The organism is Thiomicrospira microaerophila, from assembly GCF_000934765.1.
GTDB lineage: Bacteria > Pseudomonadota > Gammaproteobacteria > Thiomicrospirales > Thiomicrospiraceae > Thiomicrospira > Thiomicrospira microaerophila.
In genome coordinates, this window is the sequence record NZ_JYNN01000011.1 from 1 (window position 1) to 57671 (window position 57671).

The following is a 57671-nucleotide window of genomic DNA, read 5'->3' on the forward strand; positions in this document are numbered from 1 at the left end:
TGCCATCTAGGTCAGTGGTGCCGCTGACTTCGATCGTGACGTTGCCTTTGGCTATGTAGTCGCCGGTGATCTCTAGTTTTCCTTGGGTGTTGATGTCAGTCGCTTTGGCAACTTCAATCGTGCCCGTTAGGGTGACATTGTCCTTGGCATCCACTTTAAGTAAACCGTTTAGTGTTGTGTCTCCGCTTAGGTGGAGCGTGTTTTGGGTGGTGATGTTTGTGGCTTCACCGACCTCTAGTTTGTCACTGATGTTAACCGCGCCTGTTGCGTCAATGGTGAGTGCTTGGCCTATGTCGGTTTTGCCACTTAGTGTGATGCTGTCTTGACCGGTAATGATGGCTTCACCTGTCACGCTTAGGCTGTTTTCTAGGTTAATAGCGCCCGTTCCTTCTAAGGTTAGGTTGCCTGTGATGTCTAGCTTGCCCTCTAGGTCAGTCGTGCCGGTGACATTTAGGGTTGTGTTGCCGGTGATAGTTGAGCTGTGGAGTTTGATATCACCCTCTTGGGTGATATAAGCACCATTGGCTTTGATATCCAAACTCAGGTCAGTAACTTGGGTTTCAATCAGGTTTTCAGTGTTACCGAATCCGTTTGCATCAACCACTAGATGCTTAGCGAAGATATTTACTGTATCAACAGGGGTTTGAGTATCAAGCACGTCACCCGTTGCAGTTAGGGTTACGTTGGCTAGATGAGTCAACTCATTTTGCGTTGATCTTGTATCGATTAGACCTAGATTAATACCTGCATTTGTACCTGTTGTGGTGATTTGGATTTCACCTGCTGCGGAGGCGATATTACTCATTGCCGCTGAGTTTTGTGTATCTGTGTTTGCCAAGGTATTTACACGCTCAATGCTGATCGCTGAGACAGCACCAATCGTCAGGGTACCTTGGTTTGTAATGGCCAAGCCTTGGTTACCTGTGTTGGCAGCAAGGGTGGTAAGGGCTGTTGAGATCGCTGAAGAATTCGCCTGCATACCTAAGGTTAGGGTCAGCGACAAGTCGCCGGCAGTGATATTGGTGACCGCTGAGTCGTTATTTGAAATCTCATCCGCAGTTAAAGTTACCGAACTGGCTTTAATCGACGATAAGTCAATCACCGTTCCGGCTTGTAAGCGCATAGCCGCATTTATGGCTTCTACTTCCGTAGACGCCGCCATGGTAATGGCATTTTTAGCGATTAAATCAATCGTTTTTTCATTCGCTGTACTGATATTGGCGTTGATTTCAATGTCTGCCGCACTGTCGATGGTCAAGTGACCGCCGATGGTTAGTGCGCCATTCAGTTCAATATTACCTGAGTTGATGGTTTGCAATAGCGTGTTAGCGCCAACATCTAGACCGGCTGTTCCAGCGGTTCCTGCGTTCACTGTTAACTGACCGTCTGTTACACTTAGTACCAAAGCACCTGTCGTCACGATGTCTTCTTGTGTCGCATCTTCAGTGGTGTTCAACGTAACACCATTAAAATCAACAGACTTAAAGCTCATCGCATTTAACGCGGTTACATTGACAGCACCCATTTGCGCGATAAACACGCCGGCTGTTCCTGCTTTCACGGCGATGTTATCGACTTGAGTTTCGATTGCGTTGCCGGTTGCACCGAAGCCGCCTGCTGCATCTTTTACTTCAACACGTAGGTTGGTGGCTTTGACATTCATCGCATCGGCATTGTTATCAGTGATGCTTTCGGCGATTAGGCTTACATTACCACCGTTTGCCTCTAGGCTGGCTAGCTTGAGTTCTCCGCTAGCGCTGTAACGAATATGGCTGGCTTGAGTTTGCGCTGTTGCACTCATCACAATCGATGAGGCATCCACTGTCACATCGCCCTCTGTGGTTTTTACCAAGGCGTTTTGTGTGAGCTGGCCTTTACTGATTAGGCTGATATGACCGCCGGTGACATCAAGATTGCCGTTTAGCGTCATGCCGCCAACGATTGTTTCAATACGCACGTTGTCTTTTGCAACCAGGCCTGGTTGTGAATCCTTTCCTGCTTTAACTTCTAAATCGCCTGCGTTAACCGTAAGTACCAGTACACCGGCTGAATCTAAGTCTTCCTGTGTTTTTGCAATATTTGTTAAGCTGACATCTAATGCGCTTGCATCAACGCGTTTTACACTCACCGTTACACTATCTACCGTTAAGCCATTGGCTTCGGTGATGAATAGGCCGGCTGTGCCAGCATGTGCTGATAAGCTGTTGACGTTGGTGTTGAATACATTGTCCGATGAACCAATCGATGTACCGGCTGAGATTAATAGACCATCGGCCATCACTGAGTTGGTTGCACCTAAGTCATTAATCGTTGTACCTGCCAGTATGGCCACATTACCTTCATCACCCGCATTAATCAGGTTAATGGTTATCGCACCGTCTTGGGCTTCTAAACGGATGTCGCCATTAGCTGAGTTCAGCGTGGTGTCTGCTGCCATGGTGATGGAACCTTGCGCGGTTAAATCCATGGTTGTTGCTGTGGTGGTGATATTGGCGTTGATTTTAATCTCTGCCGCACTGTCGATGGTCAAGTGACCGCCGATGGTTAGGGCGCCTTTAAGGTCGATATAGCCCGAACCAGTAGTTTGCAATAAGGTATTGCCAGAAGATTGAATACCGAAGGCTTCATTATCGCCTGCATTCACAGTCAATATTCCGCTCGCTACACTCAAGACCAACGCACCTGTCGTCACGATGTCTTCTTGCGCCGCATCATCAATGGTGCTCAAAGCAACACCATCAACATCAACAGACTTAAAGCTCATCGCATTTAACGCGGTTACATTGACAGCACCCATTTGCGCGACAAACACGCCGGCTGTTCCTGCATCAACACTTAGATTAGTGACTTGGGTTTCCATGGCGTTGCCGGTTACGCCGAAGCCGCCAGCTTCACCTGTTACATCAACACGTAGGTGGGTGGCTTTGACATTCATCGCATCGGCATTGTTATCGGTGATGTTTGCGGCGATTAAGCTTACATTACCACCGTTTGCCTCTAGGCTGGCTAGCTTGAGTTCTCCGCTAGCGCTGTAACGAATATGGCTGGCTTGAGTTTGCGCTGTTGCACTCATTTCAATCGATGAGGCATCCACTGTCACATCGCCCGTGGAGGTTTTTACCAAGGCATTTTGTGTGAGCTTGCCTTTACTGATTAGACTGATATGACCGCCGGTGACATCGAGGTTGCCCTTTAGCGTCATGTCGCCAACGATTGTTTCAATACGCACGTTGTCTTTTGCAACCAGACCTGGTTGTGAATCCTCACCTGCTTTAACTTCTAAATTGCCTGCAGTTAGTGTTAATACCAGTACACCGTCTGAGTTTAGATCCTCTTGAATATCGGCTGCAAAATCTTCATCAACCTCACCATCAGTGCCTATGCGGTTAGCTTCAACCGTTACGCTATCTACCGTTAAGCCATTGGCTTCGGTGATGAATAGGCCGGCTGTGCCAGTATGTGCTGATAAGCTGTTGACGTTGGTGTTGAATACATTGCCCGATGAACCGATTGCTGTGCCCGCTTCTAGTAGCAGACCTGCAGCGGTTATTAGTGCACCATTGTTGTCGTTATCTTGAATAGCTGTACCTGCTATTAACGCAATATTGGCTGTGCCTGCGTTAATCACTTGCGTTGTGATCGCACCGGTTTTCGCTTCTAGGCGAATGTCGCCATTAGCTGTGTTCAGCGTGGTGACTGCTGCCATGACGATTGAACCTTGTGCGGTTAAATCCATGGTTTTTGCTGTGGTGGTGATATTGGCGTTGATCGCTAGACTCGCCGCACTGTCGATGGTCAAGTGACCGCCGATTATTAGTGCGCCTTTAAGGTCGATGCCGCTTTCGTCTGTAAAGTTTTGAGTAACCGTTGTTTGCAATAGCGTGTTAGCGCCAACATCTAGACCGGCTGTTCCAGCGGTTCCTGCGTTCACTGTTATCTGACCGTTCGTTACACTTAATACCAACGCACCTGTCGTCACGATATCTTCTTGCGCCGCATCTGTTACACCATCAATTAGGATTAAATCTGTCGCAACGCCATTGTCGCCGACTGTTTTAAACGTCATCGCATTCAACGCGGTTACATTGACGGCGCCCATTTGCGCGATAAACACGCCGGCTGTTCCTGCATCAACACTTAGATTATTGACTTGGGTTTCCATTGCGTTGTCGGTTGCGCCGAAGCCGTCTGCTGCACCTGTTACATTCACGCGTAGGTTGGTGGCTTTGACATTCATCGCATCGGCATTGTTATCGGTGATGTTTGCGGCGATTAGGCTTACATTACCATTTTCAGCCAGCGCTTCTAGGCTAGCCAGTGCGAGCGTTCCCGTTGCATGATAACGAATATTGGCGGCTTCTGAATGCGCTTCTATGCCCATCACAATCGTTGAGGCATCCACCGTCACATCGCCCTCTGTGGTTTTTACCAAGGCGTTTTGTGTGAGCTGGCCTTTACTGATTAGGCTGATATGACCGTTGGTGACATCGAGGTTGCCGTTTAGCGTCATGCCGCCAACGATTGCTTCAATACGCACGTTGTCTTTTGCAACCAGGCCTGGTTGTGAATCCTCACCTGCTTTAACTTCTAAATCGCCTTCAGCTAGTGTTAACACCAGTACTCCGGCTGAATCCAGGTATTTCTGTGTTTTTGCTATATCTGTTAAGCCAAAATCTAATGCGCTTGCTTCAACGCGTTGTACAGTCACCGTTACACCTTCGAGCGTTAAGCCATTGGCTTCGGTGATAAATAGACCGCCCGCTTTAGAATGCGCTGATAAGCTGTTGACGTTGGTGTTGAATACATTGCCCGATGAACCGATTGCAGTGCCCGCTTCTAGTAGCAGACCTGCAGCGGTTATTAGTGCATTAACATTGTCGTTATCTTGAATAGCTTCACCCGCTATTAACGCAATATTGGCTGTGCCTGCGTTAATCACTTGCGTTGTGATCGTACCGTCTTTGGCTTCTAAACGGATGTGGCCATTTGTTGAGTTCAGCGTGGTGTCTGCTGCCATGGTGATGGAACCTTGTGCAGATAAATCCATGGTTTTTGCTGTGGTGGTGATATTGGCGTTAATTTTAATGTCTGCCGCACTGTCGATGGTCAAGTGACCGCCGATGGTTAGGGCGCCTTTAAGGTCGATATAGCCCGAACCAGTAGTTTGCAATAAGGTATTGCCAGAAGATTGAATACCGAAGGCTTCATTATCGCCTGCATTCACAGTCAATATTCCGTTCGTTACACTTAATACCAACGCACCTGTCGACACGATGTCTTCTTGCGCCGCATCATCTATGTTGCTTAGATCAACACCATTAACATCAACAGACTTAAAGCTCATCGCATTTAACGCGGTTACATTGACGGCGCCCATTTGCGCGATAAACACGCCGGCTGTTCCTGCATCAACACTTAGATTAGTGACTTGGGTTTCCATGGCGTTGCCGGTTGCGCCGAAGCCGCCTGCTTTACCTGTTACTTCAACACGTAGGTGGGTGGCTTTGACATTCATCGCATCGGCATTGTTATCGGTGATGCTTTCAGCGATTAGGCTTACATTACCACCGATTGCCTCTAGGCTAGCTAGCGCCAAAGTACCCGCTGTGGTGTAACGAATATTGGCGGCTTTCGACACGGCCAAATCACCCATCACAATCGACCCTGCATCCACTGTAATATCGCCCTCTGTGGTATTCACCCCTGCGTTCTGCGTGAATAATCCAGAACTCAACAAGGCAATATGACCATTAACTGATTTGATATCACTTGAAACTGTCATCGCGCCAGATTGCGCTTGCAGACGAATATTGGCGTTAGTCGCTACGGAAATATCCGCCGCTACCGCTAAGGTGCCTGTTTTATTCACCAACACAAAATGATGTTGATTTTCCGCATTTTCTGTAATCTCAATACCTGATAAGTCTGCGCCAAGGTCCAAAGACGCAGAGGCACCATTCAAACCGACACGATTGACGACAGAATCCACTAACGTCACTGTAGACACACTCACTGCACTCGACTCGGTAATAAAAATCGAACCATTCGTCGCTAGTGCCGCAAGCTTGCTCACTTCGGTTTCTAGTGCATTATCATGGCTACCGATTGCCGTGCCCGCTTGCATACGCAGGTTATTTGCAAAGATATCCACTGCAGTATCGCCCGCCGTTGCGGCATCAACAATCGATCCGCCGGCGATGAGATTCACTGAACCCCAATTCGCTTGTCCCGTGAGCGCTTGTGCACTGCGATCTTGACTTGAACGCAAATCAATTAAGCTGACGCTGATATCCGTTTCCGCTTCGGCACGTAGATGACCTGCATTTGTGCGGACGCTGGCATTATTCGCCATTTGAATCGCACCGGATTTTGCCCATAGGTCGAGCGTTTGACCCGAGGCTAAGCTGGCAAGGAACATCGTTTCGCTGCCATCACCTATTTCAATGTGACGTGCCGCTTCAAGTGACATCGAGCCCTTGCTTGATTGCACCACTTTATTCACTAAAATATCGCTGTCAGTTCCTTCTGTTTTCAGCAATAGGTTACCTGTTGCGCCATTTAACAGAATTGAACCGCTCACCGTTAAACTGCCTGCTAGGGTTTGAATGACCGCATTGGCCGCGCCCTCACCGGTACCGCCGAGGGTAATGCCGTCACGACTGATCGTTAATGCGTCTGCCTCTGTCAGATACAGTCCACCGCTGAGGGTATTGACCGCACTCACTTGCTCAACCTGTGTTTTCAGTGCCATACCTGCAACGGATGACCCGATACCCGACTTCGCCTGCATCACTAGCTTCGTGGTGCCACCCGATAGGTTATAAGGTAAAGACAAGCTCGCTACAGACTGAATCGCGCCCACTGTTTGGTCTGAATCCACACCGGCTTTTAACACGATTTCATTGGTTGAATTCAACTGCGCCAAGGTAATATGACGTCCAGCTTGATAATCAATCGAGCCGTCATCGGCATCTGATTGAACACCATTTTTCATCAGGATATCCAGACCCGCATTCAGGTTAATTGCACCACCTTTCGAGAGAATATTCGCTTGTTGCTCAATCGAACCGCTGTTAGACGTCAGATAAATCACACCTGCACCAGTCGTTTCAACCACACCCAAGCCACTATTACGAATCAAGCCATCCGCCAACAGGGTAATCGCACCGCTGGTGGTCTTAATGCTGTTCATAACTTCAATGAACTTGTTATCGGCTTGTTTTTTCAAGTTAATCGGATTATCACCTTGTTGATTCGCCGAACTCGATGCCACCAGCACCAGATCCCCACTGCCTGCAATCGTGATGCCTGAACCACTGGTCAAAATATCTGTTGGATTGAATCCTGCTTTAACCAACTGACTCGCATTCGGTGACAATTGAATATTTCCCAACTCCGTACTGACGATAATCGAACCATCGCCCGATGCATCCGTCTGCGCCAAACGCTGAATCAATAAATCACCCGATACATCAGACACACTGCTTGGTTGGGTATGAATGCGAATATCCCCTTCAATACCGGTATTGATCGCATTCAACTCATTTATCTCTGTCCACAACAAACGCATCCCGCTGTATGCCTGCACATTCAGTGTATTCGCGCGCAATACTTCAGAATCATCACCAAAGTTACCGTTTTCCTGCACTACAACGCCTTTTTCTGCAAACAGATTTAAGCTATTGTTTTGTCCCCCGTTACTATAAACATCGACTTCATTACGAATCGTAATATTAAATTCGGCAATCAATGACAAGTCTTTCGCGGTTTTCAATACATAGTTATTATTCGACAAGTCTTCAACTAAAATATTGCCGCCATAAATCTCGACCTTATCATTAAAGGTATTAGCGCCTGCAATTTGGATCGCACCAATACGAACATTACCCGCGCCGGCTTTCGCCTTACCGTCCTGCTCATGTCCGATAATAATCTTGTCAAAACCGGCAGAAAGCGCTTGTAAATCACTATTTGAAATGTGCAACTCATTCGTCAAGGACACAAACGGCGGATTCGCAATCGCAATCGAGCGACCTAGCGTAGTGGTTTCAATCACCAAGCTACCACCAGGATTTACAATCGCACCTGAACGGGCTTGAGGTAAATCCAAAATATCCGTTTGCAAATAAATGAGCTTACCACCACTTCCCTGCTGCCCAAACGACACGCTAATATCATTACTAAAGTAAATATGGCTCGCGCCCTTAATAATCAAATTACCATTAATGACCATACTGGCATTAAAGTTCACGGAACCGCTGGCCTCGATAATCAAATCCCCATCGATATTCACCATCTGATTAAAGGTGACATTGTTCGCCCCCTCAATCGTCAAGCCATCAATCGCGCGGGTTTTGCCAAGTTGCGCGTTAATTGTGATATTGCCGTTATTCGCCATCAGATTTAAGGTATCAACCTTATCGTTTACCGCCGCATCTAAATAATGACTGGAGTTAGCCGTACCCAAGGTGATACTGCCGGCGTTACCCAAGGACTGTGACACGACATTTGAGCTCACATCACCGACTTTTAACGCCTCATCGACATTAAACGTACCACTAAAATCACTCAAGAACAGTCGATTACCCGACACCACATGCACCTTAGCGGTCACCGTTGCGTTTTCTAAACTATCACCTTGGTAAACAGTCTGACCACGTTCAAATCCAGTGGCGTTAAGCACTTCAACAAAATTCGCCCCCGCGACCACATAAATCTCGCCATCCACCAAAATCGAATCATTGACGATTTCACTGCCAGTCATCAAGGTATTGGCCGACCAAGTAGTGGTATTGCCTGCGCCGAAAATTCGCAAGGTGGAGCCATTTAAGCCGACCAAATCTTGATGCACATGAATCGAACCTGCAATCGGATTTTGAATCGTCAAGTTATCTTTTACCGTCACAACTTCTTTTGTAGCGGCCTCACCAATCGAAATATTATGCTGCCCAATCGTTGAGCCAATAATGATTTCGCGGAAACCGGCTTGAATACGCTCCAGCTCAGCAACAGTTAAATGCAATACATTACTGGATGGCGTTGCCAAGTCACCCAAGACAATCGGACGATCCGTATCAATCGGGCGCAGCGTTAACAAGGCACCCGCACTGCGCAAACTCTCCGTAATCACCAACTCATTGGAGACGATGACAATATCCTTACCGCCCGCATCCACTGCCGCCGAAATGGTTTGAGAACCCGATAAACTCGAAATATCCGTTGAACCGCCACGCGAACCGGTCGCACGCGCATCCTGCACCACTTCAGTATTGCCCGTCGCAATGATCAAGACGTTTTCACGCTCGGAACTCGAAGCGGTGATTTTCGCTGCATCCACCACAATCGCCAACGGACTTAACAAGAACCCAGACACCGCTTCACCAATTTTGCCTTGTGAAGTGATCGTTAAATGACCTAGGGTCTGAATATACGCGCCATCAGCGGCACGCAAAATCGTGTCGTTATTGATATCTGGACGACTCGCTTCCTCAAAAGACTGCATTTTTGCCGCTTTGATCTCGCCCGTTGCGCTATTCACCGTAAACTTACCAAAACGCAATGCCCAATCAATATCGCTACTGAATTGTTCATTTTCACCCACACCATTTGTTAACCAGGCCTGGTTAGCCACACCATGATCATTCAACACCGACCCCTGCGGCGTAGTGATACGAATATCCCCTAAACCAACCACACGAATCCCTGCACCCAACACCAGATCACCGCCCTCTGCCGTTAGCGCCAAAGTCTTGCCCGCTTCTGTCGTCGTACGAATATCCGACGTGATCCGAATACCCGCATCGGCACCGCCGGCATACAAACTCAGGTTACCTGTACCTGAAGTGATTCCCGCGCCATCAACCACAATCGAACCATTAATCGTGCTGATACTTACGTTACCGTTGCTGGCATTGGTAATCGACAAACTGTCCAAACCGGATGCGTTTTCAATCAAAATATCGCCCGCATTGCCATTAATAATCTTCAGATGTTTCACATCCGTTTCTAAGGTGCCGCCACCGAGTGAGACATGCCCGACACCTTGTGCCGCGCTAATCACCAGCGTGGCATTAACCGCCCCGATATCCACCGGACTATCTCCGGCATCCAATACCGCGCCACTCGTGCTGGTAATGCTAATCGTACCCTCATAGCTAGTGCGCACCTTACCGATAGTGGCATTACCGCCCGCCTCCATAGTGATTTGCGCATCCCCAGCATCAATCCACGTCTGACTGGTCATCGTCAAAGCACCCGTGCCGGCATTCAAGGTCACAAGACCTGAGCTTGAGGTAATATCGGCATTTTCGCCCAGAACCAACCCGTCTTTTGCAGAGATGTTAATCGTTCCAGACAGACTATTTATTGCATTAAGAAGACTGATTTGGCCAGCGGTCGTCGTTAAGTTCAAGTTCGCGGTGCCAGCTAAATCCAGCGCTGCCGCCAGCGTTAAATTGCCGCCAGCCGTCAGCGTAACCGCAGAACCACCGGTTTCCAGCTTAGTCACCTCGAGTGCACCCGTGTTGACTAAATTCACTGCCCCTTGCGTTGAAATAGCAAGACCTGTCGCCGTTATTGTTCCTGTAATAGCTCCTTGTGCCGGTGAACCATTCATACCGGTGATAACAACATTGCCCAAATTAGCTAACGAACCTTCACCAAAATTTACGCTACCGGAGGTTTGAATCGTTAAGCTGCCTGCTGTACCGGTTAAGCTACCAATATCTAAATCACCGTCCACAACCAAAGTCAGGTTGCCACCGGCCATATTTAAGGACTCAATCAGCAAGCTACCCTTTTGATCAACCATGACATTACCTGTCCCAGTCATATTCAACTTGAGGTTAGTCACCTTTGTCGTCACCGATAAATCATTGGCCGCTTGTAAGTCCAATGTTCCCGCCGTTACCTCGCCACCCAAGGCGATACCCTGGCCGGATGTCAGTTTGAGTGTTCCATTGTCCCCTACGTTCAATGCCTCAACAATGACTAAATCCTTACCGGCTGACAGCGAAATTGTTTCATTGTTATCAGGATAAGTTTGCAGGCTAACCAGCGTTAAATCGCCTCCCGCACTAAATGAATAACTCCCCTTGTCTCGCTCAGAGATAATCAGAACATGGTCGCCAGGCAACTGTGCCGCCCCAGAAAGCACGTCCATATTCACCCCACTCGCGCTCACAGTGTAAGGCGTATTCGGTAAGACCGCTTCAAGCGTTAAGCGCTTATTCCCAACATCCACGGTGGCTGTCATTAGGTTGCCAGCATCAATTTTTGTTTTCAACGCGCCAAGAATAGCGCTCCAATCCGCCGTTACACCCTCAACACCCGGTTGAACACTGTGAATCTGTGACCCTATCCGCACGTCATAACGTATCGCTGTAGACGCATCGCCTTCAAAACTAATTTGTGATTGTTGTTTAATAGGCGTTGAAACCGCTTGGGTAATCTCGGAAGCTGGCGATGGCGCAATGGCTTGCTGGCCTTGGCTCAATACAACAAAAGAATTCAATACAAAAGGAACGTTGGGCTCGCTGGCGGTTAACACCAACTTATTAGCATCAAAGCTCGCTACAACCCCAGCATTGTCAAGACTATTCACTTCATGCACCAATGCCGACAAAACCGATGCCAAACTCGCCTCTACAACAGCCTCGTTGACGGTGTCACCTACCCGAACTTGCACTGGATGTTGCACTGGAGGGTCCTGAACGGTTGTAAAAAACAATGAATAAAGATAACTTTCCTCCACCGCTGTACTCAGCACCACCTCATTAACCTGTGCTTGACGACTGCCTGCTTCTTGCACTAGAGCAACCGCATAACGATCGGTCTGATTATTACCCTCTGCGTTTTTTACTGATGCGTCTAAAGTGAATATCTCATTCGCTGTTTGATGTACGGCCCTAATAGAGCCCGCAACGATTGGGGAATTCTCATCTTCTGGATCGAGTGTCATCGTCTCTGTACTAAAAGTAAAACGATCATCACCAAACGCCAACAATCCCTCACCAGAGATCTTGCCGGTATCTTGAACAATCGCGCCAAGGAACCCAGCATACAATGACGCCCAAGAATCAACCACTAATCGCTTAAATACAAGCTGTGAAGCGTCATCCACCACCACCGCCGCCTCGAATGCTTCTGCCACGGCAGAAAAACTATCTTTTCCATCAGCCGTGACGCTATAACCAGTCTCACCGGATGTTAAGTGATAACTTAGATCGGATTCACCTACATCGATTGTGTAAAGCGTGCTACCCGACAGATACACAAACGCACGATCGGCTATCGAAGTAACGGCCTTGTTCTGCTTAATACCGTCGTTTTCTATTGCCACCAATTGACGTGCGCTAGCCTCAAATGCAAGGCTTGCCGACGTGCCAGCACCCGAACTAATGGTAATCACCCCTTCATTCGCTTCAGCATCGTAACCCTCTAATGCATTAATTTGTTGCGCCAATGCTGCTGCTACAGAATGAATGGTTACTGGTTCTTCACCAGAAGGCTGCCATGACACACTGACATCCTCAGCCAAGATCACGCTAAATGTGCCCTTATCGTTATATCTCGTGTCAAGCGCAAGGTCAGAAATTGTAATGGTACGAGCGTCCGCTGGCGGACTAACCGTAACATCAACGGCTAACGCCTTCACGACCGAGGCGCGAATACGCTCAATCTCAAAACCCTGAGTGGCTAAAACAAGGTTTTCACCGGTGCTTAGCGAATAATCCACACCAGCAAGCGTGACGCTATAGGTAAATCCGTCCTCCGGTGCCGCAAGAGTCGTCTCGCCTACCTCATCAAGGAACACAACATCGCGGCGCTCAAACTGATCTAGACCCGCAGGTGTGGTAGGCAAGGCGTAATCACCGGTTACAGCATCAGACACTACGCTTGTTTCAAAGCGCGACACCTCAACACTCAAGCTACCCAGTGCGGTATTAGGCTGTGCCGCCTTCACCGTTAAAGCGCTGTCAATCGTACTCACGACCACCGAATCTACATCGTTGCGCTCCGATAACTTAAACGCGATTGCCGTTAAAATACTATTAACAGTCTGCGTAACCTCTACATTGTTTACTGTATCCCCAACCTCAACTACAAAGGTGTCAGTGCCCAGCGTTACAACAAAACGATCGCCCTGCGCATGCAAACTAGACAAGGTTAAGCGCTGCTCTTGGTAACTATCTACCCCAGGAGCCGTTAATTGCGCGGCGTTTACCTGCACACTGGCGGCCGAAGTAAAGCTTGGATTGGTGCTTGTTAAATTGGACTCCGCCTGTAGCGTCACACCGCCACCGGCTTTTGTGCTAATCACTTCTAAACCTTGATCCACCCCAACAATGCTAGGATTAGATAACTGGGTCACCGCCGCGGCTGTTTCACCCCGAATAATCACTTCATAACCGTAAAGATCAACACGTGCATTATCATAAGGCGCCATTTCATAAATCACGCCTCTCGCATCAACAATCACAGCGCTATGCTGTTTCTGAGCCCCTGCTAACACACCCGCTTCCGCATAATCGATGTGCATATCCTTACTCGAATTCAGCTGGATATCATTTCCGGCCTTGTCCACCATAATCATCACATTATGAACATGCTGATCACCGCCCGTACCAATCGTAATAGCGCCATCTTGCGCCACTACATTTCGAACCTGCAGATTTGTTGCTTCATTAATCGCAATATGGCCTGATAAAGTAGATCGCGCTTCAATTTCATTCACGCGGGTATTCGCTTGAATAGAGCCAGTTGTCGTAATCGCCAGCTTATCAGCTAAAAACACCGATGCGCCTTCGCTAATCAAGTTCCGTGCCGTCAGCACCATATCGTCCGTCGCATTGACAATACCACCCAATACCCGAAGATCATGCCCCTGCACATCAATACGAATATCTTTTGCAGGATTGAAGCCCACCAGACCCCCGATAAAGCCATCAAGCACTAAATCGGCTTGTGTCAAGGTGATGTTGATATCTTGCTTGGCGCGTATATCAAATTTTTTCGCTGGCAAGGCAAGCGTATTCACTTCAATAAACCCAGAGTTTTGTGTCTCGGTTGCAAAGAAGGTAATTTCATGGGTACCCGCACCCGTAATAGTTAACTGCGCGCCACTGCTGGTGGCGCCATAAATATCCAGCGCATCCACTTTCGCGGCTAAGGATGCGGCAATAGTACTGGTCGTATCATTGCTTTGTGCAATATGCACAAGATTAAAACGCTGCGCATCTTTTACAAGCACCAAGCCATAGGCATCGCCTACACGCACAGGTACATCGGTTAGATTTACCGTTCTGTGAGTCGCGTTATTTGAACTGGCAGCGCTAACAATGCTAGCATCGGCATTCAGTGCAATCGCGCTACGAACAGGATTATCGCCTGTCGCTTTAATCACTAATTGACCAATCTTGCCATCCACCGCACCGGGTGCCGCTAAAATGCTGCCACTGACCAATACATTCGCGGCCGACACAAGCTCAAGATGATCTTTCGCTGTCAAACTGCCTTCAATGGATAACACACCGCCGGTCTGCAAAATAATCGTATCTGCGGCTAGGTTATTTGTAGGAATGTTAGGTGATTTATCGGCACCAAACTGGAAGGCTTCACCAGCACGATATTCAATCAAACCGGTGGCATTAAAGAATCGATATAGGTCTAACGTCCCTTGTTCAGCACTAAACCCTATACCATAGTTATAATCTAAGCTGTCGCCAGAAGTAGGCTGTGCCACAATCACATTGCCGGTTTCACTCACCAAGCGGATGATGTCAGCCGTTACTTTGGAATCAGCGGTTAAACGCAATGTTTTTTCAGATTGAATCGTAACCTTCGCCTTACCGCTGGTACTCGTTGACACCATACCCACCGTCAAGCCGGCTGAACGTTCACCCACACTATCACGCTCACGAATCTCAATATCACCTGACACGCTAGTGACACTATCCAAGCGATTCAGTGCCGTGGATAAATTCAACACACCCGCATTGGCATGGATTGTTAGCTTATCAGCCACAAGATTAACGTGATGTGCGGTATCCAAGCCAATCACCTGCTTACCATCCGCGATAGCACTTAAGGTTATAACTCCAAGAGATGTTAAAGTTTGATCACCGTCCGTGGCCACTAGAGCTTCGCGTGCTTGCTCAGTAGCCGCAAACGCACCCGCATTGACATGACCCACACGAAGATTACCTTTAGTCGCTGTTAAGAACACGCCTTTGTCAGCCGAGTTTGCTAGGCTACGAACATCGGTGGCGATCAAATCGCCCTCTTGGGCGGTGACATTGATCTCCCCATCCATGACGCTTAGCGCCGCTAAATTAAGCGTGCGCCCGGTTAATTGAGTTATCGAAACATCACCCGCTTCATAGCTTTGTAAATACACATGACGCACATCCGTGCGAAGATCCATTGCGCCAAAGGCATACACCTCAAGCTCATCTGACTTGAGCGTACCTGTAGCATGGCGAATCGTGCCCGTGGAATAAAGCTGAACATCCCCACGATCGGCACTGGACACATTGACGAGTTCTAAAATCGCGTTTTCACCATAAGCATGCAACACAATATCATTGCGATCACTTGTACCCAAAGCTTTAACCTGGGTTGCTTTCAAATTCCCCAGCGTAATAATGTTAATAAAGCCATCGAATGCTTCAACATTAACCAACTCTAAGGCGGCTGAACGGTTTACCACCTGCATATTGCCCGATTCAGTCAGCTTAGCCGTTAATTTCGCTGCATCAATATTGGCATCAATCGCTTGAGCCGCGGTTATATTTATCGTATCTGCATTAATCCAACCACCGCTATTGTGATAAACACGACCTTCTTGCGCCGTCATCGTTACCGTACCGTCTTTGGCTTCAATCACAGACTTATCCATATGAATATTGCCAAGCATTGAACCCGCACTGAGCACGACCTCACCCACGTCGGCCCTCAAGGTCAATTCAGCGAACTTATCACCCAAAATGGAACCGGACAAGGTATTGGATTGCGCGATATCGCCTGCTACCACCTGAATCTTAGTTGTGGCGACTACATCACCGCGTAAATGGATATCACCGCCTGAACTGAGCAACGCCTGTTGACCGGCTTCTACATGGCCCGCTATGCGCAGCGTTGCGCCCGCGTTAAGCGACACATTATAATCCTCACCCGATACTAACTGGGCAGAAGGCGTCAGTGTTAACTGTTGATTGGCACTCATGGTTAAAGAGGTACCTGCCGTGATGCTTGAAGCGGCGGGTAAATCTGAACCTTGGCTTATAATACCGGCGACCGTTAAATTATTGGCTTGAATCGTCACACTGGTATCGGAACCCAGTTTACCGCTCAGCGTGGCATTGCCGCGCACGCTGATATTCAGCGTTTCAGCGCGAATAGAATCGGTGGTAAACTCACTGCTTTGCTGCTGTCCAGATAACACCAACACCCTATCATCAAAGGTTTCTATTCGTGTACCGTAAACTGGCTCCTCTCCCCAAACGGTTTGAAGTGCCATTTCAACCACTTCTACTTCGGTTTTCACCGTTTCAAATACCGCTACGCGCCCCAAAATATCTTTGGACTGTGTAACTAACTCATAATTAAGCTGAATACGTGTATCGTAAATAGGTTTCCATTCGGATTCCCAGTTATAGCGCAAGTCATAGAAGGTCTCTGTTATCTGATGAGTCACATCAACCTTTCTTTCACCCACAATATAATGCCATTCACTACCTGCGTACATTAACTTAAATCGATAGTTATTGGCATCACTCCACGCACTAGATGAAGCAAACCTACCTTCATGCCATTCTGGTCCATGCCAGATATTCGCAACAGTCGCGCCATTTTTGTAATGAGAATCTTTATATTGACTTGTCCAATTTGCTCCCCGTCCTACATTCGCGTTCCAACCAACCCAATCGGTTCTCGGGTAATCTGAACTTTTGTATTTATTCGTGTCATTAAAACTACTATATGTAAAGTAATCCCACCCTTGATATCTAACCGATCCAGCATTTTTAACTGTTTGCGCCAACTCTCGATCAAGGGTAAAGCTTAAGGTATCCGTTTCCATCGCAGAGATAAAGTCTGCCGAAGCAAACAACACATTCGTCGCACGTGATTTATCTAAGCTATTCGATATTGCATTGATTACGGCGTCAAAGCCAGGTGTAGTCGCTGTTCGCTCACCCCCTAGAACAAAAATTCCTGAATCTTTAACTTGTTCAGTCCAAGACTGGTCAGTGGCATAACTGCTCGATAGTGTGGCTTGCGAACTAGCGGTACCCGACCAAGCCCAAGTCGGATCATAGTTCACAACATGACTTACAAAACCAGCTTGCCCTGCTTGCGATAATAAATTGGATACATAATAGGTCCGCGTTCCAGAGTTATCGAGATAAGATACGGCCCAACGACCGGGTCCATCATCCGTCACCGTAAATGGCGCCCCACTTCTAGTTGGCGTTATCGAGAAACCACTTACGCTAACATTCCCATTGGTGATGTTCGGCTGCCCCCCCTCCATATACCCCCCCCACCAGGTTGATACAAATGTCGGCGCATCATCTATACTGGGCGTAAAGTTTGAAGCTGTCAGTCTTGATTGATCTTGAATATAATTAACTTTCGCCTTGTCTTGATAACGCCCAACCAATTCGCCCATGGTGGCGCTATATTGTTTGGTGTAGTCTAAATAATTCGCTACCGCCTGCTGCTGTGCAAAACTGAGGCTTGCAAAATCCGTCGTGGTCGGTTTATCAACACCATAAGTCGCCCAAGACAAGGTGTCATTATCCCAAGTTTTGCCATTATAAGCTTGACCATGTACAAAACTGGAGACCTTCGTCCCCGAGCTGTGGACATACTCCACACCCGCATCACCCGCACTCACCCATGTACCATCATTTTGGCCATTTAAGGTATTACTGCCGGTCAAGAAACGCGCTTCGCTCTGGCTAACTACACGCAGAATATCTAAGTTAGCACCTTCCGGCATAATAACGAATTTGTCGCTCCAGCCTGGAATATCTATCAGATAAATAAACTTACTATTGTTCTTCCAATCAGGATCCACGATTAGGTTAGTCGGTGTGCCATTTTCAACCTGTTCTTTGATCACCTTACCATCGGTACCGTTTGCACTGTAGTGGAAATCAAACAAGGCTTTGAACCCAGTATGATTGAGCACGGCTTGTTTCTGCGCATCATTGAGCTGATTAAATGTACGATAGGTGGAGGTATCTTTATAATTCGAACCGGGTGCTTCCGCTGTGCGATCGGGGAATTGATCATTCCCTGCTTTCGTCCAATTGACTTCACTATTTTTATAGTGAACCCCTTCGATTAAAATTTCGACGAACTTCTTACCTTCAGCCGCATTTGGATTGTAGTAGCCCACCTGCTCTAAGGTGACATCCATCCGATAGTTGTATTTACCAATCACATCTTGCTTGGTACCGACTTGTTTACTAATCAAGCTTTCTTCATAACTAATCACAGGCACTTCAATTTGCCCAAGCGATACACGCTGATAACCTGTTACTACCTGCACTTCTCGCGTGAAGGTTTGGATCACAGGAATATAGACATCGACCAATGCGCCCACTTCTGTATCAGCAAGCACTTGGACATTGCCACCGACGAGCAGGTTCGCTTTGCCCTTGGCGTCCAATACGCCCTGACCGGTTAGCGCGAGATTGCCCGCGCCCAATTCGGTTAAATTAATCGAGCCTTCAAGCTTAGTTAATGACCAGTTATCTTGCACACCGGCGTGAATATCCAATGTACCGGCTGAGCGAATCGCACCCGTCACCTGCACCAAATCTTTACTACTCAACAAGATGCGACCGCTGTCACTGATATTATTGACCACACCATTCATTCGCAAGGTCGGTGCATACAGGTGAACAAACGCTGTCGCTTGAATATGACCCGCTTGCGCATCTTCAGAGGCACTATGTTGAACGAGTAAACTCTGACTCGCCAATAAACGGATACTCGCCTCATCGCCCAATGCATAGACACGCGCATCTTGGGTCACATTCACCTGTAAACCTTCTATCTGTACATTCGACGAAGCATCAACCTGACCGCTTACCGTCACCGCCGAAGATGTTGAGCGGATAAATATATCAGCGGTACGTGGTGCAATCGTAGGGATGTCATCTAGCACAACCACGTCAGACTGACCCACTATCCCTTTAACAAATACACCGTCGACCGCCACCAGTGAAATCTCACCACCACTGGCGGTATTTAATCGTCCACCTGACAAGACCGTGGTTTCATCCTCGTCCCACACCAAATCATTGATAATAATCCCGGCGCGACTGGCATGCACACCGCCGGTAATTAGGATGCCCTTTGTGGCATCAATAAAACCATCGACAATCACTTGTGCTGGGCTCGTCACAGCGATAACCCCTTCATCGCCCATGGCTTGCAACGTGCCAAACAAGTGCACGTTTCCACCTGCGCGCAGGGTTAATGTGTCGCCTGTCGTGCTAATACTGCTGTGCTTGTTCAATGAAAGACCTGTTCCATCGGCGTGCGTGCCGGTACGAATCAGGATATCCCCCGACGCATGCAATAGCGCACCGGTCGAGACAAGTTGATGGTTTTCATTTAAACCCAAACCGCCGAGTATCAAGCCACGTGAAGTCGTAATTTGTAAGCGCGTATTGTCACCCGCCGTTTGATAACCCGGAGCCTGCTCGCTAAACGCTGCCCCCGCACGTAAGCTGCCGACAATCACGGCTTGGTCAGCATCAATGCGCAACAAGCCTTCATCCGCCGCCACAAACACCGATGCATCCGATGCCATGGTCAAACTGCCGAGCGCTTGAATCACAACCGATTGATCAGCGGCTAACACCACCGCGTTTAAGCTGGCTTCACCGGCTATCGGATCAAAGGTGCCGATACGCATGTCACCACCAGACTGAATCAATAGGCGCTGCCCGTCTTGATCGGCTAACAAACGCGTACTGGTGATATCCATATTCGCGCCTGCTTTTAGCAGCAAGGAACCGGCAAGATTCAAATCGCCTTGGAATTTCATATCGTTCGTGGCTAAAATTTGGATTTCAAAATCATTCAATGCAGGCGTAGCACGTGAACTCTTAATCACCCCTTCAATATAGGTGTTGTAACCCGATAAATATAACTGGCCACCGGTTTCAATCCAACCCCCTGCCGAGGTCAGTGTTAAGTCACCCGATACGGAACGTATATCGATCAAGCCGATATCAAGCACCTCGTCAGAACCAGGCACGGCCTTGCCAATCGTGCTATCAATAATGACATCGTTAAACCCACGAATGATAATGTTTGACCCCGCATCTAGGGTTGTCAAACGACTGGTTTGATGGGTGTAAATACTCCAATTCCCTTCATCCAATGCTGACCCAGCTTGGATACTGATACCACTTTGTGCGGTTAGCTTGCCTTCTAACGCCAAGCTATTTTTAGCAAAAACATCTATACGTGCATTATCACCACGCGCAATAATTTCGCCAGTAATAACACCATCGTTACCTGGGTTAAGCTGAATACTGCCTGACAAGGTTTCTAGCACACCGGTTGGGGTTAGGTTAAAGTTTTCATAACCACTGGCTTGGCTAGTGCTTAATAGATTAATCCCGCTGTGCGCACGCAATTTACCGCCAATGGTCAATCCGCCACTTGACTGTGAACTGCTTCCAAGATTAATCACGCTACCCACTTGCGCGGCATCCAGCGTATACGCACGCGTTGAGTTTAGAGCCTGCTGCCCAGCAAAACCTAAACGCTCTAAGCCCACAGAGCCCTCGGCATTGAGGGTTATACGATGATTACTGGTCAAAAACAAACGTCCATCTAACAGACCAAACTCAAGCTCACGGCTTGTTAACTCAAGCTCACGGCTTGTTAGCTTAACTTGCGTATCAAGCGCAGGCGTGCCCGTTAAGGATTCAATCACTTTAAAGTCTGTATCATCAAACGCCGCTTGTAGCGCTGTCGCTAACCCGAATAGCCCATCTAAATTTTGGGTATCCGCCACAGCTAGGTTTACGGTACCCTGAACCTTGTGCGTACCTAAATCGATCACCATATCCAGCGCCACATCCGCACTGAGACGACCACTCGCAAATTGCGCAAAGCCCTCCGCCAACAATTCATTCGACCATGCTGGCGCAAAAATACGGGTATCACCGGTTGCACCTAAATTAATTTCACTGTCTGCCAACCAGGTCTTGATTTGCGCTGTACCGCCTATTACAACACCATAGTGCGGGAACTCACCATCCGCTAATCCTAGCCCGCCGCGCACATTAATCAACGACCCCGCTTCTAGGCTACGCGTAATGCGAATCTGACCATCGGCGATAATGTCAATATTGGAGTTACCGCCAAATGTATTGACGGTTTGCCCAAGGTATTCACCCTCGCTATCTCGGTGCTCGATAAGTTCGCCACCCGCTATTAATAAACCATAAATCTCAGCATCCCCTTTTCCGCCGATTTGGATGCGTCCATCTCGCTCATAGACTGAGATCACGGAGGCCGCTGGCAATTTAATGCCAACCCCCTCAGCACTTTCACCGCCCATTAACAAAACGGCATTATGCGCGCGAATCAATCCGCCGCGCTCAAATGTTTCGCCAAACGGGTTAGTCACCATCCCGCCCAAATAAATTTGTCCGCCACTGGCTATCCGTACATCCGCCTCGGCGCCAGACCAGCTAATTGTTTCTGCCAGCAAGTCGCCACTTTCATTAAATGTTTGGCTCACCGTGCCACCGGAAAGTATGCGACCCACGATGCGGACATCACCGGCACTTTGAATCTGCACCATCCCCTGCGTATCGGTTAAACCTGCAACCGATAGCCCGGCTACGCCGGTTAAATCAACACCCAAGCCCTCATCGCCTGCGCCCGGCACCTGGGTAGTGCGCAACACGACGGATTCTGCAGCGGCTACCGCACTGTCTATTTTAATACGCTGCCCGGCTTCTATCAGCACCGCTGAACCCTTGCCGGCCCAATCAATACCCTGCTCACCGATCTCGCCACCGGCAACAACACGACCAAGCACTTCAACATCCTGTCCGCCTTTAATCGTAATGGTGCTACCCGCTCCGCTGGTGGTTAAGGTAGAGGTATCATGAATCAAGACACTGACACCCTCAAGTGGATGACCCGCGCTGTTATTGACACCATTCAGGTTCGTTTCTCCAGTTACATCATACCCACCCAATATCGTTAGGTTACCTGTTAGCTCTGCACGTCCTTCCCAATACACCCAGCGATCCGAGTGAACCGTTAAATTGGCATTGTCGCCCTGAAGAATAATATTGCCGCGCAAAATCATATCCTGCTCTCCGCCGGATACAAGAATGTCAGCATTGTCTTTTAAGGAGGTAATCGTACCGGTAATCAAGGTACCAAAACCGCGTTGTCCAAAGAGACCGTGCGGTGTTTGTACTTCAAAGCGATCAATCTCGCCATTACCCGATGTATCGTTTGCATAAATGACATAACGCTGCCCATCCGCATCTTGCAACACCCAACGATTCGATGCGACCGCGTCACCAAGCGCCGCCGTATCCAGATCGCTATTTAGATAGTCAACGCCCTGTACAAAACTATTGACCAGTTGTTTGCCGGCTTGCGCCGCTGGATCGTAGAAATATTGACCTGTGTAGTGGGCATAACCCGTTGCACGTAAAATCGTAATTTGCTGCATGGCATCCAGCTCGGCAAAGCTAGCGCCTACATCCGGAATAGCAATGCGACTCCATAGAACGAGTTCGTTACGATAGTCGCCTTCCTCACCCTGCTCAAATGTGAGTTTAAATGGCTGCAGCGCATCGGCTTTATGGTAAATCGTGCCTTCAAATAAGCGGTACCCCAAGTCATTGAGCACTTTATTTTGTTGCGCCAAGGTCCATTCTTCAAAACCAAGCCCCGCGACCGGACGCGCCTCATCCTCCTCAGACCAATAGTCATCTAAACTATAGTCATCCGCGCTAAAGCTGACTTTTAACTGTTTTTCACTCTCAACACTTGGGTTGTAGTAAACCGTACCCTGGTATACCTCATAACCTAAATGCTCAAGTACTAATTGACGCTGTGCTAGGGTTAAGTCTTCAAAACTAGCTTCGTCAGCGGGTTGATAACTGCCGCCCCACTCATGGGTTCTGATGACATAATCAACAGGAGATGAACCAAAAGATTCCACCAATCGCGACTCCACGCTTGCCTGTGGATTGTGCCATGCGCCATCAAAATAAGCCTCAAAACCTAACGCACGCGCGACAATCGATTGCTGCGCTTGAGTTAAGGATGCAAAGCTGGCATTATCGGCAGGTGCGTCCACTTCACCCCAATAGATATTGGCATTTTGATAATCCGCACGCAGTCCCTGGATAAATCCGTCTCTGACCTTATAACCGGATGCGGCACTAAAATTAACATACAGGCCTTCTTGATCCTGCGTACCCAACAAGGCGTCAAACTCGTAACCTAGGTGTTGTGCCACCTTGTCTTTTTGCGCACGCGTTAGACTTTCAAACGCGGCATTGTCAGCAGGCACGCCCGCATCGCCCCAATTAATTTCACTGTTGGTATAGTCAACACGCGGCCCTTGTATGAGCTCGGACACTAGCGCACCGGTTTGCGGGTTATAGAACACCGCGCCGCTATGGAATGTATAGCCTGTTTTATCATAGGGTAAGCCAATGCTTAATGTTTCACGCACTTGTTGCTCAGCTGGCAAAGCCGGGTTGTAGTAGAATCCTTGGTCAAATGAGAGCACTTGATAACCGAGTGTTTCGGCAATTGCGCGCTGTGCCGCCTGATCTAATGAGGAGAAGGGCACATAATTTGCAACCGAAACAACCGTTGGCTGACCTTCTTTGTTTAGGCTCAACGCCGGTGTTCCATCAAAAAGCGCAAGCAAATCTGAATGAACTTCACCTTGATTTAAGGCATCACGAATTTCATTTAGTTTTTGTGTTGTGAATGCGGCTACCTTGCCCGGCAGACGATCGAAGTAATCCGCATTATCACCATTGGATGCGGTGGCCATAATATTGATATCACCCGATGCCGTTACCGAACCATCGAGTCTGATTTCACCTGTTGATTTGAGGTGTATATCAACGTTATCGCCTGTTTTAACCGCAATAGGCGTAGAACCTTGATATTCAAAACGCGCACCCGCCGTCACCGCACTGCCTGCACTTAAGTGCAGGTAGTTTTGGGCGTCTAATGTAATTTCACTACCTGCCTGGCGCGCCGCAATGACCGCGCCTTCCAGTACCACAATCCCGCCGGCGGTACTTTCGATATGAATATTGGAGTTAAATCCGCCGACTTCAAATCCTGAGGCAACGATAATCGAGCCAGCCGCGCGTACACTTATCTTGGCATTATCATCGTTGGTAATTAAGGTACTACCTACATCAGCTGTTAAGCTATTTGCCTCGGCACCATAGCTGACCATCACATCTTGGCCTGTACTGCGGATGACCTCAATATCCAGCTTGGTATCGGCAATCAAACGCCCAGTAACAATCATCTGTTCATCGGCGACAAAATAGATTTGTGGCGCGATAACACCGGCATCGGGTGCGCCAAATGGATCATTAATATTGGTTGCCATGACCTCAATTAAACGCGCTTGGAACCGCACGTCTTTTTGTGAGCGCACATCTCCCACAATGTTAATCCGCTGTGCATGGAAATAAGCCGTATCTTTCAGAATCGCATTGTAGGCGTAGGCGGCTTTTTCATCATCTTTGACATCACCAATCAACATCAACCCTGTTTTTTCATCCAGTCCTGCTTCACGCCCAATGTCAATCCGCGTAAAGCCCTCTTTTAATGCTTCAAGGTCTTTCATTGATAGATCTAGGAAGCCGTTATCAGGCCCGGCCGTAAAGTCGTTGCCGTACATAGACTGGCCTGCACCGCCAATGCGATAGTTTTGGGCAAGATGGGTGGTTTGAATCAACAAGCGCCCTGAGCCTTGGACTTGGTTTGCGCCTGAGTTAAAGTCGATATCATCGGCTAACAACTCAATCGCTTGACCCGCTCCGGCACGAAGCACACCGGACACCAAGGTTAAATTCGCATGACGCGCTTCAAGCTGAACATCAATCGACCCATGCTGAGTATACAGCGCCCCCAACGCACGTCCGCCTTGCAATAGATTGAGTGAAGTTTTTTCACGCAGAACAATATCGCGCACCGATGCTTCCTCGGCGGTGTTGATCAGTGTCAGCGCGCGTAGTTCGGTGTTTAAAACGCCTTGGATCCCTTGAGCTTGGATATTAAAGTGCGCTTGAGGTGCAATTAAGCTAGCTTGGGTTACATTTAACACGCCGGCGCTGGTTAGGTGCAAATCCGTCCGCCCCCAGTTAATCGCTTCGCCACCTGTCAGGCTAGTTAGGCTTGAGGTATCGTTGATTTCAATATAGTCGAGATTAGAATCGAACGTTAAGTTTCTATCTAGATAACGCAGGTTATGATCACCGAGTGTAATGGATTGAGTGCTGGCTAATGAATCAAAAATAAGGCGGTCATGACCCGCACCACCTTTTATGTTCATGTTACCTATCCAGTCGGTGTAAATCGTATTGGCACCACTATTAAGCTCAATAACAGCATTTTGGATATTTCTAAGGTTGAGCGTATCGTTTTGTGCGTTATAAATTTCAAGCGATGTCGCATTGTTGGCGTTAACAATTTGCTGCCCTGTGCTCAGGGTAATGACGGTTTTGTTTGCGTCATTGACATTAATAATATCGCGCCCACCCGCAACTTGAATGGTGTTATTACCTGTACCCATGTCAATAATAGAGGAGCCGTCGCCACCAATAAAGGTGTCGTTGCCAGCCAAACCATAAAACGCCATGCCCGAGACATTACCGCTAAAGAAGGTATCACTTCCCGTGCCCCCACGAATAATACTGCCCGCTGCTCCACCGAGTGCATTGATAATGTTATTGCCTGAAGCGGGTTTATCGGGGTCATTGTTAATCTCCAATATCGCATCAATACCACGACCGATATGGATAAAGTCATTACCGCTGCCTGTATTCGCAACAATGCGTTTAACACCATGGAAGGTTTTATTTTGACCCAAGGCGCTAACCGAAACACTGCCTGATTTGTATCCATCGCCCTCAGGAATCGCCTCAAGGAAGAACGACTCGTTAACAATATCGTCATAACGCGCATCACCGTAACGGCCAGACTCATCGCCTGCATTTAAATACAACACATCCCCGGCTTGCACAGCAATTACTGGATCAGGGCCAAGCTTCCAAAGTTGGCTAAAGCCGACAGAGATGCCCACGACGGTTACACGAACATTTAACAAGGCACTGACATCGGTCAGCTCTATCTGTCCAGCAAAACCAGCCAAGGTTTTATTAATAGAAAACAACCCTAAATCTAAATTAATCCAAACACCACCGTACACCGATGCACTGATAATGGTCTCCCCTGACTCGTACCCTAGCATCAAGGATAAACCAAAATCGACACCAATGACCTTGAAATCCAAGCCAAAGTTGACATCACCACTGATGAGCCACTCACCTTTAGAGTTAAAATAACCTGACACATCAACTTGCATCACACCAAAGAAATCGAGCCTCGCTTGATCAATACTTAAGGTGAAGACACTATCCACTAAACGCATACCGCCTTTAAAATCAATATCAAAGGCGAGTACTTTTAATGCGCCCTGAATGTCTAGTGCAAAGGTTGTCCCAGCCGCAACACCGGCATACTGGGTGGTATTACTGGTATTAATTTGCAGCTCCGCTTGACCACTAATACTTGCAATCCCTAAGTTCATCCCCACGCCCATTTGCGCGCGCATGGCAAAAACAGCGCCCTCAGACGTGTCCAAAATAGCGGCTGCGCCCTGAACGTTGAGCGCACCAAACTCACCAAGGTTCATTATCATATCGAGCTCAGCTTGCAAACCTTCGGCGTTAATCAATAGATCCATTGCGCCATTCATTTGAAGACCTGCTGGCAGGTTGACATACGCACTGCCTGAAAGACGCAGCATCGTGGGCTCAAGTGTCACCTGCTCAACCTGGCCTGGGATAACCTGTCCAGCTTGATCCAGTTTTAAACCATTCACTTGGCGGTTTGAACTGGTAGTGTTGATTTGAAGCAGGAAGCTACCACCAATTTCAAGTGCGCCGGCCTTAATCAGTGGTGAACCACCCGGCGCACCAATTTGGAGGCTACCATAAATGCCAGCGTCCGAGCCCACAACCAGTCCAAGCGTTCCGGTGGCCGAAAGGGGTTCAAGAATCGGTAAGTCCAGCGTCATATTGATGCTTAATTCGGTTACGACCTCATTGTTGGCTTCATCAACACTAAACAACATGCTAAAACCGCCGTCGAGCTTTAATGCATCGAGTATCGATAAAGAACCTTCGCCGTACACAGCTAAATAGAAATCAACCTCTTGATTTTTGTTTGGCGGTATATTGCTGATTTCCAACTGAGGGGGTAAATTACGACTGTCTTGGAAAGCTTGAGGCACGTTATATACAACGTTTTTGCCTGTGGCGTTCATCACAAAAGTCAGGGTTCTGACTTCAAGCGCAACCGCACCCAAATCTAACACCACCTCCTTCACCTCAAAGCGTGCGGCCACACCCTCACTACTCATCACCAGCAAGGCTTGCGCTTCACCGTATAAGAAACCACCGATATTAGCGGAAGCATCAATAAACAGTGACATTTCATCATCGGTGACTTTTAATTCAAACGCACCATCAAGTGAGGCCATACCAAACAATGCAAACGCCGCTTCGCCCTGTACTCGCAATAGGCGTTCGCTGTAATTAAGTATGATTGCATTGTTAGGGTTGCCGGTTTCAATTCGATAACCTTGCCCTATCGTGCCATCCGCACGTTCGTGAGTGGACTTGCTAAAGTCAATCGCTGCCATGTCATCACTGAACAGCACTTGGTTAAGATTCAATTCAATTTCACGTGCTTCTAGGGTCACGCCTTCCACGCCAACCAGGCCTGCTTTGGTTAAGTCAGCATAAATCGCCGCATAGGCCGCCGGATTGGTGATGTCCACATCGGCCATTACCAAAATACCGACATTCAGATCTTCAACCGCCAAACCCACCGCCGAGGTGTTTTTTATGCTTCCGTCAATACGCCCTTCTGCATTCGTGCCCCAATAACCACCGACGCCAACAAAGCCGTAGACATTACTCAATCCAATCGCCAATGAAGTCAGGTCGCGTGTTTTGTTATTCGTCAACGTAACGGTTTCACTACCGCGTTTGGTCATCGCCATCGAACCGGCGACTTGCATCATGCCCGCTAGCTCTCCGTGGAAGTATTCAATTTTGGCTTGAATGATTTCTTCATTAAAACTGAGGTAAATCGGCTTTTCATTGTTACCGGTATCCACAAACAGGCCTTGCTCACCAAAGACCTTGCCACTGCCGACAGTAATGCCGTTTTCAAGAATATCTTTTGCGGTATTAATGAATAAGCCTATGCCACCAAAATTAAACCCTGGCACCGTCGGAACAGATGGGAGCTCAGGTAAGTCAAGCATCTCGCTCAATGCAAACGCGGGCTGATAGCTTTGGGTTAGATCAATATAAGGCATCGGCAATAACGGCGGGATCCCCAGTAATGTCGAGGTATTAATATTGATTTCAATACCCTCTAAACGGGCGGCTAAAACCTCTTCCATCCCAACCAGGCCTGCTTGACCTACCGTGGCATGCAATGAAATATATTTTGGCAAAATCGAACTCAGCGCATCAATACGCACACCCCCAAAACCGGATGCGGTCATCAACGAGAAGCCAAGGTCTACGTCTTCTACCGTCAAACCAATAAATTCATCCGTACCGGGTGTACCGACACCGGCATAACCACGCATATTTGAAGCGCCAAACGTGAGAATATCGACATCATGAACCAGTTCGTCAACGCCAAAATCACTTAAGAAACCAGGCTGGGCTCTAACGAGCTGTTTGGTTTCACCGGCGCTAAAGGCTAAAGACCCCTCAAGATGCAAGAACTCGGCCACAGAAAGCTTAGCATGTTCCACGCGCGCAGACGCGTCAAGACGTCCATTAAAATCTAGGTAAACACTTTCGCCCAGCGTTTCAACGCCCCATCCTTGATCACCAAAGCTTTTTTTGAAGTCAATATACCCACCATCCAATGCGGTCTTAGACTTGTTCATACCGACGCTAATATTCGTTAGCTCCGCTGTCAATAATGGGTCTAAACCGATAAAGCCCGCCTGCGCCATATCCAGTTTAAAGGTTTGGAAATCACTCAATCCAACGCTTAAAAAATCAACATAGGCAAAGTCTACGCCGGCCGCATAAATTCCGACCGCGCCATCTGGCTCACCCACGCCATAATAGGGCGTGCCGATACCCACAAAGGCATTTAGATTGCTACCGACGATCTCGGTTGTTGTAAAGCGATGACCAACTAAGAGATTGCCTGCGCCATAAATTAAATCATTGCCTGCAACATGAACATTATCGACTTCACCGAGTCTAAAGCTGAAGTCACCGCTCAGGTGCGCAAAGTCGAACACGGAAAGCTGTGCGTTAAGCAAGTTGATATCCATCGCTTGCCCTTTAGAGCCATCAATATCAAGCACTAAAGTTGATTCGCCACCGATTTCATGTCCACCAACATTTGCACCAATTCCCAACGGAATTTCTAAATTCTTCGCGCTATAGTCAATCACACGGCCTTGTGAATCGGCGGTGTTAATGATCAAATCCACCGCATCCGCTTGCAGCGTTAAGCCTGGAATACCGACTAATCCGGCAAAGTCACTGGTGCCTATAGCCGATACCCATACATCGCCACTTAAGCCTATGACCAGCGCCGCCGCCATATCCAAATTATCGATTGCGACACCGGCACCATCGTCACGCGTGCCCGTGCCAGCATAGATATCTTGACCGGCGGCACCAAAGGTAAAGTAAATCACATCTTGCAGCGTGCCATCGCTTAAAACAAGGGTTTCAAATTCAAGCTCTATATCTAGCCAATCGCTAAACTGCATCAGCCCAAAGAAATCGACATCAAATTGTCCATTAAACTTGAGCATCGATCCAAAATCAGGTATGGCGCCAAAATCGAAGGATATCTCAAACTCGGGCAGTTTCAGCTCATTTAACAGGGCTAATAAATCAGGCAGGGATAAGTTGGGCCAATCTAGGTCTGGGAATAACTCACCCAGCGTTAAGTCTGGCCAACCAATACTCGGCCAATCCATAATCGGCAATGCAGGCAAGCTAACATTCAACCCGGGGATATTTAAATCTGGCAGCTTTATCGCTAACTCTGGCAGGGTAACTTGTGGCCAGTCAATATTGACATCCCAACCCAGTTCAAGCGCTAAATTCGGCATGCTTAAGTCTAAAAGACTCATATCTAGACCCAGCTCGGGTAAACCTATGTCGAACCCTAAATCAAGATTACCGAAACTCAAGGGCGTCAGTTCAAGATTAAGACCCAATCCATCTATTGGATTTTGCAAATAGGAGAATCCAATATCTTGCGCACGCATCTCGATACCGGGTAAACCGACAAATCCTAACTCACCCACTTCCACTTGCATCATTGACCATTGACGCGTAGGGTTAGCGCGATCGGTAACCAATCCGTAGCCAAAATCAAGATCGGCTATCTCAAATCCAAATCGGCTACCCCCACCTAAATCAACCCCTACAAAGCCATTCGCATCTTCAGCGGTAAAGGTCATCGCATCGACGCGCGTGGTGGTACCATCCGTTAGCGCAACCTGTTCTATTTGATTTGCAAACGTAAAGTAGCCATCAACTTGAATCACATTTAACAAGTTCAAGTTTAGATTACCGCTCACCCCGAGTTTCTGCCCCTTCATATCAAATACGATATTCGTTAAGTCGTCAGAGTCGTCAGAACCGACTTCGACGTCTCCGACACGCACCCCTAAGCCACGCGATAAGGTCATAGGTGCTTTTGAAAAGTCGATTGACCGTCCATTTTTAGATACGGTATTAATCACCAGGTCAACCTGGTCAGCTTTCACGGTGAGTAAATCAATCCCAGTAAAACCCACTGTGCTAGCGGAGGCTTTTGCACTCAACCAGAATTGATTTGGATCAGAGAGTTGAACCGCAATCCCTAAACCAAAGCTAGCCTCTTCAAGGGTAAAACCTACATCACCTGAACCGGCAAAGAAGTTTAAATCTTCTTCGGCAAACGTCATCAAGGCCACAGAGGAGCGGCTACCGTCATCTAAATCGACGGTAAAGAATTCTTGTGATAGGGTGACCTGCTTTTCAATATCAATAAAGTCATAGGCTCGCAGAGCCATTAAACCGTCAATGGAGAAACTTAATTTTGAGCCCATTTTCATGTCAAAATCCGCGTCACGAATAGACGCTTCAATGTCATCACCCAAACTAAAGATTAGGTTGAAATCGGTACCGGACGCATTCAGAATACCGTCGCCGATACCAAAACTCATATCGCCGGTTAGGCTAATAATGCCAAACAAATCCGCTTGCACATTTTCTGCGGCAAAATAAATTTCTTCTCCCGGTGAATTCCCGAACGCGTCTTCAAAGGTGTAATTGAGGTCACCAAGTGAAATTTGACGATTAGCCGCAATATTAGGATCATCTTCACGGTAACGGAAGGTGACATTCTCAGCGGTTACATCGCTAAAATAGCCAAGACCTATTTCAAGATCGCCCTTAGTGGTTTCAAATCCTATGCCATTTTTCCCTATCACCATACCAAAATCGGCGCCTTCAACGCTCACTCGGTCAGACCGCACCTCAAGACGCGCATTGACATTACGACCAATCGCAAGCAGTTCATTGCCGACCTGTCCAAAGGCAAAGTCGCCACTGAGACTAACAAAGTCGCCTAATGCCAGGTTGACATCCGTACCCATCAGTAGAACAAAAGGATTGTCTTTATTTGTGGCGATTTCTTGCGCGGTGAACTCAACCGCAAACGCCTCACCACCAATTTCAAAGGTTTCACTGATAGCATGACCAAACTGACTGTAGCGTAAAGTAAGCGTACTCTCCATTTTTACGCCATCAACACCTTCAAACGACACCGTGCCTGTAATAAAGCCCGCTTTTGTTCCATCGGTATCAATAAAAAAGCCTTGACCATCGGTCAGGCGCAATCCAATACCGCCAGGGCTAGTATCGCCAATAAAGCCGCTTACCTGATTACCAATCACCACCGTTGAACCGCCGACCGATTGCGAGGTCGCAATACTAAAGACACCGGAAAGTTCAATACCTGGGAAACTTAAATCCAGCTCTAGTTCAACCGCAATTTCAACCCACACGGTCGCGTTGTTTTGCCCCGCCGCCGCAATGTCTAGTACCCCAAATTTTCCTTCTAGGCTAATCGCGCGACCCAGATCGTTGAAATAAATAATCGCATCGCCCCCGGCATCAATCCCAGGGATACCGGCTTCAGCCTTAAAGGCTAATTGACCCACCATGCCTTCACCCGGCATCAAGGCAAACGTACCCTGCGCATCCGTAATATTGAGCTTGACACCATCATCGGTACCTTCACCATCAAAACCGTCAATCGATACATCACGGAAGTAAGCCACCATTTGATCGCCTGCGGCGGTGCGAGACTTCTCAAAACCAACATGACCGGAGACCTCTAAACCAAACAACCCAACCGTCGCTTGCTTCGCTTCCAATGCTAAATAAGACGGCCCGGCTTTGGTGTCCAATTCAATGGTTTGACCACCCAGGCTAAAGTCTTCTTTAACACGACGATCGATGGTGTTAAACGCCGCCGTAAACTGGTCGGCGTTTAGCTTGATACCGGGCACACCCTTTAGCAAGGCTAAATCACCCGACAAGGTCGCCGCGACCCCTTTAGAGGTCAATAATAAACCACCACTACCCTTGCTAAAGTTCATCAGGTCCACACCACCGACGACAACATCAAACGTCATGTCGGTACCCGCTACACGGGTTTCACCGGCTGCCGCATCAAACTGCAGTTGATAGTTTCCTGACACGCTTAACATGCTGACAACATCAAGCGACCCTTTAAAGCCGGCGACAATATTGCCCTTGTTATCCATATCAAACGAGGCATCGCCGAGTAAGCTCACCGCGCCACCAGCCAGTTCCGCACTCAACTGGACAACATCAAAGCCTTTATCGCCGCTGTTGATGGCCCTATCAAAACTAAATTCAATCGATCCGACCGAAACGCTTCTCTCTTTCGCTACACTCGCGCCTGACGCATAACGTAGACTGACTGCCGCGGCACTGACACTGGCCAATGGATTTAAGGCCGCCGCAAATGCACCGTCTTGTAACGCAAACACTAATCCACCGTCGGCATTTGAAATTAAACCAAAGTTTGCATTCGACACGGATACCGATGCAGGGCCAGAGCTTAAACCGGCACTGATATTATTACCGACGGCCACAATGTCACCGCCTTGTTTTTTGAAGCCAAAATCACCGCTTAGTGTTACAAAGTCAGCCACATTGGCGCTAAAGCCCTTCACGCCAAACGCGACGGTGTTGGCCGCAATATCACTAGCAAAGGTGTAGTTGATACTGCCGACACCGATTTGAGTGGCCGCCTCGACGGAGGTCGTGGCATTGGTGTATTGCACAATGACTTCTTGCGCACCGATACCGCCTAAACCGACAATATCTACATCGAGCTTGCCCTTCGACAGTTCAAATGCGGTTTTGCCTTCACCTGCAATTAAGCCAAACTCAGCCTCATTTAAACGCACATAATCGGCGCCGGCTTCAAGTCCTGCACTGACGTTATTACCGACCGCAATAAGGTCATTGCCTTGTTTTTTGAAGCCAAAATCACCGCTTAGTGTTACAAAGTCAGCCACATTGGCACTGAAACCCTTCACGCCAAACGCGACCGTGTTGGCGGCGATTTCATTAAAGCGATAACTTAAACCCAAGGCTTCAATCGTAAAGCCATCTGCAATCGCCGTCGTGGCGTTGGTATACTGCACCAAGACTTCATCCGCCGTGATTGCACCCAGGCCTGCAATACCGGCGCTGAATACGCCCTTCGATAATTCAAACGCAAACGCATTCGTGCTTGAATCGGTGTACAAACCAAACTGCGCACCCGTTAAGCTAACATGGGCGGCATCGCCTGCCGATAGACGCGCATTGATGTTTTCGCCTAAACCGATAAATCGGGTTTGTTCGCCTTGCTTGCTGTTACTAAATACAAACGTTCCGTTTAATTCAACAAAATCAGCGACGTTAATCGCAAGATCCGCGCGCACTTCCATAATCTCACCGAGCTCGCCATCCATATCTAGCGTATAGGTCGAATCTGGACCGTTTCGCAGGGTTAGGGCCGTCGCATCCTCGCTGTAATCCACCACGAGCGTACGAACAGGCAAGGCTTCTTTAACATCGGTAAAGCCGGCTTGCGCTTGCACAAGCGTTGGGTTGGCCGCTTTGGCTTCGACCGTCACACTCATCACATCAAGGGATTGACCTAACAAACTACCGGCAAAACGGAGTTGAAGATTCAAACCATTGAAGAACAACACGCTGACTTGTGCGCCGTCAATATTGGCAAACATCGCGTCTATCACGGCTTGCACTTCGGCTTGAGTCATCGCAGAATCGATAGACGCACTTTCTAATGTCTGCCCTTGATGTGCTAACCCAAGACGATAGGTTTGTGCGTTATCTTCAGAATCAATCGTGATTTGCTGAACCTGTGCTTTCGGCGCTTGCCCCTGAGTGATATTACTTGGTATCGCCTGTGCCAGATAGAGATTACCGAAGTGCGTGGTAAACCCTGCAATATCTTGATTAGCCAGTTCATTTTGATAGCGTACTATAAACGAGTTTACGTTAGGACCACTTTGATCCGCATCCACACTCACCACCACATTGCCTGCACCGTGCAAACCTTCTAGCGCGATTTGTAAGCGCTGGGCCATAAGCGTACTATTCGCCGTGTAGTCAATTGGCGCAGTATGCTGTCCTTCTAAACTAATCGTAAAGGTGCCTGATGCCACTTCGGGTTCAACATAAACATGAGACACAGTAATGGCAAAGGTCTGACCTATCACACGAGCATCATCAAAATGCACCAAATAACCATCCGTACCCGCTGCCGTGATCTTCACCTCGAACATACCCGCTGTAGCAAGGTTGATTTGTTCTTCTAAAGCCTGTGCACTGATACCAAACGCGAGATCATTGACCGACCAGGCCTGGTTGCCCTGTGTCAAGGTTAGGCTGAAATGCCCTTGGGTTTCTGCTGCTCGATCCAACTTGATTTTTTGCACTTGTGCTACTGGCTGAGCACCATTTTGCAACAAGGCATAACGAATACTGGTTCCACTTATGCTAATGCCTTTACTGGCAATATCGGTTAAATCTAAATCACCGACAAAGCTGATGACATAACGCTGACCTGAGCGTTCCGACGCATCATAATCAACTTGAATATTTTCAATCGAGGTGGTTAAGAGCTGGGCATAGGCATTTCTTAGGTTTAGGATATTTTGATCAATATCGCCAACCACAAATTGTCCGGTTCCGGTTTTAACCGGCTCGGTCGCACCCTCGACTTGAATCGCAAGGGTATTGAGTGTTTGACCTAATAAGCTGCCACTGAACGCAATTTCATAGCTATCGTTGTAGTCTTCGATGACATCAAATTTTGCGCCGTTGATCTGACCGAACGCGCCGTTCACGGCGGTTTGAATCTGTGCTTGGGTTGCGTTGCCCGCTATCAAGCCCGTGCTGTAAGTTTTGCCTAAATAGGTTAAGGCTAATCGATAACCATGCTCAGCCGCATCATCACCCAAGGTCACACGCTGGGTGTGGGCTTTGGCATCGACACCCTGGATTACCGTTGTCACCTTAAGCGCGGCTTGTGCTAAGGCATCGGTATTGGCGCTAATCTGCGCCACATTCAATTGTGCTTTTTGGCCTTGGAATCGCAGATCAAAACTGGTTTGGCTACTGTTGCTTAAATTTGGATTGACCGATACGCTGATATTGCCCGCACCGATAGCACTCAGTCCAGCCAGCGCCGTTTCAATTCGTTTGGCTAAGGCAGCCGTGTCCGAGGTGTATTGAATGGCTGAGGTGGTGTAACCATCAAAGCTCAAGGTAAAGCTGCCTGATGGCGCTTGCGCTTTGGGTTTGACATTCGCGGTTAAGCTCGCGATATCTTTGCCGGCATAATTACCTTGGAAAGCAATAAGGTAGTCCTGACCTTCTTTGGTAACGCTGACACTATCCGCACCGAGTTTCGCATTGAGCGCATAGGCGACAGTAGCGGCATTCGCGCCAAAGTTAATGTCGGTGGTGGTGTAGGTGACACCGTTATGCGTCAAGCTGAGGTTGAAGCTGCCGACGCCGCTGTAATCGATCTTGACACGCTGGACTTCCGACTGTGCTTCGGTAGCTTTGTGATTGTGAATATAACGGAAGGTGCCTTTTTCCGAGGTCATCGCAATGGCACCGACTTGCACACCCGCAAGCTGACCAACAAATTCGATGGTATAGCGATTACCTGAGCCGGTGTAACTGGTATCACGCAACACTTGAATATTGTTTTTATTGACAACACCGTTGGTAGAGTCTTTCAACAATTCCGCATAGGCGGTTTTCAATTCATCAATGGTTTGCGCTACATTCTTCGCATAGTTGTGGTTATAGGTCACCGGCAACTTTCCATCTTTAACAAAATAAAGTTTAAAGCCTTGGTAACCGTGTTCATTGGTGAAGGTGACGGTGTATTTTTCGTTTTGTGCGAGTGCACTGCCATTTTGCACGGTAGTGACCGTCGCTTTTGCGCTCGAAGGCGGTGCTTGCGTATCGGCCACCAAAGTAATACGTTGGGTTTCACTGACACCGCTTTGTGCGTCTTGTGTGGTGGTCACCAAGCCATCATCACTGAAGAAGACGGTATAGTCTCCCGCTTGATTAGGGGTGGTAAAGAGAATGGTGTTTTTCTCGGTTAAACCCGCTTGTGCTTGTGTTTCTGTGGTGATCTTGATATCAACCGGTGCGGGTTCGGCACGCTCAGCCACGAGTGTAATACGTTTTTCTTCGCTCAGTCCAGCAAATGCATCTTGAATTATGCCCACGTCGCCCTGTGCCGGCGCAAAACTCGCGGCGACGGTGATCTCGCCAATTTCAGCAGGCGTTTTACCCACTAAATGACCCACAAATTCAATCTCAAAGCCTTGATAACGATTGCCGGTGACCACTACATTGCCTTCACCAACAAGGGCTTCAAATGCGCCACGCAGGCCTGCAACAATTTGTGCTTGGCTATCAAACGCGCCAATGGTTAAGGTTTGTGTCGCATCACCAAGACTGATGGCCAACTCACCGATAAAGTTTGGCTCTATCGACAAGGCAAGCTGGGTATTGACCCGGGTAATGACTTCCGCTTCAGCAGGCAACATGATCCCTTGGTTAATATTGACTCGCAGGTCTTCAACCTTAAGGGTTAAACCCTCAATACCAACAAATCCAGCCAGCCCAGCATCCGCTTGCAAGCTGGTAAAGGTTCGGCTTGGATCCGCTTGATCAGTAATCAAGGCCAGACCAAAATTCGCTTCGCCTAAGGCTAAACCTATGGCCTGTTCAACCAGCTCACCCTGCTCATTGTAAGCACCATTCGCACCGACAAACGCATGAATATTGCTACCGCCAATCGTGATTAGGTCGGCGCTTGCAATCCGTGAACCATCGGATAACACAATTTGGTCTTGTGAAACGGTTTTACTGATTCCAAAACCGCCTTTCACCATAAAGAAGCCAAACATATCCAGCTCTAGCGCACCGGAAGCATGGAAACTTTCTCCATCCGCGCCATCCAGGCTAAAGGTCACACGTTGTTCTGGAAGCAGCCCCGTTTGCACACCTAGCTGGGTTTTGCCTTCGGCATAATCCACCACGCTGTCGCCTTCGCGCCCCGCGGTGTTAATCGCCACGTCCAGTTGTGTTCCACGAGCAACTAGGCCTTCAATGCCCACAAACCCGAGCTCACCCGCCGTGGCTTGAAGCGTGGTCCAGCTGCGTGCGCTATCGGCGCGATCCGTCATAATAGCCAAACCAAATTCGGCATCACTCAACGCAAAACCAATACGCTCCGCTGACGAAGCGTTCGCACCGACAAACGCATTAATGTTACGACCACCGACACTAATTAAGTCGGCCTGTATCACTTCTGCTTCACCCTGATCATTCGCCGCCAAGGTAATGTCGGTGGTGTTCATTAGGAAAGCAAATTGCCCTTCAAGCGACATAAAGTTAAACAGATTAAAGGCCACTTCACCCTCGGCTTTAATCATTTCACCCTGCTGACCATCGACGGTTAAAGCCACGCGTGCATCATTGGGTCCGGCTAAAACCTCAAGATGGCGATGACTGAAATCCAGCACCGTATCCGAGGCACCATTTAAGCCCTTAACCCCTTGGTTTAACTCAAGACTAAAGTTCTTCACACTCAAATCAAGTGCGTCCACACCGACAAAACCGGCAGAACCTACATCGGCACTCAGGCTGGTAAACTTACGTTTTTCACCGTCTTTTTCGCGTGCAAGGGCTAAACCAAAGGTCACACGTCCTAGCGCTAAACCGACCGCATCAGCCGTATTGCCGTTAAAGCCCATAAAGGCATCCAACTCTAAACCGCCAAAGGTCAATAAACGCGTTTCAATTTCGGTAGCGGCTTTAGCCAACTCAGGGTCTTCACTCACCACACCATCATTCAGCGTTAGGGTTTCCGTGCGCTGCTCAATCGCCATGCCGCCACGAAGTTGTACGGCACTGAATAGGTCAATGTCAATGTTACCGCTGGCGCGATATACTTCGCCCTGTTTGCCATCAATCACCAACGCCATTTTCTGATCAGATTGCGCACCGGTCTGCACGCTGATATCCGTTTTGTTTTCACTGTAATCCACCACCGCATCGCCCTGTTGCGTGGCGCGGTTGATTTCAACATGAAGATTCTCCCCACGCAGCGTGACGCCATCCAAGCCGACTAAGCCGGCACTGCCAACTTTGGCCTGGAAGGTTTGCCAACCGCGCGTCTGATCTTGAGTATCAGTAAAGAGTGCTAGCGCCATTTCGACGCCAATTAACTGCAAACCGAGCGCGTTTTCTGTTGCACCCTCCATGCCGGCAAAGGCATTTAAGTCCTTGCCACCTAGGGTAAGCGTACTGACTTGACGCTGACTACCATCGGCCAACGTGATGGTTTGCCCTTGGCTGTAAACCATCGCAAACTCACCACTAAGCTGCACAAAGCCAAACAGGTCAATATCCATTTCACCGGCCACTTGTGTAAGCGCGCCTAAACGCCCATCCATGGTCAGGCTATAGCTGCTTGCGGGCCCAGTAAGCACGGATAGGTTCGTGGTTCGATAATCAATCACCGAATGATCCACAGCGGCTTGGTTAATCGCGACACCAAGCTGGCGAGCGGCGATGGTTAAATCATCAACCCCGATAAACGCCGCTTGATCAAGTGTCGCTTCTAAACTGGTCCAGTTTCGTTTTGCGCCGTCAATTTCTGTGATAAAGGCGAGCGCAAATTCCACTTGTTGTGCGTCAAATCCGACTGCATTAGCTTGGCCGCCATGGGTACCGACAAACGCACTGACATTCGATCCACCTAGCGTCAACATACGGGTAGCAATGTCTTTCTCAGCCAGTTGAGTGCTAACGTTATAGGTATCAACCGTTTGATTGCGCTGCTCAACGCCAAAATCGCCTGTTACTTGCATAAAGCCAAAGAGGTCAAAGGTCATCTGCCCTGTTAAACGCTTCAACTCTCCTTGCTGCCCATCCATATTGAGCATCAACAAACTTGGCTCGCCATCGCGGGTAGGGCCTGTTTGAACCGCTAAATTTTGGGCATAGTAATCCACTAACTGACCGTCTTTAGAGGCTTGGTTTATGTTTAACCCAAGGGTGTCTGCACTCACAACCAATCCCTCAACGCCGACAAACGCGACCTGACCCGCTGTCGCTTGAACACTTGTCCAACTGCGTAATTCATTCAATGAACCGTCTTGACGTTCGGCTAAAATAGCGAAGGCAAACTGCGTATCACTGAGCTTAAAGCCTAGTTCATTATCTTGTCCGCCATTATTGCCAACAAACGCATTCAACTGATTACCGCCGACCGATAGCATATTGACCGCAACAAGACTGCCATCGCTAAGCTGAACGGTTTGGACTGATTTCTCAAGTGCCAACTCACCGGATACTTGCGCAAACCCAAACAGGTCAATCTCAAGTTCGCCGCGCACCTCCATCAAGAAACCGCGTGAGCCGTCCATATCAAATTGGAAGCTAGAGGTTGATCCAGTCGGAATAACCAACTGTGTTGCACCTGCGGCATAATCAACCACTAAGTCCTGTTCGGCTTTTTGCTCAAGAACGTCGGTGTAGCCTGCTTGCTGCAGATTAAGGGTTCCAACGGGTGTTTTCGGTTGCAGCACCATCTGCACCATTGGCACGTCTACGCCTAGCCATAAGCCTTCAAAACTGAGTTGCAAGGTGCGACCATTAAAGAAGGCAACCTCGGCTTGATAACCCGCCAAACTGGCCAAAGTCGTATTAATCGATTGTTGTAATTCATCCTCCGTTAAATTGGCGCTTAACCAGTCGGTTACATAGCTTTGACCGGCATGCTCAAAATCGAGTTTGAATGTTTGGTTTTTGTCTTCGCTGACGATACTAAACTGTTGAACTTCCGCACGTTTAGCTTGACCCTGCTGAAGATTCGTTGGCAATACAATACCCAGCTCAAGCGTACCAAAATGACTGGTGATATTATCGACATCCACAAAGGCTAACGCATTGAGATAACGCAACTCAAACGCGGCATTGATGTTATTGCTACGCTCGGCGTTATAAACAACTTCAACATTTTGTAGGCCCACATTGTCCATGGCTTGCAACGCCGCTTCAATGCGCTGAGCCATCAGACTGCGGTCGGCGGTGTATACAATATCCGACGAGTAGACGCCGTCCATCGAAATACGGAAGGTTCCGGTGGTTTCACGCTCCAGCACTTTTACCGCTTGTACACGAAGGGTCTGGAGGTTTTTACCCGCTAAATCGCCGGTAAAGGCAATATCAAACAGCCCGTTATGCGCGCTAACAGTCACACCACCGACTGAGCTGAGTGCATTGTTTAATGCGGTTTGAATCGCGCCGGCATCGGCCTGCAGCGCTATAGCGGCGGTGGTATAGGTTTGACCACTGTAGTTCAAACTCAGTTTAAATGTGCCTTCGGTTTCGCTTGCCGTGTCAATCCACAAACGCTGGGCGGCGCTACTGGCCGCTTGCCCCTGTTTAACGGTGCTGATCGCCAATGTACCGTGTTGTAATTGGCTTTGAATGCTAAGTTGTGCTTGATCCGCTTGCGCTAAATCGCCTGTAAATTGCACATCAAACTGCTTGGCGGTGAGCGTACTTTGTGAAACATTGTAATTAACCACAATATTGCCTTGACCAATAGCGCTTAATTGCTCTAACGCGATTTGGATACGTTTGGCTTGCAGCGTGACATCATCGGTGTAAAGGATATCCGCCGTGGTTTGACCATTAAATTGCAGCTTAAAGCTACCCGTGGTTTTTGCGCTATCTGGATAGGTTTTGACTTGTAAGTTCGGCAAGTCCACGCCGGCTAGCCCACCATTAAAGGTGATGTCATAGCGCGCACCATTTTGAACTACCGTCACAGATCCGACATCGGCTAACTGGGTGTTCAAGGCATTTTGAACGACTTCAGCACTCGCACCAAACGCCATTGCACCAGTGACATAGGTTTGTCCTGCGTGTTTCAGGCTTAACGCAAAGGTACCGGTTCCAGTGTAATCTAGCGTTACACGTTGTTGTTCGCTGATCGCCACACCGCCATTGCCGGTTTGCTTAAAGCTAAGCTCTTTCGAAGACACCGCCGACGTCAGTCTAAAGCCTAAGTCTGGCACGGAATCCATACCTACAAAGCTGATTTGATAGCGTTGCGCTTTATTGTCTTTATCTTTAAATTTCGTGTCATGAACCACTTGAATTTGATTTTTAGTAATGGCTTCATTGCCTGGCACTTTCTTCAACAGCTTCCAGAAGACGTCCTGCAACTCTTGAGCATTACGCGCGTAGTCCTTACCATAATAATGACCTGACACCGATTTTAGAGGCTGATCAACAAGGAAAGCACGGAAGTTGTTTTCAACTACACCTAACAAGAAAGTGACCGTTGCCCCGCCTTGTTGCGCAGGTTGCCCCGCCACCAGCTGACTAACCTGAGTTTGTGCACTCGATGACACGCCCTGTGAACTATTCAGCGTAATACGCTGTAACTCATTCACGCCACTATTACCTTGTGAGGTTGATTCGACGCTGATGTCAGCGCGCGGCGGCACCTCTCGCTCGGTTTTAATGGTGAGCAGTTTGATTTCATTCGCGCCGGCCACCGCTTCGCGGGTGACACTGGATTCCACGCTCGCATCCGCTGCGGTGAGCACGAGGGCAAACTCACCGATCTGTTCAGGTGTTTGACCTGAAAGCGCACCGATAAATTCAACGACAAACCCTTCTAAACGGTTGCCGCTTATTTTGACATTACCCTCACCCACTAAGGCTTCAAACGCTTGAGTGAGCTGCTGAATCAATGCAAACTGCGTGGTGCTATTTAGCACTTCAATGCTTTGCTGCTGCGTACCCTGCTCTAAACGCAAGGTACCGATAAAATCACTCGGCAAGCTGAGAGCAAGTTGGGTATTCACACGAATCGTGGTTTCGGGTTGGGCCGCAAGGTGAATACCCTGGTTTAAGTTAACTTGTAATTCTTCTACGCGAACAGTTAAGCCATCTACACCCACAAATTCCGCCAAGCCGGCACCCGCTTGCAAGCTGGTAAACTTATTGGCGTTCGCTAAATCGGTAATAATGGCCAATGCGAAATTGGTTTGCCCTAAGGCTAAACCTATCGCGCTTTCAGCTAATTCGCCCTGTTCGTTATAGGCACCGTTAATCCCCACAAACGCGTCTACATTCGAAGCACCAATCGTGATCAAATCGGCTTTGGCAATCTTGGTGCCATCAGACAACTGAATTTGCTCTTGTGCGATAGACTTGCTTATTCCAAATCCGCCCTGCACCATAAAAAAGCCAAACACATCGAGTTCAAGTTCGCCATAGGCTTCAAAAAGTTCGCCGCGCTGTCCGTCTAAAGTGAATTGATAATCGGTATCTTTACCGGTGGCAATGGTTAATGAGGTTGCCTCTTCAGAAAAATCGACAACACTGTCTCCGGCTTTATTCGCGGTGTTAAATGCAATAGTTAACGCCTCTCCTGACGCCACTAACCCATCAATGCCTTCAAAACCAAGTCCACCCGCGAGACCTTGCAAACTGGTCCATGAACGCGAGGCATCGACGCGACTCGACATCATCGCCAAGGCCAACTCCGTATCGCTAAGTGCAAAACCTATGCGATTATCACCGGTATTGGCTCCCACAAACGCGTTCAAGTCCTTGCCGCCTAATGCCAACAAATCAACCGCCAAGGTTTCTTGGTTAGCCAGCGTAATCTCCGTAGTAGACTTTTCAAATGCCAAATGGCCTTCAAGGGTTACGAAACCAAATAAATCGAGCTCTAGATAACCTGCGGCACGCATTAATTGGCCAACACTACCATCAAGATTCAGCTTTTGCATCTCGCCAGTCATCGTCAGCACTTCTAACTGCTGGAAGCTGTAATCAATCACGGTGTCCGGCGCACCATTCACACCGGCGACACCTTGGTTAATTTCAATCGCGAGATCGCTGGCCGCAAGCGTGACGCCCTCCAAGCCAACAAAAGCCACCTGCCCAACTAAGGCATCCATGCTGACAAATTGGCGTTTATCGCCATCCGTTTCATTGACAATAGCTAAGGCCAGGTTTAGATCTTCAAGCAACAAGCCTATCGCATCATCACTTCCACCATTCAGGCCTGCAAATCCATCGAGACCATTCGCACCGATAGTGAGAACATCACCGCTCATGCGGGTTGGCGCTTTGGCTTCGCGGGTATCGGTTTCATCCTCAGGATCGGGGAATACGCCATCGTTCAGATAGAAGGTATCGCGACGTTTCTCAATCGCCAAGCCGCCTTTGACTTGCACAAACCCAAACAAATCAAAATCAAATTCGCCGGATACACGCAGCTTTTCGGCTTCGGCTCCCAGCATGTCAAATTGCATCCAGTCCTGTTCACCTGCACCGGTCCTCACCGCTAATTCGGTGGCCTCTTCAGCATAATCCACCACCGCTAAATCGACATGGCTGGCTTTATTGATTTCCAGCACCAATTGCTCGCCGCGTAATGTCAAGCCGTCTACACCCACCAGGCCTGCTGATTTGGCATTGGCTTGTACACTGGTCCAAGAACGGGTTTCATCCGCCGTGTCGGTCATCAACGCCAAGCCTAAATTCAAATCGACAAGATTTAGACCCACCGCTTGATCGGTGCCGCCATTGCTACAAAAAAAGGCATTGATGCCTTGACCGCCGATGGACAACAGGTCTGCACTCACGCGTGAGCCGTCTGCCAATTGAATGTCTTGAATGCCACTGGTAATCGCTAGGCTACCGCTGATGTGTAGGAAGTCACCCAACGCAAGGTTGGCGTTACTGAGGGCCACGCCTCTGAGGTCGTTGGCATCAAGTTGGTTGAAGGTGTAATCAAGCTCACCAATGACAATGTTTTCACCCGTCCAATTTTCGCCGGTGGTGTTTAGGTAGAGCGAGGCTTGCTCGGCGCTGAGTTCGGCGATGTCGCCTAGCTCGACCGACAAGGCACCACGCGCTTCAAGCGCCATGCCTCGGGTGTCAAAAACGAGACCCAGATCGGCACCGGTTACCCCGGCACGGTAGTCACCAGCACCTAGGATAGCGCTGGCGTCTTGGGAGATAAACAGTAGTTGACCGGTTTCAGCGTTTTTGTCTATTCCAAAACGGCCGTCAATCTGGACATTGTTCGCGTATTTCAGGCTGAGTTCACCAAACAGGCTGAAGCCTTTTTTCTGTAAGTCAATGTTGAACGGCAGTTGTTCTAGCGCCGCATCGATAAACGGGTGTTTAGGGAGTTGCAGTGACCATAGGTCTAAATCGAGACCCGGTAGATTGAGTTTGGGGAGCGCCAGTGCAATTTGTGGCAGGCTGAGGCTTGACCAGTCAATCGCCGCACCTTGGCTGTTTGCGGCGGGGGTTTGTTGGCCTTCGGTTTTGAAGTAGTCTTTGAGCCCTTCCAATGTGACATTTGGCCAAGTCGGTAACAAGGCGCCATAGTCGATGTCGAGACTGATGTCCGGCAGGCTTGGCAGATTAAACAGGAACGCTGGTAAGCTAAGTGCTAAGTCGAAGGGGTAGTCTTTGACTTTTTTGTTGTTTTCTTCACTGTAGGTTTCCGGTAGGTTGAGCGTTATACCGGTGAGGTTAAGTTGGTTGAGTTTGTTCATGAACTCGGATAGGCTGAGTTCTGGGATATCTATGTCTTTAAATGCAAGTAATTCACTGAGTGTGACTTGCGGCCAATTGATATCGTTGGCTTTGAGTAGGTTGCTCAGGTTGAGTTCTAGCCCTGGGATATTGAGCTTCGGTAAGCTGAAGACGAACTCTGGCAGACTTAGGTTTGGCCAGTCGAGGTTCCAAGGCGCTGAGCTATCGTCGGTTTTATAGCCGTTGTGTTCCGTTTGTCCTTCGGGGATCAGGCCTTTGAGGTAGTCACCTAGCCCGCTGAGGTTGAGGTTAGGCAAGCCGAAGTTAAAGTCAAACATACCACCTAGGCTTGGCATTTTAAGGCCGAGCATGTCGAGGTTAAAGCCGCTGAGGTTGAGTTTGGGTAGATTGAACACGAACTCAGTTAGGCTGAGGTTGGGCCAGTCGATGTTCCAAGGGGCGGAGGCGTCATCGGTTTGATAGCCTTGGAATTGGGTTTGTCCTTCGGGAATTAAACCTTTGAGGTAGTCTGCAAGTCCACCTAGGCTGATATCCGGCCATTCTGGGAGCAGTTGGTCGAACGCGAAGTTGACTTTTAATCCGTCAATTCCGAGTTTTGGCAGGCTCATTAGGAATTCGGGCAAGGTGATGTTGGCCCAGTCTAGTTTGAGCTCGGGGCGCGCATCACTGAGTTCAGTCAGTTTTTTGTCTTTGAGATCGGCTGGAATCGTGGGTAACGTAATGCCGAAGGTTCCGAGTGTTTGCCCTACTTGATGCAGTTTGTTGAGCAGGTCTTCAAGACCGAGTGCAGAGGGGTCAATGTCAATGTTGATGTTTAAGGCACTTAAGGTGGCTTGAAGGTCGGCTAGTTTGACCGCTGGCAATAAGCTCGCCCATTGTTGGCTATAACGCTCGATCAGGAGTCCAAAATCAGGCATGGCAAGCTCACCTAAGCCTAGTTCGCGCTGCCCAAGGGTGAACAGGAGTTCCGTTAGGTTGATGTTTTGCCAATCCGGTGTGCTATTGTCGGGGTTTAACAGGTCTGCTAAGGACATGTTGGCGAGTTTGAGCAATTCAAGACCGGGGATGTCAAAGCCGATATTGGGCAGTGCTAGCCCCAGTTGGTCTAGGCTGAGCCCTTGCCAATCGATTTGCCCGGCAAGGCCACTGAGGCTGGCTAGGTTGAAGCTGGGTAATGTGGGTAGACTGAAGTCGATGAACGGGAATTGCGCCATCGAGAGGTTAAAGTCGGGCAGCGTTATTTTTGCCGCAAGCTCGGCGCTGAGTTCAAAGGTGTTGATGTTGAATGGGAGGTCTTCAACACGCATCTCTAGGTCTTCAATGAGTGGCGTGGTGCCATCGGCTTTTGTGAGCGCAATCGAACCGACATTGAGTTGACCGATCATGCCGCTTTGGTTGTTGATGTCGGCGAGCATGACCACACCGGCAAGCCCGCTGAGGTTAAGCTGAACACCGGCACCTCCCTCACCCACGGTGAGCGCGGTTTGTCCTTGGTTGAGTGTGATGATAAAGCCGTGCTGAGAGACACCGGCTTCGAGTTCCATTTGTTCGCGTACGATACCCACTTGCCCAGATAGGGTGTAGCTCACATCGCCAAACGAGAGTCCTAGGTCTAAATCCGCACCCAGTGCAAAAAATTCGTGGTGTCGCGCGTCTGTGTAGTCAAACGCGAGTCCATCAAAGCCGGCCTTTTTGGCTTGGCCTGTGGTGTTAAAACCTAGGTTAACGCTGCGAATTTGCGCGATCGCTAAACCGCTAAGTGGATTATCTTGGTCATCTGTTAAACCTAAGTGTCCGACACGCAAGACCCCTGCCGCACCTTGATCAGACAACACAAAACCGCCGTTAATCTCGCTGGCACTCAATTTTACGCTTCCGGCCACTAGGCTGAGTGCGCCTTCTTCTAGCGTGATTTGTAAATCCTCAGCGCCGTATTGACTTACGGTTGCATAGGCACTCACTTCACTGCCGGCAATGCCCGCAATGATCTGTCCGCTAAAGGCGATTTGCTTACCTAAAGCGCCATCAAGATCAAGCGCCATATCAATACCGGCCATCACTTCAAGCGCTATCGCCTTGTCAGCGGAAAAATCCAATACACTGCCATCTGCAGCGGCTTGGTTAATCACCAAACTCATGCGCTCACCTGCCAAAGTGATATCGTTCACACCGACCAACTCGGCAGACACTACCGATGCTTTACCCGCCGTCCAATTGCGTAAGTTTTCACCCTCACCGCGCTCACTGAACAAGCCGAGAACAAAATCCATTTCGGTGACGTTTAGACCAGCTGCGTCAGGCGTCCCCCCTTGACTACCCACAAACGCGTTTAAGCCGCCGCCAGCGATTACTAGACGATCGACCGCCACTGTGTTGCCTTGGGCATCTTGTGCCGTGGTGATGGCTTTTTCAAGCGCAAAGTAGCCATCAACCTGCATAAAACCAAACACATCGAGTGCCATATCACCCGAAACGCGCATTTGTTGGCCGACCGAACCATCCAGCTCTAATGTAAATGAGGTAGAGATACCTGTTGCCACGACTAGTTCAGAAACCGCAAAGTCAACCACGAGATTCGGGTCGATATCTGCCACCAAATTAGGCTGTGTAATCACTTCACCCTTTTGCAAAACCGTGATATTGGCTTGCGCGGCGGTAGGTTGGGTATTGACTTGCAATAAATTAAGCGGGGTTCCGGCTAAAGCGCCTTTGAAGGTAATATCCCACGTTCCCGGTGCTTTACGCACTATGCTGAGATCGGTACCTTCGGGCAAAGCCGCGATTAATGCGGATTTGATCGCGGCGGAATTGGCATCAAATGCAATGTTATCGGTTGTATAGGTTTGAGCGCCATGATTTAAACTGAGGGTAAAATGACCGTGTGCCTCAGTTTGGAGCACGAGGCGCTGTACTTCATTGACCGCGGGCGTGGTGACAGTAACGGCATTATCACGAACCAGGCCTTGCTGTACCAAAGCTAAGCTGGCATGACCGGTAATCGGCGCAACACTCGCACGTATTTTGCCGATATCAATCCCTGCAAGCGCACCCCTAAACTCAATTGTCCAGCGTCCGTTATCCACCGTTACATCAAAATCCGCTGCTGTGCCTGCCCCAGTTGCAACCAGTGCATTTAGGATAGCTTCGGCACTGGCATTAAAGCCTAGGCTCGTTGTCGTGTAATCCTGACCATCAATGTCAAATACAAGGTTTAACTGCGTGTCGATTTGCGGATTCACACGAACCTGCTGGAACTCTGCAAAAACTTCTTCAACCGCTGTTTTCGTTCGAGTTTGTCCATCACGTACTGTCGTAATCGTGACATTCACACCATTTTTATCAAAGGCTGTAATCTGCGGAATATCTTGATAAGCCAGTTTACCGATAAAATCGATAAAAAAGGCTGGATTATTTATGTGTGAGCTGGCATCAAAGGTTACTTTAACTTTATTTTTACCTAATGCCTTATCAAGCGCGGCCTGCAACTTTCCAGCTGTCGATGTATGACTTTGTGGTGAAAAATCGATACGTCCAGTATCCACCCCGTTCACCGTGAGTTTGTAATTGGTGAGCAAACCAGCCGCGGTACTCAAATGAATGCGTTGACGTTCACTCACATTCTGGCCTGTGGTTTCATAGCCTGTGACAATCACCTCACCATCCTGCAACGTGGTGACGCTAACGGTTGGCGTCGGCAAACTTAATGCCACCGCTAAATTTGTAACGGGTTTACCCGCTAATGAACCAATAAATTCAATATCAAAACCCGTATCGCGCTGACCCGTGACCTGCACATTGCCTTGACCTATGCCGCTAAAGCCTTCTAACTTCACTAACAGTGCCAAACGAAGTTGTTCATCGGTCATGTCACCCGTAATAACGATCTGGGCTTGTTGCTGACCGTACATCAGTGTGAGTTCACCTTGTGAAGCATCCGTTTTTAATTGGTATTGTGCATTCAAGGTTTCAGGGTTTAGGGTTACAGATGTCATTTCAGCTTGACCCGTAACTTTTTCTGTCACTTGGGCGCTAACGCTCGGCACCTGGGCGCTAAGGGTTAGAGCAGAATAATCCGTGCCCGCTAAATCTCCAGCAAACTCTATGATAAAACCTTCTGCATGGGTGCCTTTGACATGGATATTACCTGCCACATTTTCCACGCCTGATTGAATTAACACCTCTTCAACTTTAGCTTGAATTTCAGCGCGTAAACTGGCTGCTGTACGGTTAAGCGCAAAGCCAGCAATCGCTTGATAACCCATGTACTCAAAAACGAGATCACCGAGGACTAAATCCGTATCCACTTTTAGCTGAGTAGTCTGTTTAATATCAGGTTGTGCAATCGGGGTACCTTGAGTGGATAGGTTTTTGTTGATCACTAAATCCAGGTTTTCAGCCTGCACCATTAAATCATCAACACCGACAAACGCGGCTGAGGCGACAGAAGATTGCAAAGCCATCCATTGACGCGTGCTGTTATTGATATCGGTCATCAGCGCCAACGCCATGTCTGCGCCGGTTAAATTAAAGCCTAGTGCCGAATCTGTGCCTGCATTAGCGCCAGCAAAAGCATCCACTTGATGCGTGCCTAACGTCAGGATATCGACAGTGACGTCTTGACCATCAGAAAGTCTGACCTCCGCACGGGTTTTCTCAATCGCGAAATTTCCTTGTACCGCCACAAAACCGGCTACATCAAGGTTTAAATTATCCGCACGGACTTTGGTAACTGAACCGGATGTACCAAAATTCACTTCACCGACCGTACCACCGAAGTCAATTTTATCCTGACCAGAACGGTTATAAATGAGCTCAAAACGGCCATTCAGCGTAACCTGCGTGACCCCCACTAACGCCGCATCACCTATCGCATAGATGGCATAGCGGGTTTGCGCGTCCTGCTCAAAAATCGCCATCATGAAGTCAGCCTGGCTCAATTGCGCTCGCATCGACTCCATACCCAAATAAGCGTTGACCTGCTGCCCTGTCATCAGAAGGGTGACTGAGTTATCTTCAGCCACTTGACGTGCAAAACTAAAATCACCGGAAATACCCACGCCGCCTTCAATATCGGCCACCAGGTTGGTCACATTCAATGCAAAATAAGGCGATTCGCCTACTGCGGCGGGCAGTGTAAGGGTTTTAGATAAATCCCCAACGGTGAGGGTGCGGGGATGTTGAGCGTAATCTATCTCACTGGTGTTGTATTGTAAGCGTGCGCTATCAGCACGGAGGCGATCCGTTATAAAACCGGCCCCTTCAAGAACAATATTACCTTCCACATCTAATGCTAGGGTTTTGTCCGCTTTAATCAATAACGCCAAATCCCCCTGCGTGACACCCGCTCTAAAATCAGACAGACCAAACAGGGTGACAACTTGGTCACCTAGAATAATCAACTCATCTTGATCTTTAGAAAAGGCTAACTGACCGGACAGGGTAAACACATCGCCTAAACTCAAATCAACCCAGCCCTCAATCGCAAAACCGAGCTTACTAAGGTCAATATTATTAAAATCAAACCCAGATAAATTCACATTCGGGAAAGCAAAATCAGGCAGGTTTAAATCAAAAATCGACAAGTTAAGTTCAGGCAAATTGAGTTTAGGCAAGGCTAACACAAACGCCGGCAAACTCAGACTTGGCCAGTCAATATTTAAGTCTGGAAAATGGTCTGACAAATCAGGTAAGGTCATATCCAACCAATCAAAACCAACATCAGGGAAAGACAAGGACAGACCAGGCAAATCAAACCCGTTCAATGCGCTGAGGAAATTTTTCAAGGAAATATCAGGCAAGCCAACATCGGGCCATTCAACTGACCAATCCAACTCGGAAAAACTTGGCCAAGACAAGGTCACATCCGGAAAGCTAATTGTCATACCTGGCAAGCCAATCATTTTAATCGCTAAAATGATATCAGGCACCTTCATATCGCCCCAATTGAAATCAATCGAGGGTAAGTCGAAATCAGCCAATACCGCTTTGATGGCATCAAAATCAAAATCGGCCCATTTTACATTTGGCCAAGGTAGCGTGAGCGTGCCTAAATGCAACTGTAAATCCGGCCAATCCATCGTGCGCCAATTAGGGCTTAATCCCTCAATATCAAAGTCGAATTTTAAGCCAGGTAAGTTCATTCTTGGCAAGGCAAACATCAACTCTGGAAAGCTTAACGCTGGCCAATCAAAGGCCGGGAACAAGTCGTTTAATCCAGCTAAGGATACATAAGGCCAATTCAGATCAATCTCAGGAAAGCTAAGCTCAAAACCGGGTAAATCAAAACCCGGTAAGGCAAAGCCCAATTCAGGTAAACTTAAGCTTGGCAAATCAATATTGGGCAACAATCCACTTAAATCGAAGCTTGGCAAATTTAAACTGGGCAGGCCTGGTAGGCTTAAATCCACAAAGGGAAAGGCCGTAAGCGATAAATCAAAGCTCGGCAAATTAAGATTAAAATCCAAATCCAAGTTCGGGTCAAAATCAAATAGGTTGAAGTTAAAGGGTAAGTTAATGGGCATAAAACTTAAATCGGCAATCAACGGTGTCACGCCATCCGCCTCGGTCAATGCCACAGCGCCGACGCTCAACAGTCCCGCCGCCCCAGACTGGCCGGCAATATTCGCAATCATGCCAGCGCCGCTCAGACCGGTTAAACGCAACATTGCACCACCCGGTGCTTCGCCAATGGTTAAAGCAGTTTCGCCATTTGCCAAGGTCATCAGCAATACATCCTGCGCCGCCTGCCCTTCAATGACATCCATTTTTGTTTTAGTAAAGCCGAATTGACCCGACAAGGCGTAGGCCACTGGTCCTGCCGATAAGGCTAGATCAATATCTGCGTTAATCGCAATGAAATCATGAAACTTTGGGTCTGCGTAATCAAAATAAGTCGAATCTAAACTTGAGGTCACGGCTTGACCACTGGTGTTAAAACCTACATTTACACCACGAATACTATTAATCGCCAACCCTGGCAATGCACCACCGTCGGCTTGGGTAATCGCTAATTCACCGACACGCAAAGCACCGGCGACCCCCGCCTCGTTTAATAAAAAAGCACCACTCACTTCAGTAGCGGCTAGCTTCACACCCGCCTCTTGCGTGCCGGCCACTAAATGGAGTGAACCATCGCCAACAGATAAAGCGGACTGCCCATTCTTGAATTGAGTTACATCAAATGTGACATTGTTAGTCGGTAAATTTTGGTTTTGTGCAAATACTTCTGATACATCCAGCCCTGCGATATCCGCAAAGTTAAATTGAATATCGGATGCCGAGAACGAGAATAAAGAAGAATCAATTTGAGCCGATGCCGCCGCACCCTGTGCCAACACCCATTGACGGCTATCCGCAGAATCATTCGCCGTAATGAATGAGATATCCAGTTTAAAATCAGCGATATTTAGACTCACATCACCTTGTTGATAAGTCGCAGAGCCACTATTCACCCCCAGATTCCAAACCGAGAAACTCGCTGTATCCACATCACTTGCATTCAAACTATAGTCAAGATGATAGTCGATAGTGATTTCACCACTGACCGCTAAACCGCCAACAGATAAACCACCCTCAAACGCAAAACTGTTAGCCGATGTGAAATAATCAAGATTGAGCGTCTTGCCTAGAGGGTCTTGCAAATCGGCACCAAAAACCGCCAGCATTTGACCGACTGACGGGGAGGCGAGTTGCTTAGTGACCAGTTTTATTTCTTTATCGGTTTGCTGGATATCAAAATACAGATTAGTACCCTCAATCCACAACCCTTTGATATCCGCAAATTTTCCAGTCACGTTGTCATAATTAAAAATGACGAACTCATCATTGACGGCTGGCTTAAAATCCTCAAGCAACTGAATCTTTAAGGTACCATCCAAGCTCGCCTCGTTGGCTACATTAATAAAATCATATTGCGTTCCCTGCGCAGTACCCGCTATTTCGATAATAACCTCAGCATTCGAACCGCTTACATAGTTCTCAACTGTCAAGGTACCGGGTGAATAACCAGGTGACAGCACGCCATCGTTGAACACATCAAAAGGCAGAACCGCTGAACCACCCAGGGTTTCATTTGGCTGAATATGCAGTTGCCCTGCTGTAACACCTTGTTCAGTAACGTAGGACTGTATCAACGCCGAATCAAAGGTATGCGGATTAACATCAAACTCCATATCCGCCAGTTGGTTACGGTCATACTCTTGACTTTGACGCTGAACAATAAGGCTTTGCTCTTGCTGTTTAAAGTAATCAACCGTATAAACCTGATGAAAATAATCCAGTGGCGAGTCCTCTTGTGCCACCTCACGATTAAGCACAATCTGTGCGCCCCCCATCACCGGATCGGCAGAGAGTAAAATACGCTGCTCAAGTGGCTCGACTTTAAAAGCGTTTTTGATTAAGTCTGCGATTGTTTTACGTTTAAACATGGCTGTAACCTCTGCATATTGCATGCTGTATATAATCTATAATTGGTTTTATTTTAATCGATTTCAAACACCAAAATTCTGACATTTATCTGACATATTCCTTGCTTATCCACAAGCCTTTAAGTGCTTATAGACACATGCCAACCAAAGGTTATGGACTCCAGCCCTTAAATCTTCAAACGCTAAAAGGCTAACGCATGCACAGTCTTTATAACGAGCCCCTATGCTGCGCGTCACGGCCTTCGGCCTCGTGATAACGCCAATTGATTCACTCCGTTTTGTTACGCACGCCGTTAACCCGGATACTTCAACAATATCTGCTTTTTAAGATACACTTCTCCACCAGGACAGATTAAGTTTTATGTTAAAATTGAAATCATTGCGCTATAACCCAACACCCTAAGGGCCTGCCAGACTAAACCGGTCGAAGCAAAAAAGTCTGGATTGAGTCAGTTTTTGTTCAACTCCAAAGAGAATAGCAAGCTATTTGACGAAGAAGCGGGCAAAAAATGGCCAACCCCAAATTTTTTGCAGCCGACTGACTTTAGCCCGACAGGATCCTAGATGGGACTAAACATGGAACAATCGCTGACCTAAGAGGTTGTCAATTAAGCGCTTACTTAACTTAAAAAAACACTAAAAAACATAAGCGAACATAAAAACAAATATGAACACCAACCTTCCACTTATTCCAAAGTCATTAAATATTTTATTGATTGAAGACGACGTCAACCTCGCTGAACAACTGTCCTATTTTCTTGAAAAACGTGGGTTTAATGTTTCATTAAGTCGCAGCATTCAAGAAACACTCCACTTACTTAATGCAAGTAAATATGACACATTGATTCTTGACAGACTACTACCTGATGGCGATAGCTTGAACTGGCTAAATAAGATTAAACAATCACACCAAGGAAAAGTAATCCTACTAAGTGCACTAGGGAGGGTAACAAATCGCATTGAAGGCTATCAGGCTGGCGCAGACATCTACTTGGCAAAACCTGTCAACCCGGACGAATTACTGGCCATCTTGATTAACTTTACGCAAAGCCATCAATCTGCAAGACTAGAAAACAACAACTGGCATATTAAACATCATAAACTGATCACACCACAAAATGTGAGCATCCACCTTACAAGTAGAGAATATTTAATTGTAGAAACACTAATCAAAAACACACCGGAAGTCGTGCTAAAAGAAAAAATCATTCAAACTATCGGCGTGAACAGCCATGGTTATGACACTCGATCACTAGACACGACCATCTATCGAATTCGCAACAAGATTAAAGAAGCCACAATAGAAAAAATACCTATCGTGACCCATCATGGCCTAGGCTACAGCTGGGAATAGATACACTTCCCAGCTAGCACTCAAATCGTAGCGCGCTTTTAGTCCTTAGATATTGCGGAAGAATTCTTGCGAATGCGGTGCGCAAGCGCTTCAATTTCTTTCGCAAAATCATGTTCAGCTTGAGAGTAAACAACCCCCAGCGCGGCCTCAATTAGCGTTTCAAGCTCAGAAAAATGCTCATCACCAATTGATGCCAATTGCTCATTCTCTAACATAGACCTAAAACGTTCGACCACTTCTTTTGCATGGCCTTTAATTTTTACCGTCATTCTATAATCTCCGTAATTTTTTAAATGTAACGTAAAGCACCTTGTCTACTTTACGTTTAATCAAGCAGACATCACCTAGGAGCCTGTCGGACTAAACCGGTCGAAGCGAAAAAAAGTCTGGTTTGAGTCAGTTTTTGTTCAATTCCGAGGAGAATAGCTAGCTATTTGACGAGGAAGTGGGCAAAAAATGGCCAAATCCAGCTTTTTTGCAGCCGATTGGCTTTAGTCCGACAGGCTCCTAGGCTCCGTCAGGCTTCAAAAGATTAATCGTCATGAAAAATATCATCACCACTATTCAAGATCAAAGGATCAGGCACACCCACAACATCAAGATCCTTATCATCATAAGGAATAGCATTCAAAATATAACGCATACAAGCTAGACGCGCGCGTTTTTTACAATTTGACTTAATGACAGTCCAGGGTGCATCGGCTGTGTTGGTATAAAAAAACATATCCTCTTTAGCCTTTGTGTAATCTTCCCAGCGATCTAACGACGCCAAATCCATTGGACTAAGCTTCCATTGTTTCAGCGGGTCATTTTTGCGGCTGTTAAAGCGCTTCAACTGCTCTTTACGGCCAACCGAAAACCAAAACTTCATTAAGCGAATATTATCACCGACTAACATACGTTCAACTTCAGGTGCTTGATGCATAAACTGGGTGTACTGCTGAGGGGTACAAAACCCCATTACACGCTCAACACCCGCACGGTTGTACCAAGAGCGGTCAAACAGCACGATTTCGCCGTGGGTTGGCATGTGCTGCAAATAACGCTGGAAATACCACTGACCCTTTTCCTGTTCATTGGGCTTATCCAAAGCAACCACACGCGCACCACGCGGATTAAGATGCTCCATAATACGTTTAATCGTACCCCCCTTGCCAGCCGCATCCCGCCCTTCAAAAATCATCACAATCCGTTCTTCAGAGTCTTTAACCCACTTCTGCATTTTCAATAATTCAATTTGCAACTGCTTTTTTGTGGTCTCATATTCTTCACGCGACATTTTGTCGTCATACGGATACACACTATCACTCGACTTCACTTGCTTCATAACGCCCCTCCTTATCAGATTACATCATTATCAATAAACTTTACTAATATTAACGCCATCTCATAAACTATGCAATGATTTGCAAAGTCTTAGTTATTTCAGATCAACCTTATTTCGGGTTAAAATCAGTTGTGACTTACCAACCCAAATATCAAAATAAAAAGGCAGAAATCGATGAACACATCCACTCAAAACTACCAAGATGTCTTAGCACGCATAAATAGCGCTGAGGCGCACTGCCAGCGCCCACACCAAAGTGTCAAACTACTCGCCGTCAGCAAGACCAAACCGATTGAGATGATAAACGAGTTAGCGGCACTAGGCCAAAAAGCCTTTGGAGAAAATTATCTGCAAGAATCTCTTGAAAAGATGGCACAGCGCCCTGACTTAGAATGGCATTTTATAGGACCGATTCAATCCAACAAAACCAAACCGATCGCCGAGCATTTTGACTGGGTGGAAAGTGTCGATCGCCTAAAAATTGCCCAGCGGTTAAGCGCCCAACGCCCCAACAACAAACCACCGCTCAACATTCTGCTCCAAGTCAATATCAGCCAAGAAGCGAGTAAATCAGGCTTTATGCCCAACGAACTGATCGCAATGGCAACCGAGATGGCTTCCCTACCAGGCCTGGTGATAAGAGGTTTAATGGCTATTCCTAAAGTTGAAACACAGTTCGAGCGACAACGTATTGCCTTTAGACAAATGCACCAACTGTTTAGCCAGCTCCAGCAAACACTTGGTCATGCACACATTGATACCCTTTCTATCGGCATGTCATCTGACTTAGAAGCCGCGATTGCTGAAGGTTCCACACAAGTGAGAATCGGTACCGACCTATTTGGAGAGCGTAAATAATTTACTCATAGATTCAACTGATTTCACTCCAAATTTTATCTATTTGCTAATAATTTGCATAGATGTACACTTCATCGTTCAAAACTAAACCCTAAATACTACAGGACTTTTACAGTTTAACGAGGACCCCG

The 57671-nt window shown here is 48.0% G+C and carries 5 protein-coding genes; 2 read left to right on the forward strand and 3 right to left on the reverse strand.

From position 1 onward, the window contains the following. On the reverse strand, positions 1–54001 hold a 54001-nt coding region (locus tag NA59_RS05805; RefSeq protein ID WP_198401061.1), incomplete at its 3' end, for an LEPR-XLL domain-containing protein. A 667-nt stretch (positions 54002–54668) separates the two neighbouring features. Here NA59_RS05805 and NA59_RS05825 point away from each other — a divergent pair. Then, entirely contained in the window at positions 54669–55355 is a 687-nt protein-coding gene (locus NA59_RS05825; RefSeq protein ID WP_044409439.1) for a response regulator transcription factor, read from the forward strand. Between the two features lie 38 nt (positions 55356–55393). Here the strand turns inward: NA59_RS05825 and NA59_RS05830 are convergent, their stop codons facing one another. Next, the gene (locus NA59_RS05830; RefSeq protein WP_044409442.1) at positions 55394–55624 is read right to left on the reverse strand and encodes a hypothetical protein; all 231 of its coding nucleotides are present in this window, start codon (positions 55622–55624) and stop codon (positions 55394–55396) included. Positions 55625–55887: 263 nt separating this feature from the next. Beyond that, positions 55888–56682, reverse strand: a complete 795-nt coding sequence (gene ppk2 / locus NA59_RS05835) for a polyphosphate kinase 2 (RefSeq protein WP_044409445.1) — start codon at positions 56680–56682, stop codon at positions 55888–55890. 174 nt (positions 56683–56856) lie between these two features. Here ppk2 and NA59_RS05840 point away from each other — a divergent pair, with 174 nt between their 5' ends. Next, complete coding sequence (locus NA59_RS05840) at positions 56857–57540, forward strand: YggS family pyridoxal phosphate-dependent enzyme (protein WP_044409448.1); 684 nt, start codon at positions 56857–56859, stop codon at positions 57538–57540. The last annotated feature ends 131 nt before the right edge of the window (positions 57541–57671 follow it).

Excerpts from the sequence above, each read along its gene's own strand:
- NA59_RS05825 (WP_044409439.1), top strand. The coding sequence starts at position 54,669 with ATGAACACCAACCTTCCACTTATTCCAAAGTCATTAAATATTTTATTG.
- NA59_RS05830 (WP_044409442.1), bottom strand. The coding sequence starts at position 55,624 with ATGACGGTAAAAATTAAAGGCCATGCAAAAGAAGTGGTCGAACGTTTT.
- ppk2 (WP_044409445.1), bottom strand. The coding sequence starts at position 56,682 with ATGAAGCAAGTGAAGTCGAGTGATAGTGTGTATCCGTATGACGACAAA.
- NA59_RS05840 (WP_044409448.1), top strand. The coding sequence starts at position 56,857 with ATGAACACATCCACTCAAAACTACCAAGATGTCTTAGCACGCATAAAT.